This window comes from Insulibacter thermoxylanivorax (assembly GCF_015472005.1).
Classification (GTDB): domain Bacteria; phylum Bacillota; class Bacilli; order Paenibacillales; family DA-C8; genus Insulibacter; species Insulibacter thermoxylanivorax.
This window is the reverse complement of sequence record NZ_BMAQ01000021.1, coordinates 57,672-115,342: the sequence shown is the minus strand read 5'-3', so window position 1 is coordinate 115,342 and position 57,671 is coordinate 57,672. Positions and strand designations below refer to the sequence as shown.

Here is a 57,671-nt window from a genome sequence, read left to right as displayed (position 1 = left end):
GCACGGCAAAGTATGGCTGCTGGAAGTGAATTCAAAACCGTCCAAGATGGAAGGCACTCCGATCTCCTCGGGGAAGATCCGGCCTTCCGTGAAGAAGACGCTCCTGTACAGCCGCTTACTGGCAGGAATGTAGGTGATGCTGATGAAAGGAACTGCAGGCAGCAGAGCGCTCGGAATCATGGTCGTAAGCAGCCTTGCATCCGGCCGCAGGAGCTGGCCCCCCTTCGCGGACCGCGGATTCTACAAACGCTTAAGTCGAACCGGGGCACAAGCAGGCATTCGTGTGACCATCTTCGATCCCTTGTATATAGACTGGTCTCGCAAGCTCGTACAAGGTTACGAATATGATCCGAAGCAGGGCAGCTGGCTAAGCGTCACGCGGCCAATCCCGCCCGTCATCTTCGATCGCTGCTTCTATTCAGGGAGATCCCAATATGTGCGATATGCCCGTGCGATCAGCCGCCTGCGCCGGTCGCGCTGCGTGAAGGCATTGATCGTCGGGTTGAGCGGCAAGTGGCAGGTTCATCAGATCCTCGCGAAGCACAACCTGCTCCGTCCTCATCTGCCCGAAACCCGCCTTCTGGCTCATATGGAGCAAGTTGCGGAGTGGCTGGATCTGCGAGGGGCTTGCATCTTGAAGCCGAATGCCGGATCCCACGGCAAGAAGATCCTGCGGGTCGCGAAGCTGGCATCGGGCGGGTACGAAGTGACGGGAAGGGATGCGATGAACCAGCATGTCCATGCCGCCTTCGATGATCCGGCTTCCCTCCTGAAGTGGCTGGAGCGGTTTATCGGCATGAGAAGATACCTTATTCAGGAATCCCTTGCGCTTCATACCGATGCCGGGCAGCCCTACGATGTGCGTGCTCTCATGCAGAAGAGCGGCGACGGGCGGTGGCATTTGACGGGGATGGCCGTACGTGCAGGCCGTATAGGAAGTCTGACCTCGAATATCCACGGAGGAGGCAGCAGTTACCCGCTGACCCCTTTTCTGCGCGATCTGTTCGGTGAAGAAGAGACGGAATCCCTGATCCTGAAACTGCAGGATCTATCGCAACTCATCCCTCACGTCATCGAGCGGCATACCGGCAAATTAGCGGAACTTGGCATCGATTTTGGCATCGATCGAAGCGGCGGGCTGTGGATCTTGGAAGTCAACTCCAAACCAGGCCGCTCCATATTCACCAGACTGCATGATATTCGCCGAAGCAAAGCCAGCGTCTCCAATCTGATCTTATATGCACGTTATTTGTCCGACAGGCAACTAGGAGGGTTAGCACGATGAGTTTAACAAGGTTGAATGTCCATTTTACCAGCCGCTCCGACAAAACCGTCTATATGACCCGCACACTCCTGTCTCAGCTGGATCTAAGCGGTGCCAAGACCCTGCGCATCAGCCTGGGCAAGCACACCATTGAAGCGCCTGTGCGCCTGATCCGTAAACCCGGCAAACATCTGTATCTGTCCCCTTATCTGCGCACGAAACTGATGATCCCCAAAGCAGGACTCTGCTATGTTGTGCGTGATGGTGCGAACGGGGTCCGCCTCGGCCCGCTCGTCGGCGTGATGACGACGAGCCGTACGCCAAACCGTTCCAGCAGCATCCGTCCCTATATCTCCGCGGGGCATAAGCGATCGTTCTATTTCGCCTTTCACCCCGAAGACGTGAACTGGGCGAGCGAGACCGTGCGAGGGTATTTCCTGACGGCAAGCGGCAGCTGGACCCGGCGCACCGTCCCCCTGCCCGATGTTGTCTATAACCGCATGGGCAGCCGCCGCAGCGAGCGGCTGCCTTCGATGGAACAGCTGAAAGAGCGGTTTCAGCGGCGGGGCATCCCGATCTTCAATTGGAATTTCTTCGATAAGTCGGAGGTGTACGAACTGCTCGCCGGGGAGCCCGATGCCGAAGAGCATGTCCCCGAATCGATTACCGGCCCGACCTTCCAACAATTGAAGGAGATGCTGAGGAAGCACCGCTTCGTCTATCTGAAACCGACGGCCGGCAGCCTCGGCCGCGGCATCATGCGGCTTACTTACAAACCACAGAGCGGATATTATCTGCGCTACCGGCGCAACGGCCGGAATACGGTCCTTCACTACAAGCGGTTCACCGAACTGCAGCGTGCCGTCCGCCTGCGCACGAGCAGCTTAAGCCGCTATGTCTGTCAACAGGGCATCCGTCTGGCGGAGATCGACCGCTGTCCGATTGACTTTCGCTTCCATCTCAACAAGGACAGCTCCAACCGCTGGGTCGTCGCCGGCATCGGCGCTAAGAAGGCCGGCCGCGGCAGTGTCACCACGCATCTGCGCAACGGCGGCAAACTGCTCACCCCGGAACAAGCGCTGAACCTCACCTTTGGAGACAGGGCAAGGGAGATCCTCGAGAAAGCCAAACGAGAAACGATCAAGCTTGCCGAGGTCATCGAGCGCAAATCGAAGCACCGCGTCGGTGAACTGGGCTTCGATATCGGCATCGATACCGAGGGCAGGATCTGGATGTTTGAAGCCAATGCCAAGCCCGGCCGTTCGATCTTCAAGCATCCGGCGCTGAAGGGGCAGGGCAGGCAATCCCTGCGCTATATCTTCGACTACTGCATGTATCTGAGTAAGTTTCGTACCGGGAGTGACGGCTGATGGAACTGAATGGTCAACCACCGCGCAAACGTAAGAAACCCGTGATCGTTGCAATCCTGGCGATGCACGATGACGGAAAGCCCTTCCGCGGCAATTCCCAAAACTTCGTCGATCTCATCGAGACGGGTCTAAAACACGGCGTGCACATGTATGTGATCACGCCGCGGGATTTTCAGCTGAAGCGGCGCAGCGTGCCCGCCTATGCCTATGACCGCGCGACGAACACCTGGGTGCGGCAGCATATCCCGCGGCCGGTCGTCATCTATAATCGGCTTCCCTATCGCAAGGATGAAGAATCTCCGGAAGTGCAAGAGATCCTCAAGAAATGTATGGAGCATCCTCATGTTCGCATCTTTAATCCGTCTTTTTTTAACAAGTGGCAATTATTCGAATGGCTTCGCAAATCGCAGACGACGAGATCCTTCATCCCTCATACCGTCCAATGGGGCAGACAGGTGAGGCTCCTTCCGCTGTTCGCCAAATCTCCGCTCATCTATCTGAAACCCGAGTCAGGCAAAGCCGGGGCGGGCATCATGCAGCTGCGCCGCTTGAAGAAGGCCCGGCAGCCATATGTGCTCAACATCCAATCCGGCAAAGCTGCCAAGACCTACCGCTTCCGCTCCATCAAACGATTAAAACACAAACTGCACACCCTGATCGGCAAAGAACGCTATATCGTGCAGCAGGGCATCCTGCTCTCCCATCATGAGAAGCGGCCTTTCGATCTGCGCGTCCTTGTACAGAAGAACGGGCGCGGCGTCTGGAGCTTAACCGGCATCGGTGCACGCATCGCCGGCAGCAAGAGCATCACCACCCACGTGCCGCGCGGCGGATCCATCGATGATCCGAAGAAGCTGCTCAGCGCGGTCTTCGGTCCCGAAGAAGCGGAACGCATCCTGCGCCGCGTGCGCATCGCGGCCTTAAGCATCGCTCGTCAGATCGAGTCGGGAAGCCAATCCGCCTTGGGCGAGATGTCCATGGATATCGGCGTCGACGCCAAAGGACAGCTGTGGTTCTTCGAAGCCAATTCAAAACCGATGAGATTCGATGAGCCGCATATCCGGGAGAAGTCTCTGGTGAACATCGTCCTGTACTGCAAATATCTCGCCAATCGTCCCAAGCGAAAGAAAAAAGACCGGGGCGCATAGCTCATAACACACCCGCCGCTCCGCTCATATACTGACGTTATAGATCTGCTGAACATCTATCGGCATCTAACGACCTTGCCGCCATTCTCATATGAAGTAGGTGACTGGATGTGTCCCAGCTCAAGTTGGGCGTTATGGTCTTATATCTGAACAACCAGAGACAGATTGAAGAAAAAGCGTATATCCGCCGATTGTTAAAGGAATCCAAACGTCTCAGCATCGATGCCTTCCTGTTCACGCCGGAGGATGTCGACCATGAACGGCGCAGGATTCACGCCATCCGATATGATCCCAAACAAGGACGGTGGGTGCGGGCGTGGACGGACTTCCCCGACATCATCTTCGATCGCTGCCGCTTCCAAGCAACGACGCGTTTCCTTCGGCTGAAGGAATTCCGCAGCCGCTATCCGCATCTCCATTATCTGAACCGGCCGCTGGCAAACAAATGGCGCATCCACGAGCTCTTCTCCCAAAACCCCCTCATCGCGCCGCATCTGCCGGATACGAAGCTGTACAAGAACGGGCGCGGCTTACTCACCTTCATCGCCAAACACCGGGTCGTCTTCCTGAAGCCGGTGAACGGCACCGGCGGCCGGGGAATCCTGCGCATCGAGAAGCTGAACGAGCGCATGTATCAGATCCGGGGAAGGGATGCGGGGCGGAGGATTATCCCTGAGCAGACGCTGAGCGTCAGGGGATTGCTGCGCAAAGCTGATGCATGGGTCGGACAGAAAAGGTTCCTGATACAGCAAGGAATCGATATCGAACTGGATAACGGCAGGGTGCATGATTTTCGCCTGCTCATCCAGAAGACAGGGAAGGGGACGTGGGAAGTCACCGGCTGTGCCGGGAGAATCGGTGCAGCGCGCAGCGTGACAAGCAACCTGCACGGCGGGGGCGAGGCGATTGAGACAGAGAAGCTCCTCAGGATGCGCTTCGACGACGACGCAGCCATCACCCGAATCCGCAGCACGCTGGAGACCCTGGCAAGGGATATCGTGGATGAGCTGGAACGCTCCTACGGCCGGCTGTGCGAACTCGCCCTCGACCTGGCCGTCGACCGCTCCGGCGACGTTTGGCTGATCGAGATCAACCCCAAGCCGGGCCGCAACATCTTCCTGCAGATTCAAGATTACGATGCATACCGCACCGCCGTAACCCGCCCCCTCGAATACGCCTTATGGCTGCACAGCAAGAAGTTTAAGGCGTAAGGATCAGGCGTACGATGTGCGCGCAGCGAAAGAGCGCGCGTTCGAAACCCGGCAGGTGCGGCCTGGAAATGTGGGTTGAAGGCGTGGGCTGCGGGCATGAGCGAGTGGTGCATTCTTGGAATGGATCGCATTTTCGCGGCTTAAGTCGGTGATGATCTGATGGAAGTGGTTGATGGAGGGTGGGGAGGTGATGGGGAGGCGCTGGGGGTGCTGAGAAGGTGCTGATTGTGTTTGACCTATTTTTCGTACAAAAGCAAGCAGGAAAGGCCCTTCCTTGGCGTTTTGTCCTATTTTTCGTATAAAAGCAGGCAAGAAAGGCACCAGCGTGGAAGTTTTATCCTAATTTCCGTATAAAAATCAACTGAGAAGCACATATTGATCCTATTTTATCCTAATTTTAGTATAAAAGTAATTGATGGCGATCTTTTCAGAGCACATTTATCATAAATTTCGTACAAAAGTTAGTGAAAAAGGAAGTACTTCGGCGGTTTAGCCAATATTGAGGCGGCAGCCATTTGGGTTGCCGTCTTGTCATTATTGACGAGAATGAAGTCCTGATGAATCTCAAGTAAATAGATATCATTATATTAAAGTAGTGCATGCCCCATTTGTAATTATAAGAAGCCATTGCCTCTTAAATTTCTTACTATCTTACTAACTTCTTCTCGTACCAAACTCTCCCCAAATGATTACATCCTCCTTATAGACGTTCATGCTCGGTGTACTACAACGAAGATCTTGAGCGTGCCGCGTCAAAGTATTTTCCAGTTTGCTTCTCATTGTTCCTGCGTGAGCGAATGTTTCAGATCTTCCCGTGCCATTTAGGGTCAAAATCCAGCACTTTAATTTGATCACTATTTTTTAAAGCGTCTTTTACGAGATGAATTAAATATAAATCGAGCCTGACTGTTACTCTTTTAACATCTCTTACTGTAAAATCAGGACTTATTGTTAAGACATAACCTTCATCTTTACCAAACCCTTTGTATCCTTGTAAAAACGCACAAAAACCTAAAATTGGAGGAGATAGGTATATTGCAGGTACCTCATCATAAATTCTCTCGTCTTTACCTCCAAGTTTTACCCCCCCAAACAACACCTGTGAAAGAATATCTCCTACTTCCTCGATTTCCAAATTCGACTGCATCACAACTGTGCCTACTAAAAAAGGTGCGAAAGGTACTTTTCCCATCTCATTTCCCCTCGACAATAAATATCTATAATGGTTTTCATCACGGAACCGCTTCCCTAATTTCATGATACAAGACCGTATCCTCGCTTTTTGTTAGTCATGTCTCTTAGAGATCGGAAACATCATTCTCTCCCCCTTTATTCCAGTCCTTCCGTATTATATTTCAATAATATAATATTTCCTCTCCGTTTGGTCGAGGTGGTTCTAACTTTCATTATTCTTACAGTCAAATTAAGTTGCTTTCGATGATCGTCAGCAACTAAAAATACAGCATAAAAAATGGACCCACGTAATTAACGAGAGTCCAGGCAGTTCGATGTTTGTTATTTTCACAGTCTACTTGACAAGGAGCAAATCATCTTCTAAATTGCTGCTTAGATCCAGCGTCGAGCGAATTTTCTCAAGGCTCTGCATCATACAAACTAGTGTCTATCTCCAACACTTTAATTTGATCATGATCTTTTAGAACATCCATAAGTAACCTGGTCAAATGAAAATCGAGATTCATAGTTTCTCGGTCAACATCTCTTATTTCGGCGTTAGGGATTATTTCTAATACATAACCTTCATCTTCACCAAACCCTTTGCATCCTTGTAATGTCACATCGAAGCCTAATATTGGAGCAGATAGTATCATGGCAGGAACCTCATCATAAACACTCAGCTCCTTGTCAACAAATTTTATACCTCCAAATAACGCCTGCGAAAGGATATCTCCTACTTCCTCGATTTCCAAATTCGACTGCATCACAACTTTGCCTACTAAAAAAGGTATTTTTCCCATCTTGCATCCCCTCTTCAATAAATACATATCTATATAGGTTTAATTGCAAATCAAAAGAGCGAGTATATAGTGCCTGATGCTAAACGTGTTATTTCATCATTCCAATGACAGGGCATTGAAGGAATAAGCCAAAATTAAATACTCTCATGGATAGCTCTAGATGTACAAAAAAACCGGAACGCCCCTCAAAGCAGATACCAAAAATCAGAAATGCATTTGAGGGGAGCCATCTGCTGTATCAAAATCTATCCTAAATTACTCCATATTTAATCCTGCGTGATTTTTATCGAGTCATCCCGTACGAATTGGATTATTCATCTATCTAACACTTTAATTTGATCATGATCCTTTAATCGATCTTTAAGTAGCATAGTTAAGTATGAATCGAGCTTTACTGTTACTCGTTTAACATCTCTTACTGTAAAATCAGGACTTATTGTTAAGACATAACCTTCATCTTTACCAAACCCTTTGTATCCTTGTAAAATCGCACGAAAACCTAAAATTGGAGGAGATAGGTATATTGCAGGTACCTCATCATAAATTCTCTCGTCTTTACCCCCAAGTTTTACCCCTCCAAACAACGCCTGCGAAAGAATTTCCCCTACTTCCTCGATTTCCAAATTCGACTGCATCACAACTTTGCCTACTAAAAAAGGTGCGAAAGGTACTTTTCTCATCTCATATCCCCTTAACAATTAACATCTATATAGTTTCGTAATGTTGGAAATCCGCTACGCTGATTTTACAAAGCATGACTGCATCCTAACTTATTGTTAATCATGTCTCTTAGAGATCGAAACATCATTCTCTCTCCTTTATTCCTATCCTTCCGTATTATATGTCAATAGTATAATATTTCCTGTTCGTTTGGTCGAGATGATTTTTTCATGCAATCTTTCTTGATAGAATGTCGCAATATCCCATCCTGCTGAATATGCAGCGAAACATAACATACTTCGAATCCATCTTGCAGTCCGTCATAGTCTGAGGAGAGCGGATAAGTACCATATCATGCATACAAAAAAAGACCCGAGGTTTCCCTCAAGGTCTGATCTGAATGCCTATTCATTTTTCTCGCAATCATCTGGCTTGCTTACTCAATTCCTTGCGAATAACCGGGGCAATCTCCGCAGCCAAGATTTCGATTCCCTGCGCCGCCTTCTCAAACGGAATGCCCCCGATATCGCGGATCTCCGCCAAGCATCGCAACAGCCATGCCGGTGCCCAAACGGCCGGCACGCTCAGCACTCGCTAATGTTCCTCCGACGCCCACCCATATGGGGATCTCCTGTTGTTTCGGCCGCGGCGCAATCTCAGCTTCCTTCAAAGCGGGACGATGCTGACCGCTCCAAGTAACGACAGGCTTACGATTCAGCTCCAACAGTAATGCCAGATGTTCATTAAACAACGCATTGTAATCATCCAAGTCATAACCGAATAGAGGAAAAGACTCCACAAAGGCTCCTCGTCCAACGATCATCTCAGCACGTCCACCCGATATCAAATCGAGCGTCGCAAAATCCTCAAAGAGTCGAACGGGATCCATCGTGCATTCTTTGCCATCTCTCTGCGCACTCCTTCTGTATTATCTATATTTGTTGCTTCATTCATTCCATTGATTGATTTTCGAATGATAAGAAACTTACTTTATGTTAGGTGTTATATTTATATAATAAAATTTCATCAAGTAATTTTTCGAAGTAAATTATGTAATTAACATTTAGGAAGTGTTATAATGGGGAGAGGGAAGGAGGGAGTCGCATGAATCCGGTGATTTGTCCACGTTTTGAAAAAGCCATGAATTTATTGAGCCAGAAGTGGACTGGATTGATTGTTTATCAGTTGTTATCGGGCCCGCAGCGGTTTTGTCATATTGAATCATCCATTGGGGTGAGCGGCAAAGTTCTTTCGGAACGACTAAAAATTCTGGAAAACGAGGGGATCGTCAAGCGGGAAGTCTACCCGGAAACTCCCGTTCGAATAGAGTATTCCTTAACCGATAAAGGTCGAGCACTCGAACCGATCATCCGCGATATCGAAAACTGGTCGCAAACTTGGCTTGAGGAATAATGATATGAAAGGAAGGAAAGAACCGTATAACCAAATGTAAGCGCATTAAGCTATAAAGGGCATCCAGCTGTCATTTTGGCTGAGATGCCCATCCCAACTTCGTAACGGAACTCAGAGACCTTATTTCTCCATTTCCGTGCTTTTTCTCACACTAGCGGACCACAATCCCTTATTCCTTCCAAAAACGCCGCATTGCCACCATTTTAGTGCTAATAACGAACCCACTTTCCGTTAGCTTGCGAAAATCCCGGTTTTCGAACAAATAGCGTCTCTCAGTTCCGTTAGCATCTCGACCATCCATACACCAGAGCAGGAATCTGCAGCATCCCAAACATGAATCAGCAACCTCCATACACCGGGGATCTCCATTGTCCCTGCAGGAATTTGCAACTCTACCTTGAAACCCAGGGCACAAAAAAGAGTGACCCCAAGCCCTCTGCTTGGAAGTCACTCTTCTGCTTATTAGCAAACCTGCCGCCTACGTCCGGTCCCAGAAGCGGTGCTGCGCGATGGCCGCGACGAACTCCTCACCGAAGTTGGGATTGTTCGCAGCGAACACCACACCGGCGAGGTTGTTCTGCTTCGACGTCCGCAGGAAAGACTGCCCCGTCGTCGCTACGCCGATCGGCTTATAATGTTTGTAAGCCACCTGCACATATTCTTCGATCTCCTGCATGAACTTCGCTTGATTCCTCCCTGTGCCGCCGACGACATAGAGGGAATCGACCAAGTAGGGACTGTTCGTAAGGAAGGTCGAGTCGATATGAATCTTCGTGCCGTCGCTGCCCGTCACTTCACCGAAAGTCTCGCTGATCGTCACGATGAACACGCCGTTCTGTTCAAGGACTTTCAGCGTCTGCATCACTTCCTGCCCATTGAATCCATTGCCGATCAGGACGCCGACCTTCTGAGTATAGGCGTACTTAGGCGTACTCGCTTGACTGAGGGAAGCATAGCTGGTGGAGACGTTGACGTGGGTGCCTTTCGGACGATCTACGCCGATATTATCCGCTACGATATAGGCCAGTTCAGTATCGACATTGACGAGAAGGTTCACATTGGCCTGACGCACATCCCGGCTCTTCACTTTCCCCAGCTGATAACTGAATCCTTCGATGGTATGCTGTTTCTCGATCGGCGTCAGGCTGTTCCAGAAGATCCGAACCTGGAAGAAATAATCGTTAAAAGACGGGCTGCGGCCGCGAATGACATGGCCCGCTACGCGCTTTGGATACTCCAAGAACCCGCCTTCCTGCGGCAGTGTCGTGTAAGGCGTATTGTTCGCCAGAGAGTTTTGATGGTAATTGACGTGATCGATGTCGATGCGGTAGCGCATGAAGCCTCTTCTTGTATTATTGTGGAAAGGGCACAGCGGCCGGTTAATGGGCAGTTCATCATAGTTGGCACTGCCCAGCCGATGCTGCTGCGTATCCCGATAGGCGAACAGCCGGCCCTGCAGCACGGGGTCGTTGGAGAAGTCAATCCCCGGCACAACGTTCGCAAGATTATAAGCGACCTGCTCCGATTCTGCGAAGTAGTTCTCGATATTCCTGTTCAACGTCATCTTACCGATGATCTGAACAGGGATGAGTTCCTCCGGCCAGAACTTCGCGGGATCGAGGATATCGAAGTCGTACTTAAATTCATCTTCAAGGGGAATTAATTGCACGCCTAATTCATACTCCGGATAAGCGCCGCGGTCGATGGCCTCGCGCAGATCCTTCCGATGAAAGTCCGGATCGATGCCGCCGAGCTTGATCGCCTCATCCTGCAGCAGAGAATGGACGCCGAGCAGGGGCTTCCACACGAAACGGACGAAGGTGGCCACGCCCTCGTGATTCACGAACAGATAGGTGTTGATCGACCAGGACTCCATCATGCGGTAGCTGCGGATGATGCCGCGATCGGACATGATCCAGGTCACCATATGCAAGGACTCCGGGTTGCTGGCGACATAATCCCAGAACCGATCATGAGCGCCCGTAGCCGTCGGAATATCGTCATCCTGCTTCGACTGGTAGGCATGGATGACATCGGGGAATTTCATCGGATCTTGGACGATGAGCACGGGCATCGCGATCGTCATCAGATCATAGTTGCCTTCTTCCGTATAAAACTTCACTCCTAAGCAGCGCAGGTCCCGCGCCGTATCATAGGAACCTTTGGGACCTTGTACCGTAGAGAAGCGGACGAACACCGGCGTCTGCTTGCCGGGTTCTTGCAGGAAACAGGCCTTAGTCACATGCTTCATCGACTGATAGCATTCAAAATAACCATGTGCGCTGTAACCCCTGGCATGCACCACCCGCTCGGGAATCTCCTCCCGGTTAAAATGCCCCATCTTCTCGAAGAAGTAGAAGTCCTGCATCAACCCGGGGCCGCGATCCCCGACTTTTAGAATTTCCGAATCATTGGCGACTTTCAAGTTCTGTTTGGTCGTCAGCGGTTTCCCCGTATTTTGTATGCGGAAGTGATCAAGCTGCTCTATCTTGCTGTTGGCATCTATCGGCTTCTGACCTTTGTCCCTCTCATCCATCGCATCCACCTTCCTCTATCGATCGATTCGTGAGCTAACCATACCAACAGACCGATTCACGCTATGTCCCCTCTAAGCAGTCCTCCCTCATGACCCAAGTGTTTTTCCGTGCTTACTTATGCACCTGCCTGCTTACAAACATATGTAGCGATTGCTGGGAGTATAACCAGGAGACAAAATGAACCAAAAAGCCCGGCAGACGAAGGAGCGAATCCTCCGCAGGCCAGGCCTGACAAATCGAGATATGAACGATTGTGCGACGGTTATTCTAATTTGATCTTAATATTCAGCAATCCTTCCTTACGCATCGCCTCATACACAAGCACCACAACCGGTCCCAGGAACAAACCGATCACGCCGACGAGTTTGAAGCCGACATAGAGGCTGATCAGCGCTGCCAGTGCACTGATGCCGACAGCATCGCCCAGCACCTTCGGCTCGATCACACGGCGAACAACGGTGATCACGATGAACAGCACAACCAGTCCGATCGCGATGAACCAATTGCCGATCAGCGCCTGATAGATCGCCCAGGGGACGAGGAAGGAGCCGACACCGAGGACCGGCAAGAGATCGACGATGGTGACCAGGAAAGCGATCGCGAAAGCATGATCGATCCCTAAGATCAACAGCCCGATCAGCGTTAAGACATACGTCATCCCGGAGAACACGATCTGCGCCCGGACGAAGCCGAAGATGGAATTGCGCAGATTGCCAAGCACGACATCTACCTTCCCCTGTGAAGATTCATCGAAGATCGAGAGAAATCCCTGCTTCATCTTGCCCAGACTGATATTGAACAGGAATACCGCCACGATGAAGAAGAGGAAGAACAGGAACAGATCCGGTATGGCCTTCGCAAAGTTGAGTGCATACGATGACAGGTTGGAGAGCAGGCTTTGCGCAGCGCTGATCAGCGCATCCATCCCGGCATCGAAGGTCTCCGCTAAGCTGGCCGCTTGATCCGGCGGCAGGGTATCGAACAGGATATTAGCATCATAAGTGAGCCGATCAAAAAAATCCGCCACATGGTGAAAGTTATTCTTGGCATAATTGAAGAAACTCATCAACTCGGAGAGCAGCTTGACGCCGATCAGATAAGCGAGCCCGAGCAAACCGATCGTAAAGATCGAAGAAGAGATTGTGGCTGCCGCCGTCCGTCCGAGTTTACCCACCTTCATGATCAACTTGGTGAAGGGTTCCATGAACAGCACGACGACCAGCGCCAAGAGGAAGGGGAATCCCACCGTAAACAGCGCATATAGGAATCCCAGCCCGAATACGATGATGAACAGCGTTTTCTTCGTCATACATTCACTCCTCTCCGGGGCTTGTCTAAGAGCCGGAACGCCCCGGCCGTAAGATCCTCCAAGGACTGCGAATCGTTACACGATTGCTTTGCGTTTCTTAAAGTCTACATCGGCATAATACATGTCTGCAACCAGCAGGTTCGGACCGCAGCAGCGCACCGCCGGGCAATGGCAGTTAATCGTGCGGTTCAGCGGGTGCTCCTCCGTCCATCTTCTGAATATATCATCGAGCTTATCATGGAAAACCGAACCAAGGGCCGGCACCGAAGCAAAATCGGTAACAAACACATCGCCGCTGAACAGGTTGACATTCAGACGGTTGCGGCCGTCGGGGTCGTTGCGCACCGTCAGCTTCGGTTCGTGCATCAGACGGCTGAGCAGCTTGCGATCTTCCGGATCCTCATTGCAATGGAAGAACGGCAGCGTACCGAACAGCATCCATACCTCCGGATCCCGTGCATCGAGCAAGCGGTGGATCGCTTCGCGGAATTCCTGCAATGACAGACGCGGCAAGCTCGCAGCGAAGGAACTCGGATACATCGGATGCACCTCATGCCGCTTGCAGCCCATTTCGATGATATGCCGGTGGATCTCCGGCAGCTTCTTGTGGGTGCGGTAGTTGATCATCGACTCAGCGGAGATGAACAAGCCTCCTTTACTGAGTTTCTGAGCATTGTCGATCATCCGTTCATAGAGCTTGCTGGATACCTTAGGAGATACAGGATGCGAAGTGCGTGCGAAACAAATCTCATGGAAGTCTTCTGCATCGGTGTAGTTATAAGAGATATGCATGATATCCAGATAGGGAGCGATTCGCTCATATTTGCTGTAATCTAAGGTGAGATTGGAGTTCAGCTGCGAATAGATGCCGCGTTCCCGCGCATAACGGAGAAGGGGAATAATCGTCCGCTCAATCGTCCGGTCGCTGAACGACGGCTCGCCGCCGGTGATGCTGATCGTCTGCAGATGCTCTACTTCGTCCAGCCTCCGCAGGACCAGATCGATCGGGATCGTATCGCCCTCGCTCGCAACGAGCAGATCGCCAACAGCACAATGTTCGCAGCGCATATTACATAGATTCGTCACCGTAAACTCCACACTCGTCAGAACATACCGGTCGTGGCGTTCCAACGAGTGAATCGGATCCCAAGGATCCGTTTCGGGCAGAAACGGTGTCCGCTTGTGATCTCGATGATATTGGTGATCTTTGGTCAGATTCATAGTCGTCATCCTTTTTCACACCCTGCATTTCTATCCATCCTATCTTCCATGATCCTCACGTCCGTTCTAGATGTACTTATTGCGATCAAAAATTCTCATTCACTTTGATGATCACGATATTCAATTTCTTAGACATATCAATCTCATACGGCTCCTTCAGTTCTTTGCCGTTCTCGTCGGTGATGATGCGGACAACCGGCCTGTGGGGAAGGGAAGCATTGATATCCACGACGATGCCGATCTCCCCGGTATTCAGCTCCACCGTCGTTCCCGGCGGATAGATAGCGACCCGGTCGCGGAACAACTGAATCATGTGAGCATCATACAGGCGTCCCGCTCCCGCATACAGCACTTCCACCGCTTCATGGGGGAGAGCTGCCGGTTTGTATACGCGGTGCGTGGTCATCGCGTCGAAGGTATCGACGATCCCCAGAAGCTTCGCATACTCGTGGATCTCATCGCCCTTAATGCCCCGCGGATAGCCGGATCCATCCAGCCGCTCATGATGCTGCAGGGCACAGTGGGCCGCTATTAAAGATATATTCGGGTTATCCTTTAACATGCGAAAACCATCTTCCGGATGCCGACGAATGATGCTCATCTCTTCCTTCGTCAGCTTGTCCCGCTTCAGCAGGATCTCTTGCGGCACCAACGTTTTGCCAATATCGTGCAGCATTGCGCCCAGTCCCAGCACCCTTAACTGATCATAGGTATATCCGAGGGCCGTACCCAACATGATCGCATAGATGCAGACATTCAGAGAATGTTGGAACAGATAGTGATCCGACACATGGATCGTGTTCAACATGATCATCGCCTGTTTGTGTTCCTTCAATTCATCTATGATCATATCGAGCACTCTGCGGAAGTCTTTGCCCAAGTGAGGATTGCAGAACATGCGGCCTTGCTTTGCTTCGTTCATATAGTTCTGGAAGTTCTCACGAATCGTCCGCAGCGCTTCCCGGCGCATCTCCTCGCTGATATTCTCCCGAATGACGATATCCTCTGCCCGGGGATCTTCGATATAGATACGGTGAATTCCGAGCTGCTCTAATCGGCGGATCATCGTCTCGGTCAGTTCCACATGCTCTCCCAGCAAGACCAATCCTTCATCGTTGTAGATGTTCCTCGCTAATCTCATGCCTGGTTTACAATTCTGAATAGAAATCAAGCGCAATTCCTTCACTTCCTAACCATGATGACTAGCTTGATACTATTGTCAAGAGTAAAGGATTCTGCCGGGAAGCGCAACACATCCGATCAGAAAGTTCGACAATATCAGAGAAAATTAATCTTAATGGCCTAGTTCACTGATCTAGTCAGCAAGAACGAATCCAGTGTTTTTCCGCACTTAATGCGATGTGCTCCGGTGTATCCAGCAGATTCATCAGCACGTCCCTCAGAAACTCGGGCATATAGTATTCGATCTCGCGGCCGCGGCTTAAAGAGAGATAACCAAGGCCGAAGGTGAACATATCGATGGTCCCAACGACGACCTCTTGTTCATCGGCAAGTTCCTTGCCGCGGATCAGGATGCGCTGAATCTTGTGCATCTCCGGCTTCGCGTGGTCGACTTCAATCTGCAATCCTGACACACACAGGGTGCCGAGGACTTCACCGCGGAATCCATAGCCGCGAATCGGCATCGCCTGATATTCCCGCAGCAAAGATTGTTCCAAAGCTTCACGAATCTCACGGCCCGTCAGGATCATCTTACAGGGGTTGATCGGCGACGGGCAGATCTCCAGCAGCCTGCCGCGGGTCACAGCACCCGCCTCTAAACTGTCCAACAGCTGACCGGCATTCACAAGGCCGACCTCCGCTCCACACCACTCCTTAAGTCCGATCGCCAGCAAGTTGCCGAGTTCTGATTCTCCATACCAATCGATCGCCAGCCGCTTCGGGATCGTCGTCACCACTTGCCGCAGATTCTTCTCCGCGATGGTCCGGTAATGGTCGATGATCGCGAGGATCTCCCGGGATTCAGGATAGCCTGACGTCTCCTCGCAGGCGCCTCGGCAGGATACGATGCGCTTCGCATCATGATCATAGAAGATCTCCAATTTGCCGACATGGGTGCCGAACTTGCCCGCCCCGCAGATCGTCGTCTGCCCGATCACCAGCGGCTCTTCAAGCAGGTGATGGGTATGGGCGCCTAAGATGCAATCGATGCCGGGGATCACCTGCGCCATGCGTTTGTCATAATTGATCCCGAGATGGGAAACGACGACGAGGATATCCACTTGATCGCGCAGCTTAGCGACCAGCTGGGAAGTGACCGCATAGGGATCCCGGATATCCCAGCCGAGCAGTTCGTAAAAATCCGTAAAATCTATCGTCACACCGATGATCCCGATCTTGAGATTCCCTCTCTGGATGATCATAAATGGTTTCAGCCACGCCGGGATCTCTCCGCTGTCCTTAAGGTGCATATTGCTCCCGATTACCGGGAAGTCCGCTTGCTCATACAACCGTTGCAGGGTCTCGCGCGAGAAGGTCAGCCCTTCATTATTGCCCGGCACGGCCAGATCATACCCGGTTGCATTCATCACAGCGATATTCACCTGACCATCGCTGCCTTCTGTCTCCACATAAGCCCGATCCATATGATCCCCGCAGTCGATCACCAAGAGTTCATCAGCGGGTACTTCCCGGCGGTATCGTTCGATCAAGGAAGCAATCCGCGGCATCGGTTCAAAATGACTGTGTATATCATTGGTATGGAGGATCACTAATCTCTGCATCGATTCAGACATGCTCTCACCTTCCCCTATAGGAGCAGATTCAGCTCGGCTCCAGATGTATGGCTGATTCGAGATTCGAGATTCGTTCAGTGCTAATATTGATCTATTTTATCATATCTGTGACATAAATCTCAGCTTTCTTCCGATTCGCCTGCGAATATTCATATTAAAATTCTAAAAAGCCCAGTCTTCGGCTTCAAGACTGAGCTGTTCTGCTAAATATGCCTCTCCTGTCTCTCTAATGTTAATATTTTGTGTTCTGAACGGACGGTGGACGCACATATCAGCCGGATTCGCAAGAAGATCGAAGACGATCCCGCCCAATCGCGATACCTGCAGACCGTCTACGGGTTTGGATATCGATTTGGTGACCGCCCATGAAGATGCAATATCCGTGATCACGTTATTGGTGATCGGCACGATGATCTTCATAGCTGCTGCTCTCATGATCACATACGCTGTATCCAAGCGCTTAACCGCTCCCCTTCATCGACTATCGAACTGCTTCCCGTTCAGGATGAGGTCATCCGGCTTGGCGAGCTGGTGGAAGATCTCAACCTGCTCTCCAAGGCCCAAGTCGATCAGCTTCCCCTGGAGATGGAAGCCGTGGATCTTCCTGCACTGCTTGCGCAAATCGTCGATCGTCTCAGCAAAGATGCGGCGGCACGATCGATGTGGAGAGCAAGTCAGGCGAAGGGACTGCCTTCATCGTGAAGCTGCCGATCAAAGACACGGTTCCAGCAGAATGACGATCTCAATGAACCATGCAGAAGGATCTATCCTGCAAAGGAATAGAAAAAGACGCACTTGACCTGTATACCCAATACCATGCTTAAAAAAGTGTGGGCAATACATAAGTCAAGCGCGTCTCTAATCCTCTCAAAAACCCCGTATAATCAAGGTTTAACCAATGCTGCCTTCCATCTCAAACTTGATCAGGCGGTTCATCTCTACGGCATATTCCATCGGCAGTTCCTTTGTGAACGGTTCGATGAAGCCCATGACGATCATCTGCGTCGCTTCTTCTTCGGACAAGCCGCGGCTCATGAGATAGAACAGCTGCTCCTCCGAAACCTTCGATACCTTCGCCTCATGCTCGAGGGTGATGTTATCGTTCATGATCTCGTTGTAAGGAATCGTATCGGAAGTCGATTCATTGTCCATGATCAGCGTATCGCACTCGATATTCGACTTCGACCCTTCGGAGTTGCGGCCGAAGCTCGTCAGCCCGCGGTAGGTCACCTTACCGCCCTGCTTGCTGATCGACTTGGAGACGATCGTCGACGTGGTCTCCGGCGCCAGGTGGATCATCTTCGCACCGGCGTCTTGGTGCTGACCTTTACCAGCTACAGCGATGGACAGTACGCTGCCCTTCGCGCCGCGTCCCTTGAGGATGACGGCCGGATATTTCATCGTCAGCTTCGAGCCGATGTTGCCGTCGACCCACTCCATCGTCGCATTCTCTTCAGCAACGGCGCGCTTCGTAACCAGGTTGTATACGTTCGGCGCCCAGTTCTGGATCGTCGTATATCGAACGCGCGCATCTTTCTTCACGATGATCTCAACCACTGCAGAGTGCAGGGAGTTCGTCGTGTAGATCGGCGCTGTGCAGCCCTCAACATAGTGTACGAAGCTGCCTTCATCAGCGATGATCAGCGTCCGCTCAAATTGGCCCATGTTCTCCGAGTTGATGCGGAAGTAGGCCTGCAGCGGAATCTCCACCTTCACGCCCTTCGGAACATAGATGAAGCTGCCGCCGGACCATACGGCGCTGTTCAACGCTGCGAACTTGTTGTCCGTATAAGGAACTACCGTACCAAAGTATTCGCGGAAGAACTCCGGATGCTCCTTCAGCGCGGTATCGGTATCCATGAAGATGACGCCTTGGTCCTCTAGTTCCTTCTTCATGTTGTGGTAGACAACTTCCGATTCATACTGCGCGGAGACACCGGCGAGGAACTTCTGCTCTGCCTCCGGGATCCCCAGCTTATCGAAGGTTTCCTTGATCTCAGCCGGGACTTCTTCCCAGGTTCTTCCCCGCTTCTCCGCAGGTTTTACATAGTATTGGATATCATCAAAATCAAGATCATCTAAGTTGCCGCCCCAACGCGGAATCGGCATCTTGTTGAACTGTTCCAGTGACTTTAGGCGGAACTCCAGCATCCACTCCGGTTCATTCTTCTGAGCGGAAATCGTCCTTACGACTTCCTCGGTCAAGCCCTTACCTGTCTGGAACACCGCTTGGTGCTCATCGCGAAAGCCATACCGGTATTCGCCGAGCTCAGGCATCTTCTTAGCCATCGATCTCCAACCTCCTTGTATGCATTCCTTGTATGCACTATTCGTTAGATTCTGTCCGTACTTGCACGACGCCCTTGCGGAGCGCGTTCCATGCCAATGTTGCGCATTTGATGCGGGCAGGGAACTTGCTCACGCCCGACAAGGCCTCGATATCTTCATATTCAAACTCAGCCGGCTCACCTTGCATCAACGCTGAGAATTGGTCTGCCATCTGCAATGCTTCATCTAAGCTCTTGCCCTTGATCGCCTCGGTCATCATCGAGGCCGATGCCATGCTGATCGAGCAGCCTTCGCCGAGGAACTTTGCCGCTTCTACAACACCATCTTGCAACTTTAGCTGGAGTGTGATGCGGTCGCCGCACGTCGGATTGTTCAAATCGACATGCACGGAGTCGTTCTCGAACTGGCCTCGGTTGCGCGGATTCTTGTAATGGTCCATGATGACCCTGCGATATAGATCATCCAATTGCATAGTCGAAATACTCCTTTGGCTTGATCAGGCCTTCGGCCAAACGGTCGATGTCATCCTTGGTGTTGTACAGATAGAAGCTCGCTCTCGCCGTGGAAGAGGCCTTGAGCCATCGCATGAGCGGCTGACAGCAGTGATGGCCGGCTCGTATCGCGATACCGTAGGAGTCCAACACCGTCGCTACATCGTGCGGATGAATATCCTGCAGATTGAAGGTGACGAGACCCGCCCGCTCTTGGAGGGGGCCGTAGATGGTCAGCCCTTCGATCTCCTGCAGGCGTTCTACCGCATAGGCGGTGAGCTGTTTCCCGTGCTCATGGATGCGATCCAAGCCGATCTCCTCGAGGAAATCGATCGCCGCAGCTAATCCTACAGCACCAGCGATAATCGGCGTTCCGCCTTCGAAGCGCCACGGCACTTCCTTCCATGTCGAGGATTGGAGATCGACATGGTCGATCATCTCGCCGCCGAATTCGATCGGCTCCATGCGCTCGAGCAGTTCCATCTTTCCATACAGTGCCCCGATGCCCGTCGGCCCGCACATCTTGTGACCGGAAAAAGCGAAGAAATCACAATCGAGATCCTGAACATCCACCTTCATGTGAGGAGCGCTCTGCGCCCCGTCGACCACGATCACGGCGCCGTTCCTGTGGGCGATCTTCGCGATCTCCTTAACCGGGTTGGTCACGCCAAGTACATTGGACACATGGGTGACGGAGACGATCTTCGTCCGGCTGGTGATCGTCTCTTCCACATCGCTGAGCGAGATCGTCCCATCCTCTTGCAGCGGGATGTACTTCAGCGTCGCTCCCGTCTCCTTAGCCACTTGCTGCCAAGGGATCATGTTGCTGTGATGTTCCATCGGCGTGATGACGATCTCATCGCCTTCACCGCAAACCGCGCGTCCATAGCTCATCGCCACCAAGTTGAGCGCCGTCGTCGTCCCCCTTGTGAAGACGATCTCCTGCGCGGATCTCGCATTCAGGAAGCGCGCCACCCGCTCGCGAGCTCCCTCATAAGCATCCGTCGCCCGCGAACCGAGGGTATGGACGCCGCGGTGAACGTTGGAGTTGTCCAGCTTGTAATATTTCGTGATCGCCTCGATCACCGCGAGCGGTTTCTGTGAGGTGGCGGCATTGTCCAGATAAACCAGCGGATGTCCATTGATCTCTTGATGCAAGATGGGAAACTGTTCGCGAATCGATGCGTTCATCGACCGAGTTTCCTTTCGACCAGATCCTTGAGCTGTTCTTCCACCGCCTTGATCGGGATCAGGGTAACAACCGGCTCCAAGAATCCATAGATGATCAGTTTCTCCGCTTCATCCTTGGTCAAACCGCGGGACATCAGGTAGTATACTTGTTCCTTGTTCACTTGACCAACGCTCGCTGCGTGTCCAGCGGTAACCTCGTCCTCGTCGATCAAGAGGATCGGGTTCGCATCGCCGCGCGCCTTCGGGCTGAGCATCAGGATGCGTTCCGTCTGTTCGCCGTTGCAATGGGTCGCTCCGTGCTCGATCTTCGTGATGCCGTTGATGATCGCCGTAGCTTCATCTCGCATCACAGCGCGGGTGATCATATCGCTGTCCGAAGACTTGCCGAAGTGCGTCGCACGGGTCGTGATATTCAGGCGCTGATCGTCCGTACCGACACAGATCACCTTCGCATAGGACATCGAGCCGTTGCCGCGGAGGATCGAATTCGTATCCGATACCGCATCCCCATAGTTCAGCTCACCGATGATCCATTCGATGCGCGCGTCGTTCTCCAGGACGGCCCGGCGATAGGTGACGTCCGTCGCTTGATCATTGAAGTTATGGATCGAAGCGAAGCGCACCGCAGCACCGTTCTTCGCGAATACTTCCGCGATGCCGTTGTGCATCACGGCGCCCGTCGATGTACCGGAAACATAGTTATCTACATAGGTCACCGAGCTGTTCTCATCCGCTACGATCAGAACATGCGGTGCGAACAATGCCTCCGCGTCGTCCGAGAGGAACAACGCTTGGATCGGATCTTCGATCGTTACATTCTTAGGCACGTATAAGAACAAGCCTCCGCACCACAGCGCGGCATGCAGAGCGGCTAAGCGATGCTCATCCATCTTCACCGCTTGCATCAGATACGGCTTGACCAGGTCTTCGTGCTCGCGTGCGGCTGTCTCCAGGTCCGTCAGGATGACCCCTTTCTGCTTGAGCTCATCGCTTAAGCTTGTGTAGACCACCCCGGAATTGCGCTGGATCAGCAGTCCGCTCTTCGTCGAATCCTGAGAGATCAGGCCGCTGATCTCTGCTGGCAGGTCATCCAGCGATTCTACCTCGTTGATCTCTTTATATTCACCATATGAGTCGATATTCCAACGGTCGATCCGGGTCTTCTCCAGTTTCGGCAGATCCAGCGTACCGGCAAGATCCAAAGCCTTAAGCCGAAGCTCTGTAAGCCAAGCAGGCTCCTGTCTGTTCTTGGACAAAGCTTGGAGTGAATCACGGCCGACCGGAAGAGCTGCATTAAGTGTCGTCATCGTATCCTTCCTCCTCTAAGTCTTCTAGGTCGCTCCATTACGAGAAGCGAGGTGCCGTCGTATTCATCGGAACCTTAAATTCCTCTTCCTCTTGGCCCACAGTCTCGTCTACGATGCCGAGCTCTTCCTTAATCCAGTCATATCCTTCGGCTTCCAAGCGCTCCGCCAGTTCCGGACCGCCGGACTTCACGATTCTGCCCTGCATCATCACATGGACAAAGTCGGGCTTGATGTAATTCAGGAGACGTTGATAGTGGGTGATGATGAGGAAGCCGCGGTCTTCGCTGCGCATGCTGTTCACCGCTTCGGATACAACCTTCAACGCGTCGATATCCAGACCGGAGTCGATCTCGTCTAGAATGCAGATGCTTGGTTCAAGCATGAGCATCTGGAGGATCTCGTTGCGCTTCTTCTCACCGCCCGAGAATCCTTCATTCAGATAGCGGTGCATGAATTGCGGATCGATCTCCAGCGCCTTCATCTTCTCTTCCATCATGCGGATGAACTTGATCAGTGAGATCTCATTGCCTTCACCGCGCTTGGCATTGATCGCACTTCTCATGAAGTCAGCATTGGTCACGCCGGAGATCTCACTCGGATACTGCATTGCCAGGAAGATACCGGCACGTGCACGCTCATCGACTTCCATCTCCAGGACATCCTCGCCGTTCAGCAGAACTTGTCCTTCCGTAACCTCATACTTCGGGTGACCCATGATCGCAGAAGCTAGAGTACTCTTACCAGTACCGTTCGGTCCCATGACCGCATGTACTTCTCCACCCTTAACCTCCAGGTCGACACCCTTGAGAATTTCTTTACCTTCAACAGAAGCCTTAAGGCCGACTATCTTAAAAGTTGGTTTGCTCATGTGAAGTCCCTCCACAAAAAATATATTTTAGAATTATTCTAAACTGATTCTCATTGATTCTCAACATTTATTTTTCATTATAGACTTCTAATTGTCTAATAAGCAAAAAATATGGTGGTTAATTTCTTGCAAAACAGAAATTACCACTGCTTTGTGCTTCTTTCTCCCTGATTATGAAATTATAACCACACCCATAGTATGCAGCTTTTAATGCAATTACCATTATACTACAAGACGGAGACGAATGAAACAAGGCTGTTCCCGCCGAACAGAATCGGCTATACTAAGAACGTTAACCGCTTCGAAAAGACTGAACCAATGTTTATACATGTCCATAGAGGAGGCCTAACAACATGACCATATCGAGTTCCCGCCATGACGACCACGGCCTGCAATCCGTTCGCTGGGCAGGTGACCGCCTGGAACTCTTAGACCAGCGGCTGCTGCCCGAAGAGATCCGGTATCTGGAGCTTACAACGCCGGAACAAGTATGGGAAGCGATCCGCGAACTGGCCGTACGAGGCGCCCCCGCCATCGGCATCGCCGCCGCATACGGCATCTATCTCGGCATCCGTGATCGGGAAGAAGATCCTGCACGTCTGGCACAGGAAGTCAGGCGCATCGGCGATTATATGGCCACATCCCGGCCGACTGCCGTTAACCTGTTCTGGGCCATCGATCGGATGGTTCGATTAGCAGATAACTTGGCCGCCAGCTCCGCGGACGCCGAAGCGTTCCGCTCTGCTCTGCTGGAAGAAGCTCACAAGATCTTTCAGGAGGACGAGGAGACCAATCGGCTCATCGGTGAACACGCGCTGACCTTGCTTCAAGACAACATGGGCATCCTCACCCATTGCAACGCTGGAGGACTGGCCACCGCCAAGTATGGCACGGCGCTGGCCCCGCTCTATCTAGCGAAAGAACGCGGCTGGAATCTCAAGGTTTACGCCGATGAGACAAGGCCTGTACTGCAAGGTGCGCGGCTTACTGCCTTCGAACTGATGCAAGCCGGCATCGATGTCACGTTGATCACCGACAACATGGCAGGTTATGTGATGAGCAAAGGCTGGGTGCAAGCGGTCATCGTCGGCACGGACCGCGTAGCTGCCAACGGCGATGTCGCCAACAAGATCGGCACCTATTCCCTTGCGGTGCTCGCACGTGCCCACGGCATTCCATTCTACGTTGCTTGTCCGCTGTCTACGATCGATCTGAACACACCGGACGGCTCCCATATTCCAATTGAAGAAAGGCCGGAGCAAGAAGTCACAGAAGGGTTTGGCAAACGGACAGCACCGCAAGGGGTGAAAGTGTTCAATCCCGCCTTTGATGTGACCCCCCATGAATATGTAACAGCGATCATCACGGAGAAAGGGATCGTCAAAGCCCCTTACGAAGAGAACCTGCGCAAACTGTTCGAATCCTGAGGTCATAACAGAAGGCAATGCCCGGCATCTCCAAAGCATTGCCTTCACCATCGCTAACCTTCTAACGCATCAACCTCAGCGCATCCCTCCCTTTCATTCCGCTGTGTATACCGAGTCTCTCCGCTTCGAACGTCACATCACTTAGAGGACTATCCAAGAGATCTTCCCAAGTGCGAACACCGGCAGCTCTAGCTGCGATGATTCCACGTTCACGCAGCCTGCTGTTGAGGAGATCTACATCAAGTGCTCCGCACATGATATAACCTTTATCCGTTGTGATCATCACAAGATTCGTCTTGGGAAGTTTCACTTCGATGCCGAGCACGATCCCGTCATCCAGCGCGATCGGCTCCATTCGGATCATCTTGATCATCACCCTCTCCTGCATGATTAATGTAGCATATGAGAGGAATTTGCCGATCGTGTAGACGACGCTTGAATATCCGCTCGTGCAATAGATATAATACTCTATGCTTATTCTCTTTCAGATAAGTTCAGTCCGCGCCTTGCCAAGCCGGTCGACTGTACTTAGTTCTTTTCTCACGTACAAAATCTGCCCCATTTGGAGGATACAGTTGGAGGATACACATGATGAGCGATCAGAACATCAGAAGCGAAAGTTACAGTCACATGGTGAACATGATCGAGGAGGCACGAATTCATGGTAAACTAGTTCGTCTATCCATCGTCAAAGGCCGCGGTGTCCAGATGAACATTCCGTGCAAGATCTTAAATTTCGACGAAGAATCCCGTAATCTTGCTGTTTACCATGTCGATGACAAACAAGTGCATATCGTCAATATGAATGAAATCGATGATTTTATCATCTCATCATAAAACCAAAAGCGCGCAGCGAAGTGAATCTCACTTAACTGCGCGCTTATATATACGCTCTGTACCGTCTGCAGCGGTGAGCACGAGATGCTCATCGCCGAGAAGGGAGAGATAGAGATCCTCTGGGCGGCCGGCGAGCCGAATCAGCAAGTGATCCCTGGCAGCATACCGCACGGTAAAATAACCGGCTTCTCCATCACCGAACTGCATCGATCCCCGCTTGCTGCCCAGCCCTCGAATGACGAGGCGCATGCCATCCTCATCCAGCCACGTTCCAGCGACATCAGCGATCCGCAGCGCGACCTCGGCAAGCAGCCTTTCGCCGTAATAGATCCAATCATACGAGTGGGCATCATTCAGCAGCATCGTAGAGCGAGATTCCTGGTCCCAAGCGGTGATCCGCCCCTCATGCATACCGATGAGGTAACGGTCATCATAGAGCCAATGGCTGAATCTCGCAAGGAGTTCACTGCCTTCCGTTGTATGAAGAAGCGTCTGTCCAGAGGAAGTCGTATAGACCAACTGCTCGCCATAGTATCCAACCCACCGCACCTCTTCCTCCGTTTGGACAACAACAGGCTCCGCGGGGGCTGCCGCACCGTCACAACGGCTGTCTTGCTCGCCGCTTGTTATGGTCACCAGCTTCCCATCTGCCAGCACGGCAGCAACAGCGCCGCTTAACGGGGATACGGCATAGTGGCGGACGGGTCCGGCGGCTTGTTTGGAGAACTCGGCATTCAGATCATAGACATGCAGGTATTCATCAGAGAGATACCAGATCCGGCGGCGGCTTTCATCCCAGAAGTAGTCGCCCGCCTGTTCAGCCAGCTGGCGGACTTCACCGCCGCGATCCCATAGCATGAGTGAACCTGTGCCTTGTTCGGGAACATAGCGGTTCAGATACAGCAGCCTCTCTCCGCCGTCTATCACAGCGGCTGCTCCCTCCAACCCGGAAGGGATGCGGAAGATCGTCTCCTCGCCGTCCGTGATGAGGCCATCCTCCACGCGCTGAATATAGACATAAGCGGGATCAGCGGCATAGCCTGGATCGGAGGCAGCCGACACGGATACGGCCCCTTCTGCAAGCAGCTGCCCCTCTCCTGTGTGGTCATAAGCGTACACCGAACCATCCTCACGAAGGGCGATGATACGATCCGGCAGCGGCACGACGTGCGAGATCTGATCCGCCAAGATGCGTTCCGAAGCGCCGAAGGTCTTCAGGATCAACTCCTGCTTCTCTGTAAGCGCGAAGATCCGCCTTCCCTGATCGATGAAACCGTAGACGTAAGCTTGGATTCCATCCATTATTTTGTAGGGCTGCTGATCGGGGGATGCATAATATAAACCGGCATCTTCATCCATGAACAGCACATGGCTTTCATAGATACGATGGCTGCCTGGAAGGACGTGCTCAGCGATCAGCTGCGCTGCTTGCCCCGGCACTTTCATATACAAAGAAAAAGAGGATCGATCCTTCGAATCCTCTTCGCTTCCTGAAGTATAGAGCCACAGCACCGCTTGATCCGCATAGCGGTCACCCGCTCGCTGAGGTGTATACGCACAAGCGGCAAGGATCGTGATGATCATATGGAACAGGATAACCGATCTTAATATCTGCAATAATCTCATGGGTTCTCCTTTGGTCGACGGCAAGATTGCCGCACAACTTCTTGTTATCATGGAATGACCTTCCTGCGTCGGAATTCATCATTAGTCTTGCTCCGTCTTCCCCGGAGCATTCACCTGATGCATAGGCGCACAGGTTGAAAACCGCAGGATAAACCCTAACACTATTCGCCATAAAGCGACACTTTTCCTGCTGATCATCATGAAAGGTTTCATGAACGCTGCTTCTTCGCCGGCCAGATCGACAGCACCAGCATCAGCCAGCCCAGGATGAAACTGAAACCGCCGAAGGGTGCGATCATCCCGAAGGAGCCGATCCCCGTCAGACTTACCGCATACAAGCTGCCGGAGAACAATACAACGCCTGCCGTAAACAGCACCCCTGCCCACTTGATGCGGTGCGAATCGATCGCCGAATGGCTGCTGAGGACGGCTGTCAGCACCAGGGCGATGGCATGGATCATCTGATATTCCACACCGGTGTGATACGTGTCGAGCGCTTGTTCTGACAGGAACCTCTCCAGGGTATGTGCGCCGAACGCACCGAGGGCGACCGACAGCATGCCGAGGATGCCGCCGATCGTGATATAGGTTCTAAACATCCCTTAACACCTCCACAGAGGACCGAGCATTAGGTTTCCACCGTTTCCTTGGCTTGCCCATCCTGCTGCTCCTTCTGTGCTTCCAGTTCTTCTGCATGGACATAATCGTACAACACATCATGCACGCTGTGCTCCCACATAGGAACTCCGCTTCGATAAGCAGAACGGGCAAGCATATGACTGCCGATGGGAGAAGCGAGGAAGAGAAAGATCATAGCTAAGATCAATCGCCAATCAGAATGGCCTGTCTCGAATAGAAAATACAAAAATGCACCGAACAGGGTAAGCAGCACTCCAAGGGTGGTAGTCTTGCTTGCCGCGTGATTCCTGTTGTAGTAATCCGGGAAACGCAAGATTCCTATACTTCCGAACAAACTGATCATAGCACCGCTGAGGATGAAGATGATGACGATCCAGTCACCCGTTGTTTTCATGATTTGGGTCATATTCGATGGCCACCCCTCTCTCCAGGAATCTTGCAAACGCGACCGTCCCTATGAACGACATGACGCCGATCAGCAGCATGAGATCCAGATAGACATAAGTCCGTGAGATCATCGACCAGATCGCAATGAGCGCAATCAGATTCGTGCCGATCGCGTCGAGGCCAAGGATGCGGTCTGGAGGATAGGGTCCCTTTATGATGCGGACGAAAATCCCCAATACAGCGATGGTGATGATGACCATAGCGGTGTACAGTACCATTTCCATCATCTAACGTGTCACCCCCATTATGGCTCTTTCCAGACTGTTTTTGAGATCGGTTGCCAACTTCTCCGCATCATCGATATCCATAGCATGGATATAGACCGTGCTCTTGTCCAAGGAGACTTCAATCGCCACCGTGCCCGGTGTCAAGGTGATCATGTTGGTAAACAGCGTGATCTCCAGATCCGTCTTCATCGTCGTCTTCAATGCCACGATCCCTGGACGAATAGCCAGTTTACGGCGAAACAGGTGACGAAGCACATCGATATTCGATATGATCATCAACTTCATGAATACGTAGAATAATCTGATGCAGGCCCAGACCTTCCTCAAATAGAGAGGCTGATCGAAGAATCTGCGAAACACAACCAGCGGCAAGATACCGACGACGTAGCCGATGAATAAGCCGGCCAAAGTCCAGTCGCTGTTCAGGAACATCCAGACGAAAGCCAATAGAAAATTCAGTACGATCTGTCGCGCCATGTTCCATCTACTCCTTCAGTACCGCATCGATGTACAGTTGCGGATTCAACAGCACATCTCCGGCTTGATCAATATAAGGATGCAGCAGTTCTGCACCGAGCCCGATGAAAACCAGCAAGATCAAGAGGGCGGCCCCAGGCACCAAAGCCTTCTTGGATGGTTGTACGGCGGATTCGTGAATCTCCTGTTCCTCTCCCCAGAAAGCATTCATGAAGATTCGCACCAGGGAAAGGATGACGAATAGACTGCTTGCCAGACCGATCCCCGTCAGCAGATATTGCTCGGCCGCCAATCCGCCTTCCACGATCAACAGCTTGCCGACGAAACCGCTCAGCGGAGGCACGCCGATAATCGCCAGCGCCGTGACGAAGAACATCCAGCCGAGCGCAGGATGGCGTCGAATCCAGCCGCTCATCTGACGCGTATCCTCCGTTCCCGCAGCCTTGATCAGGAGTCCGGCCAGCATGAAGATGAGCGTCTTAGCGATCATGTCATGCAGCAGATAATAGATCACGCCGCTCTGTCCCGCTTCCGTCGCCGTGGACAATCCGAAGCCGAGGAAACCGATCGAAATCACGATATTGAAGATCAAGATCCGGTTTACATCACGGTAAGCAAGAGCTCCGATCGCACCGAAGACCATCGTCAGGCCGCTCATCCAAGCAATCATAGTATGGGTAATGCCTGGATCGTGATAGAAAATCAGCGTGAATGTGCGTACGATGGCATAGACGCCGACCTTCGTAAGCAGCCCGCCGAACAAGGCAACGATCGCTGCGGGCGGCACCTGATAGGAGCCCGGCAGCCAGAAGTACAGGATGAGACCTGCTTTCAGCGCGAACACGATCAAGAGAAGGATCGCGATCACCGTCAGGATACCGCCCTGACTAACCTCCGCTACCCGCTGCGACAGATGAGCCATATTCAGTGTACCGACGGAACCATAGAGATATGCAATCGCTGTTACAAATAAAGTCGAAGAGAGCACATTGATCAGAACGTATTTGAGCGATTCGCGCAGCTGTCTCTTCTCGCCTCCGATTACGATGAGTCCGTAGGAAGCGACCAGCATGACTTCGAAGCAGACGAATAAGTTGAAGATATCTCCCGTTAAGAAGGAACCGATCACACCGACCAGCAGGAATTGCACCAAAGCGTAATAATAGTGCCGCTCCCGCTGCTCCTCAATCGTATAGAACGAATAGAAGATACATGCAGCACCGATGAGTGCCGTGGTCAGGACAAGCAGTGTCGCAAACATATCTGCGGTGAAGGTAATCCCGAAGGGAGCTTCCCAGCCGCTCATGTTCAGGATCTGAACGCCGTCCAGGCGGACATTCTGCACAACGGATGCGGCGATGAAGATATTGATGATCGAGCTGACGCCGCTCACCCAGCGGACGAGCTTGCGGTGTCTATTGATAAATATAAGTACGATACCTGTTAGAAGCGGAATAAGGAGTGGCAGTACGATTAAGTTATTACTCATCTTCTTGTCCCCTCAACTGTTCCATATCATCCGTATTAAGTTCCTTATAAGATCGGTATGCAAGTACCAGATAGAACGCCGTCACTCCAAAGCTGATGACGATCGAGGTGAGGATGAGCGCCTGCGGCAGCGGATCCGTATAAGCCGTTGTATCCTCATTCAGGATGGGCGCAGCCCCCGTCTTCAGTCCTGCCATCGTCATGATCAGCAGATGGAGCCCATGCGTCATAAGCGAGCATCCCAGGATGATCCGCAGGGTATTGCGGCTCAGCACCAGATAGGTTCCCGTCATGAACAATACGCCAATGACTATCGACATGAGAATCTCCATCTACACATCCTCCCCGATCGTTAAGATGATCGTCATCGTTACGCCGACGACGGTCAGATAGACCCCAAGGTCGAACAGCGTTGCCGTCGCAAGTTCCGTCTCCCCGAGGATAGGCAAGTGATAGATGCCGAAAGTATGCGTCAGGAACGGCACATCGAAGATAAAGGAACCGACCCCCGTCAACACAGCGATCAGCAAGCCGGCGGCTGTGACGAGCCGATAGTTGAGCGGCAGCAGCCTGTACAGCACCTTCGTGCCGAAGGCTACGGCCACCAGGACGAGCGCCCCGGCAGCCATCAATCCGCCGATAAAGCCGCCGCCGGGATTATTATGGCCTGACATGAAGATGAAAAAAGAAAACATGATGATGATAAAGGACAGCCATTTGGATCCCGTGCGAACGATCACATCATTGCCCCGCATGGTTTCTCCTCCTCTTCGCCGTATCTGTATCGGAAGTATTGGATGCCGCTCTTTCGCCTCGCTTATGCAGAGCACCTCTGAGGGCCGCCGGCGGATTCAACATCTCTGCGCGCAGTTTGATCATCGTGAAGATGCCGAGAGAGGCGATGCCCAGCACCGTGATCTCCAGCATCGTATCGAAACCTCGGAAGTCAACCAGAATGACGTTCACGATATTGTGCCCGCCGCCGAGTTCAAAGCTGTTCTGCACATAGAATTCCGAGACCGAGTCGAACAAGCGGGCGCCGCTCGCCGCAAGCGCGGTGAGCGTCACGATCAGACCGACGCCTATGGAGATGAGCAAGTTGCCGATGCGAACGCGCCTGGATGACACTTCCTGCTTGAGCTTAGGCAGATGGTAGAAACAGAGCAGGAACAAGGCGACGGACACGGTCTCCACGACCATCTGTGTCAACGCTAAGTCCGGCGCTCTGAACAGGACGAAGAACAGGGACACCAGATAGCCGACGGAGCCTGTGAAGATGATGAGGGCGATGCGTTCGCGAGCGAAGAGCGAAGCGATCGCTGCGGCCATCACAACGGCTGCCAGCGCTGCATCATAGATCGTGATCTCGGCATAGCTGCCCTGACCGATATAGCGGAGGGCATCCGTACGGAACAACATATATCCGACAACAGCGATCATGAAGCCGAAGATATAGACCAGATAGTCCCGCACCGATCCGGTCATGTAGCCGCGCGTAACCCGTGCGGAGAATCGATCCAGCCCGCGCAGACCGCCGTCATAGAGCGCATTTAAGGAGAGCTTCTTCGGCAGCCTTCCGTACAAGCCCTGCCAACGGCGAAATTGCCAAAACAGCAAACCTCCGATCACCACGACGCCGATCGTCATGAGCACCTCCGTCGTCGGTCCGTGCCAGTGCGTGATATGAACCCCGAATTGTTCCCCAGGCATGACGAACTGCGGGAAGATCGAAGCCAATGCCGGTTCGATCAGACTGACGGATACGAGATTCGGGAACAGTCCGAAGATCACGACGAGCGAGGCCAGCACCGCCGGCGGAATCAACATGCCCAGCGGCGCCTCGCGGGGAACCTTCGGCAACTCTCCCGCCTTGCGCTTGCCGGTGAACGTATGGAACACGAAGATGAAGCTGTAGATAAAGGTAAACACGCTCGCGATCCAGGCGATAACTGGGATGAGAACCCCCCAGGTACCCATAATGAAGATATCCATCCGTGCGGCATTCAGCACACCGCTGAAGAACATCTCCTTGCTGAGGAAGCCGTTAAACGGCGGGATCCCCGCCATCGAGAAGGCGCCGATGATCGCAAAGGTGAAGGTGATCGGCATCAGCGAAGCGAGACCGCCTAAACGTCTGATATCCCTGGTGCCGGTTTCCAGATCGACGATCCCCGTAACCATGAACAGCGAACCCTTAAAGGTTGCATGGTTGATGAGATGGAAGACCGCGGCAGTCATCGCTGCGACATAGGGCTGCGATGTTGTTCCATACCCGTAGTAAAGCGCAGCGGAGCCGATTCCGATCAAGCTCATGATCAGTCCAAGCTGGCTGACCGTCGAGTAAGCAAGTATTGCTTTCAGGTCCGTTTGTTTCACCGCTGAGATCGAGCCCCAGAACAGCGTGATCAAACCGAAGCTCATGATGAGCCAGAACCATTCCGCTGTACCGCCGAATACCGGGGTTAAGCGCGCCGCCAGGTAGATCCCTGCCTTGACCATGGTGGCTGAGTGAAGATAAGCGCTGACAGGAGTTGGCGCTTCCATCGCATCGGGCAGCCAGATGTGGAATGGAAACTGGGCTGACTTTGTAAAAGCACCGAGCAGGATCAGGATCAATGCAGGCAAAAACCACGCATGACCTGTAACTGCTGCCGCATCAGCGATGATCCCGCGGATGCTGAAGGTGCCTGTCATGCCGTACAGCATAACGAAGCCCGCGAGCATAGCCAGTCCGCCGAACATTGTGATCAGCATCGATTTCAGCGCGCCGTAGCGGGATTTTTCACGTTCGTACCAGAACGCAATCAACAGGAAGGATGAGATGCTGGTTAATTCCCAGAACCCGTAGAGGACGATCAGGTTATCGGATAATACGACGCCGAGCATCGCTCCCATGAACATCAGCAGATAGACGTAGAATTGGTGAATCGCTTCCTTCGTCTTGGACAGGTAGAAGATCGAATACAGGATGACCAGACTGCCGATTCCCGTGATGAGCATTGCGAACAAGATGCTGAGACCATCCGCATACACGGTAAATTCCAATCCGAGGGAAGGAATCCAAGGCCATGAATAGGAAGAGATGATCCCTTGGCGAACATCTCCTAAATGTGAAGAAATTAGCAGAAATAATAAAACGGGAATAGGAAGAACAAACCATCCGGTGTGGATGCGTTTGATCGATTTGTAGAGCAAAGGTACGAGTACAGCATAAGCGAATGGCAGGAGTATTGCTATATGAAGCAAGACCATCTGACAACCTCCGTTTCACACGACGAACTAGTACTTTGAGCTTGTGCGTTTCCTACCAACACATGGAACACGGATTGGATTATTAAATTATTTTTGAAAGTAGTGTTTCATGAATAAGAACTCACTGAGGGTTCGTGGGGGTTGACTAAATCTATATGATTGCAAAAACAGCCATTATTAACTTTAACATTGGTCGGTATATGGAAACAAGTTTTTGACGAGATTATGAATGGAGTAAGCAATTCGGCCAACGACTATATTTATTGGAAGTGAATATCAATTGATTAAGGAACCGACAGCAGCCAGCCAATCCCTTCTCCGCAAAGCCGTCTGCTGCCTCATCCTGTTCGCCGTACTGCTCGCTTGGGGAGCAGCAGCGAGCCGACAACTGCAAGAACCCCGCAAACGACTCATCATCAACCATTCCTTCAGCGATCTGCTGGATCCGGCGCCTAAGCAGTCCCGGATGCTGCGGACACGGTTATACGAAGAAGAGGTTTATCTCTATTTGCCGCGGCAATACGTGCGAGTGATTCGCACACAGCGTGCTGCGCCTTAGTCCATGTCCCCGAATCCGCATTAGATCACTCGATATTGACACTCAGACGCCATCCTTGGTGACTCGGGGCTTCCCCATCCATCCTGCGGCCGTTACCCTTGTCCTGACTCTCCAGCATTTAGGCTCATCCCTGCCGAAGATCTGCTCACATATCCGTCTGAATCGTGAATATATTTATTGGTAATATTCGATCTATCCATGGGGGTGTCGGTATGTCAGAACCTTTGTTTGTCGTATCCAAGGACGACTGGTCTCTACACCGCAAAGGGTATCAAGATCAAACCCGTCACCAACAGAAAGTGCGCGAAGCGCTGAAACGAAGCCTGCCCGACCTCATATCGGAGGAGAATATCATCCTGTCCGATGGACGCAAGATCGTGAAGGTTCCCATCCGCAGCCTGGATGAATTCAAGTTCCGTTATAACTACAACAAGCGCAAACATGTCGGCCACGGAGACGGCGACAGCAAAGTAGGAGATGTACTTGGTTCGGATGGTTCTGCTTCCAGAGCTCCCGGCAAGGGGGATTCCGCCGGTGATCAACCCGGGTTGGACTATTATGAAGCGGAAGTGAATCTCGAGGAGCTCGAGAATCTGCTGTTCGAAGATCTGGAGCTGCCCAATCTGAAACCCAAACCGCAGCAGGATATGGAGGTCACCGAAATCGTCTTCAATGACATCCGCAAAAAGGGCATCCAGACGAATATCGACAAGAAGCGCACCTTATTGGAGGCAATCAAACGCCGCGCCCGCGAAGGCCATGCGGCACTCACCATTACGCCGGATGATCTGCGGTACAAGACGTGGTCGGAGGTCCGCAAACCCCATTCCAATGCAGTGATCATCGCGATGATGGACACGTCGGGGTCGATGGGCCAATTCGAGAAGTATGTGGCGCGCAGCTTTTTCTTCTGGATGACGCGGTTCTTAAGGCATAAGTACGAACATGTCGACATCGTATTCATCGCCCATCATACCGAAGCCAAGGAAGTGAGTGAGGAGGAGTTTTTTACCAGGGGCGAAAGCGGCGGCACGATCTGTTCAAGCGCCTATGCCAAGGCCATCGAGATCATCGATTCCCGCTACCCGCCTGACCGCCATAATATCTATCCCTTTCACTTCTCAGACGGGGATAATCTAACTTCGGACAATGAGCGCTGCGTTCGCTTTATCCATGAATTGATCAAACGCAGCAACCTGTTCGGCTACGGAGAAGTGAACCAATACAACCGCAGCAGCACGTTGATGTCCGCATACCGCCACATCAACGATCCGGGCTTCCGCCACTATATCATACGCGAAAAAAAGGAAATCTACACAGCCCTCAAAACCTTCTTCTCCAATCAAAGCGCTGAGGTCCAGCAGCGACCATCATGATAGCCAAAAGGAGTTGGTCGATATGATCTTGATCGCCGGGTCAGCGGCGCCCGTTGACACGAGTTCGTGGCCGCCGCTGGCGCGAGAGATCTATGAGTTGAAGCGAAACAGCCCCTTCGTCTTCGACTACGCTTCCCTGCATCATCTTCGCTTCGAGATGATCCTGCGGGCGGAGATTGTACAGGCGGCCAGAGCGTTGAATGACAGCGGGATGGTGTTTGCCACCTTCGAGGAGGCCCGCTGCAACGACATGTATTGGCAGCTGACGCCGCTGGGCGGCTGTCAATTAAAACCCGGGATCAGCCCCTCGGTCGCCATCCGCGATATATTCAGGAACGGCCACCTATATGCAACAGAATGCGCGACCGCGATCCCGATCGTCTATTACAAAGCCGTTCTAGAAGCCCTCGGCGACGTCCAATTCAATCGGCTTTTCCAGAACTTGCTCCTCTACAGCTGGAATTTTGACAGTGATCTTGGATTGATCCAAGAGCGAACAAGCGTGGAGCGTGCCTTCCCTGGTGATGTGCTGTACTTCGATAACCCCGACCATCATCCCGCTTCACCGGAATGGCAGGGCGTGAACGTGGTGATGCTCGCCGATGATCTCTTCTATGGACATGGAGTCGGCATCGCATCGAGCAGAGAGATCATCCGCGGGCTCAATCGGCTGCGCCGCCCCTTCAGCATGATCTCAGCCTACTTAATGGATCTGATCGTATATCCAGACTTCCTGTACCTGTCTAGATTCGCGCCCTCTGCGCCGCTTCAGACCAGATTTGGCCCGCCGGACCGGGTGCCCTGGCTTGCTGCACCGCTGCAGCCCTACAGCGCGGTCATCCCGCCGAACTTCACCGCCAATCCTTGGTTATCCCTGCCTGTTACCAGCGCGGTACACAGCTCACCGCGAATTCGTGCCAGGGTAGGCCGCCGGCGGTACATCTGCTGATCTGTGTGCGTCCGTTCGGCTTCTGCTGCTAATACCAACAGCTCTTGTCACCAAGTTTGTCAATGTCATTGTACATAATTTTCCGAACGTTCGTCTATGTTGATTTTGGCTCCGTCATGCTCGCATTCGAAGCCGCGGCGCACACGTCTTTTTCCGCATCCCCAGTAACAGAGACCTTACCTGAGCAGATCAACCATCCGGATGAATCACAGGTGAATCACAGGCGGGATTTGCTATTTGCCAGACTCCCGTCGGCTTCGCCCAATACTTCACCGATGGAGCGATGCAGCGTAAGATCGGCCATCGGATCAAGCGGAGTCGGTTCACGATTCACGATGACGAGGTGTGCCCCTTGCTGCTTCGCAAGGACGGGGAACTGATTCGCAGGACTTACGGTCAGCGATGAACCCAGCACGAGGAACAGATCCGCCTTCTGCAGCAGCTGTTCCGCCAGCTCCAAGGCCTCCTGGGGCAGCATCTCTCCGAACAGGACGATATTCGGTCTGATGAAACCGCCGCAGGCGCAAGCTGTGCGCGACAGAGGCGGCAGATAATCCTCACAGGCATAACGCCTGCCGCATGCCATACAGCGAAGGGTGCCGAGATCCCCGTGCAGCTTGGCGATGTTCTTCGTTCCGGCCTGTTCATGGTAGTTTTCAACATTCTGCGTGATGATGCCCTTCACGATCCCCGCGGCTTCCCACTTCGCCAAGATGCGATGACCTTGGTTTGGCTGAAGTTTCAGCATCTCTTGGATCCGCCATTGATAGAAGCGGATGAATTCATCCCGGTTCTTCTCCATCGCCGTCGTCGAAGCCAATTCCATCGGATCGCGGTCATTCCACATCCCGCGGTCGAAGGAACGGAAATCCCGGAGACCGCTCTCCGTGGACATGCCTGCGCCGGAGAAGATCACGATATTCTCCGCTTCTCTTATCCACTCAGCAAGCACCATGCTCCCCCCTCGAATCGATTCTCGATATTTTGCTATGTTGTTATTTTGCCATGTTTTTGCTTCCTGCACCATACGGTATTTCTGCAAAAGGAATCACTTGGCCTTATTCCTTAACCTGAGCCGGCAACATCCACGCTCCGCGAGGAAAATCATACAGGATTGTCAAAATATGACGAATGTATTATTGTGTGTGTAAGAAGTTCTGAGAAGAGGAGGAGGGAGCCCCATATGAACAAACTTCTAAACACCATCGGCGTGATCATCCTGATCATCGGTTTTTTTTCGGGACTCTTCATCGGCAGTTATAACGGTTGGTTTATAGGTCTAATGTCGATGGTATTAACGTTCTTCTCTGCCGTGATCTACTTTGTCTTAGCCTATCTCGTTCAACTGGTGGAAGATAACAACTTCTATCTCAGACATCTCTACAACAAAGCCCGATCCGAGGAACTGAAGAACTTGCCGGACAGCCGGGGCAATTCCAGGTCCAGTCTGGATAAGATACGGGGATACACCTTCAAGGGTATCGATTAAGCCAACTTCACCTGACTCATGCCGCTTATGCCGCAGTTGTTCTCATCCGCGGTTTTTCCTAAAGCACATAACCCCTCAGCCTGCGAATATATTAGTGACAACGAAGACCATACCGCTTAGGCGATGAGGAGGAGTGCACGCGATGAACGCTGATGAGATCAAGGAACTTGAACGGGCGATCCACGAGATCACGGAGATCGCCCAGGGATTTGGTCTGGATTTCTATCCGATGCGGTATGAAATCTGCCCCGCGGACATCATCTATACCTTTGGCGCTTACGGCATGCCGACGAGGTTCAGCCATTGGAGTTTCGGCAAAGCTTTCCATATGATGAAACTGCAATATGATTACGGGTTAAGCAAGATCTATGAACTCGTCATCAACTCCAACCCCTGCTATGCTTTCCTCTTGGACGGCAATTCCTTGATTCAGAACAAGATGATCGCCGCCCATGTGATGGCTCACTCGGATTTTTTTAAGAACAATATCCGCTTCTCTAAGACCAACCGCGAGATGATCGAGAGCATGTCCGCCACTGCTGAGCGCATGCGCCAATATGAGATCCAATACGGCGCGGAGAACGTGGAGAAGTTTCTCGATGCGGTGCTCGCGATCCAAGAACATATCGAGCCGGGACTCATCAAGCCGTACCGCCTGGTGTATCCTCAGGGCGAGCCCGCGCCGCCTGCGAAGGCACAGACTAAGCCAACCAGCGGTTATGAGGACTTATGGGCGCTGGACCCCGATGATGAACAGCAGGCGGCCGAAAAGCAGGAGAGCTTGGAGGAGACGCCCAAACCTTTCCCGCCCCGACCGGAGAAGGATCTCATGTGGTTCATCCAGGAATATTCAACGGAGCTGACCGATTGGCAGCGGGATATCATGACGATGCTTCGCGACGAGATGCTGTACTTCTGGCCGCAGATCGAGACGAAGATCATGAACGAAGGATGGGCCACTTACTGGCATCAGCGCATCATGCGGGAGATGGATCTGACGAGCGAGGAGACCGTGGAGTATGCGAAGCTGCATGCCAGCGTCGTGCAGCCCTCCCGGCATTCGCTGAACCCGTACTATCTCGGCTTGAAGATCTTCGAGGATATCGAGAGGCGCTGGGACCATCCTACGAAGGAAGAACAGCGCAGGTACGGACGTAAACCGGGCCAAGGACGGGAGAAGATCTTTGAAGTCCGCGAGACCGATTCGGACATTTCATTTCTTCGCAATTATTTGACGAAAGAACTCGTGAAGGAGATGGATCTGTACATCTTCGAGAAGAAGGGACCGGATTGGACGATCACGGACAAATCCTGGGAGAAGGTACGCGATCAGCTCGTCTACTCCCGCGTGAACGGCGGATTCCCGGTCATCGTCGTCGAGAACGGGGATTACGGCAAACGCGGCGAGCTGTATCTCGTGCACCGCTACGAAGGGATCGAGTTGGACATCCGGTATGTGGAGAAAACCCTGCCCTATGTCTATCGCTTATGGGGAAGGCCGGTCCATCTGGAGACGGAAGTGGAGACGAAGAAGGTCTGCTTCTCCTATGACGGCACCAAATCCCACCGCAAGTTTCTAACCTGATCATATATGAAGGGGCTGAGGCGCTTCCCGGCGCGCTCAGCCCCTTGTCTTGTTAGTGTAATGCCGGTTGGATGAAACTGTTTTGTCAGGCTGCTTGGCCCCTCGGTTTCTCCTTGGAGAGGAACCAGCCGGCGGCAGCGATCACGATTACAACAGCCCAGAAGATCGTGTTCCAGATCGGACCTTCTACGAATTCTTGGGCGATGATATGCACCTCTGGATGAGCAAGGGTGTGCATGAGCAGCTTCACCCCGACCCAACCGACCAGCACCATCGCTGCCGTCTCCAGGCCAGGCCGCTGTGTAAGCAGCTTGACGAAGAAGCTGGCCGCGAACTTGATGACGATCAGCCCCGCGATCGCTCCCAACACGATGACGATGAACTGCGCTCCGTCCATGCCGCCGATCGACATCATCGGTGTATCCGGCAGGGCGATGACCAGAGCGACGGCTGCCAGGATCGAGTCGATGGCAAAGGCGATATCGGCAAGCGCGATCTGCGCGACGGTCATGCGGAAGCTCGTTTTCTTGACTTCTTTTTCTTTGGTATCCCTCTTCAGCAGATGCTTAATGGCAATATACAACAGATAGGCTGCACCAATCGCTTGAATCTGCCATACATGGAACAGGAACGAGATGATGAAGATCGCTCCGATGCGAAAGACCATGGCCAGGATGAGACCTAGATTGATCGCTTTTTTCTGTTGCCGCCCAGGCAGATGTTTGGCAAGAACAGCCAGTACCAGCGCATTGTCAGCCGATAATAATCCTTCCAGTGCGATTAAGACGAGTAACGTCCAGCCGTATTGCAAGATCATCGATAGTTCCATAGTTCCTCCATCATTCCCTTTATCTTAAATCATTATTCTCTCTGTACGGAACCAAAGTTATCACCTTGTCAATGTAAGATTCCCCTTTCCTTGAGTTCTTCATGCACTTGATTATGTAGGGCTGCATGATGCAAAAATGACCCTTACGCGCAAGGTAAAGGTCATCAAGAAATCAAAAAAAAGACCTTTACCTGCGCGGGTAAAGGTCTCGCTTACAACTTACGTTGCCAACATAGCCGGAACTAAAGCGTTCGTAATGACGACTATGTTGAGGAAGCTACTCCCCTTTATTGGAAGTCATTTCAATTGTCATTACATATCATACAATCAACTGTGATGCATGTCAATAGTTAATTGTTCACTTCTACTATATGCGGGGGACTAGAGGCATCTTTGTTCATATTTGGCGGAACGCTTAAACAGTCAGCATCTCGGCGGCTTAACGGTTCAGCAAACTTCCCACATATCGCAGCAGTTCGTTGGCGCATACGGGACAATAGCCATGCTCGTCGATCAACTGCTGCGACACCTCATTGATCCGCCGCAGCTGCTGTTCGTTCGGCGTCTTCGTCGTCGTTGTCAGCTTCACGATATCTTTCAGGTCAGCGAACAGTTTCTTCTCGATCGCTTCCCGCAGCCGTTCATGACTGCTGTAATCGAATTTCTTGCCCTTGCGCGAATAAGTCGAGATGCGGATCAAGATTTCTTCGCGGAAGGCCTTCTTCGCATTCTCCGAGATGCCGATCTGCTCCTCAATCGATCGCATCAGCCGTTCATCAGGATCCAATTCCTCGCCGGTCAGCGGGTCCTTGATCTTCGTCCAGTTGCAGTAAGCTTCGATGTTATCGACATAATTCTCAAACAGCGTCTTCGCCGACTCCTCGAAGGAATAGACAAAGGCCTTCTGCACTTCCTTCTTCGCGATCTCATCGTATTCCTTGCGCGCGATGGCGATGAAGTTCAGATAGCGATCCCGGTCTTCCTTGGTGATGGCCGGGTGCTGATCCAATCCATCCTTCAGCGAGCGCAGGACATCGAGGGCGTTGATGCAGGGGGCATCGTGCCGGATCAATGCGCTGGAGATGCGGTTCACGACATAGCGCGGATCGATCCCGCTCATCCCCTCATCGGGATATTCCTGCTGCATCTCTTTAAGATCGGCGTCCTTGAACCCCTCCACGGCTTCCCCGTCATACATCCGCATCTTCTTGATCAGGTCCATGCCTTGTTTCTTGGATTCCTTCAGCCGTGTTAAGATCGAGAAGATGCTCGCCGTCCGCAGCGTATGCGGTGCGATGTGAATATGCTGCATATCGCTCTGCTGGATCAACTTCGCATAGATCTTCTCCTCTTCGGATACGCGCAGATTGTAGGGGATAGGCATGACGATCATCCGCGACTGCAGGGCTTCATTCTTCTTGTTGCTGATAAAAGCTCGATACTCCGCTTCGTTCGTGTGGGCGATGATCAGCTCATCAGCCGAGATCAGCGCGAACCTTCCCGCCTTAAAATTCCCCTCCTGGGTTAATGACAGCAGGTTCCATAGAAACTTCTCATCGCATTTGAGCATCTCCTGGAATTCCATAACCCCCCGGTTCGCCTTGTTCAGTTCGCCGTCGAAGCGGTACGCCCGCGGGTCAGATTCGCTGCCGTATTCCGTGATCGTGGAGAAGTCGATGCTGCCCGTGAGATCAGCGATATCCTGCGACTTCGGATCGGAGGGGCTGAAGGTTCCGATGCCGATGCGCTTATCCTCCGACAGGAGGATGCGTTCCACGGCAACGTTCTCGATCTCACCGCCGTATTCCGTCTCCAACATCATCTGACAAGCAGGACACAGATTTCCTTCGATCTTCACTCCCAGCTCTTGCTCGATCTCGGGCCTCAGCTCCGCCGGCACCAGATGCAGCGGCTCTTCATGCATCGGACATCCTTTGATCGCATACAGTGCCCCCTCGTCGGTTCTGGAGTAACGCTCCAGCCCCCGCTTGAGCATCGTGACGATCGTGGACTTCCCGCCGCTCACCGGACCCATGAGCAGCAAGATGCGCTTGCGCACATCCAGCCTTCTAGCAGCGGAATGAAAATATTCCTCCACCAGCTTCTCAATGGTTCTGTCTAATCCGAAGATCCCTTCTTCGAAGAACAGGTACTTCTTGCGGCCGTCCTCCTCGCGGATTCCATGCCAAGCTATCATATCGTAGACGCGCGCATGCGCTGTCCGTGCCACCCGCGGGTTATTGCGAACGATCTCGACATAATCACGAAACGTCCCCGTCCACTGAAGCTTCTCTTCTTCTGCTCGATGCTGAGAGATACGTTCGAAGATATCCATAGCTGCCTCCTTCCCAAGCACTTGGGTTCGCAGTAATGTGAAGTATTCATAACGTACTAATACCTATGCAGAGGAGGAGGAGATGTTTCCGAATTCACACAAAAATGGAGCCCGAAATACACCTTTCCGGGCTCCCAGCCAAGGGCTATGACTGCTCACGACGGCGGGCATCATCCGGCTTCAACCGGCCTGCTCTTCGCAAAGCATCCCGCAGCAAGAACTCGATGTGCGCATTGACACTTCGGAACTCATCCGCTGCCCAGCGCTCCAGCGCCTCGTATACGATCGGATCTAAGCGGAGTGGATATTGTTTCTTCCTGGACATCTTCTTAATCCTTCATCAATACAAGCTTCCTGTATTAATGACCGGCTGCGCTCCCCGATCGGATACGATGGCGACAAGCAAGTTGTTGATCATGTTCGCCTTGCGTTCCTCATCAAGCGGCAGCACGCCTTTTCGCTCAAGCTGAGCAATCGCCTCTTCCACCATGCCCACCGCACCTTCCACGATCGTCTGACGGGCGGCTACGATCGCAGCGGCCTGTTGACGCTGCAGCATCGCAGCGGCGATCTCCGTGGAATAAGCCAGGTGCGTTAGACGTGCCTCCAGCACTTCCACACCGGCGACTTTAAGCCGCTCCTGCACGTTCTCCGTCAGACGTGCAGCGATCTCCTCTGTATGGCCGCGCAGCGAGTAGATCTCGCGGTCGAAGCCGTCATACGGGTACTGGCTGGCGATATTGCGCAGGGCGGTCTCGCTCTGGATCTCAACATAGGTTTGGTAATCGTCGACATCGAACAGCGCCTTCGCCGAATCCGTCACGCGGAAGACGACAACGGCAGCGATCTCGATCGGATTGCCGTCCAGGTCGTTGACCTTCAGCGTGCTGCTGTTGAAATTCCGCACGCGGAGAGAGATCTTCTTCCGTTCCGTCAACGGAATGGTCAGCCACAGTCCGTTACGCCGAATACTGCCGACATACCGGCCGAAGAACGTCATGACGACGGCCTGATTCGGATGGACCATCGTGATACCGGTGCTTAGCAGAACGGCGATCGCCAGCAGAGGAATAGCGATCACGAATGTTTCTTGGACCATATAATAAATGCCCACACCCGCAAAAGCGAGCACCAACACAATGCCAAGGAATCCGTTTAGCAGGAATACAGGTTTGCGTTCTGTCATATGAAGCCCTCCAATCACATCATTTGAATATCATTTCTATATCATTATGATATCACTTTTGAATAAATATGGCAATACATTTTTTGTACTTCCGTATCATTTGACAAAAAAATCGAGGGTACTCCAACGTGGAGTTCCCTCGATTAGACACGATCGTACCGGCTCATTAACCGATGCTTCGCATTTACACGTTTAATAGCTGTTTTGGATCCGCAGGACAGTCACGGAATGGGCCGGGAACACATACTCAAACCGGCTTCCCAGACCGCTGACGGCGATTTCCTGCGGCACCACATTCTCCGGCTGTTCTAAAGTGTTCTCCGCCGCCGGATCGGCTTGCAGGACGATGGCCCGCCCCGCCGCAGCGATCTTCCCCTTCCCTTCGATCTCCACCGCGCTGGGCAGATCCTCAGCTGATACGTTGACGACTTTCAGGATGAGTTCCGAAGCATCCTCATCATAAGTGCTGACACTGAACAAGGGGCCGCCCGTGCTTTCTTCCCATTCATGGATCAATGCATCGTTTAAGTAGCATCTCACCATACCGCCCCTGATCTCCACGCGAATATCATACCACTGACCGGTGATGACGCCCTGCGAGACCGAATGGCTGACGATGGTCTTCACGCCGCCCGTCGCTTTCTCCACCGCCGTGACCGTGTTGTTCCAGCCGCCGATATTCCACCAATAGAAGTGATCCGGGTCCTGTACGGCAAAACCGATCAGCATCCCCTCATGACCGCCGGTCTTCCTGGCGCGAAGCGACAGGGTGTAATCGCTCCAGTCCTGACCTTGCTGCAAGTAGAGACGCACGTCCGCATCCAGCGAGGATTGCTTCAGCACACCGTTCTCTGCCCGCCAGTTGCCGCTCGCCGGCGACCAAACCTCTAAGCTGTTGTCCTCGGAGAAATCCGCGCTGAACAGCACTTCTCCTTCCGCATCCGTTACCATCACGTCATCGTATTCCACCTGCGTCATCCAGCTGCCGAGCAGGATCGAACCGCGCACCGCAGAAGGCGACGGCACCGGTTGTTCCGCTGTGATCTCCGTGGGCAGGATATAATGGCCGACATGATTGCTGAACATATGCTGGACATAATAGCTCGGCGTGCCGTACACCCGGGATTGATCAAACCAGATCAGATTCGGCTGCCACTGGGTATAGCCGTGACGGCCGAACAGCGGGGCATAGGCAGCCATCGCCACGATGTCGGAGTTGCGCTCCAGGCCGGTCATGAAGGCCGCTTCCGCCAGCGCGGCTTCCATGTTGTTGCGCCGTCCCACGCCGTGCGCCGCATATTCTCCGACGAAGACCTTCGGCCCATGGCGATCAAATTTGTCATAACGATCAGCTTGGCTGAGGAACCATTCCGGCGCTTGATACATATGCTCATCGACGAGATCCGCGGGATTCCCGTTCCCGGCAAGCCATGCATAAGCTTCATGGTAGGCCATATCATTCGGGAAGGCGCCGGCGCTGAAGATCAGCTGGATATCCGGATACTCCGCCTTGATCGCATCATAGATCATCTTATAGCGGGTGTAGTAGTTCGTCCCCCAAAGCTCGTTGCCGATGGCGAGATACTTCAGGTTGAAGGGCTCTGGATGCCCGTTCTCCGCCCGCTTCGCCGCCCATTCGCTCGTCTCTGGATCGCCGTTCGCATATTCGATCAGATCCAGGGCATGATCGATGTACTCCTGCATCTCAGAGAGCGGCACCATCGGCGGCTGGCCGTGGCAGGAAGTGATCCCCGCATAGATGACCGGCAGCGGCTCTGCACCGAGATCCTCTGCCAGCAGGAAATATTCATGGAACCCAAGGCCGAAGGATTGATAGTAATTGGGCGCCCATTGGTTAGGCTGGACTTTCCGTTCTGCCACATCGCCGATCGTATTTTTCCAGCGGTAGTGATTCCCGATGGAACCCCCTTCAACGATGCACCCGCCCGGGAAGCGCAGGAACTTCGGGTTCAGATCCGCCAGCATCTGCGCCAGATCCTCGCGCAGCCCGTTCTTACGTCCCTTCCATGTATGCTGCGGGAACAGGGAGATCATATCCAGCGACACGGTGCCGGGCTTCACTGCCAGGACGGTCAGCTTCGCTTGCTCGCTCGTCGCCTCCGCTGTGATCGTACAGCCGTATTGCTGCCATTCGCCGCTTACGATCGAGATCTCGCACGCACCGATCTCCGTATCATCCCGCTCACGCAAGGAGACGGCGAGCAGCTGCTCACCGCCCTGATCCACCCTGCCGTAGAGCGTCAGATCATAAGCTTTCCCCGCCTCGACATACATGCCTCCGTAGCCGCTGTTCGATACGCCTAGTCCGCCGAGCTCTGCTTGGATGACGAGGTAGCGGGGATTGTTCTCACTCAGCGGTGCTTCGCCGGCGGTCGTCACCCTGCCGGCGGCGCCGTCTTCCGTCACATGCCGCCAGCTGTAGAGCGGGTTCCCGAATTCGAAGGAGCGGTTCTGTACCATCTCCGCATACAACCCGCCGTCGCCGGCGTAGTTGATATCTTCATAGAAGATTCCATACAGCGTCTCACTCACCTGCCGGGATCGGTCATCTGCCTGGATGCGGATCGTATACGCCGGTCCGTCCAGCGGCCGCTCCGCTCTTTGCTCCAGTTCATCAGCCGGCTGCTCCTGAACGTTCGGCCGTTCTGCAGCATCCGCTGGGGTTCCCTTTTGCTCAGCATTCCGCACCGCCAGCATGATCAGCGCGACGAGCAAGATAACGATTGCTGCCGCGGAAGCGGCGGCAATTCGTAATCTGCGATTCGTCATACCGTTTCCCTCCCAGATTCTTACCACCCCGATGCAGCATCAGTCGCTCTAAGCATCTTCATCATTCGCCGGCGATTCCCGTGCGCTCCACGCTTTCTACGAAGTGCCGCTGGGCAGCCAGATACAAGATCAGCATCGGCAGGATGGTGATGACGACGCCTGCCATGATCTGATTCATCAAGTTCGATGTGCCGCCGATCACCGCAGAAGCGGACATCACCTGCTGCATCTGAGCCATCGAAGCGGTCCGCACGCCGTTGAAGTTAGCGAGCAGCTGGGACAGATTATAGTGTTCCGGACTTTGCAGGAAGATGCTCGGATAGAAGACATCGCTCCAATGCCACACGACGGAGAACAGGAACACAACGAGCAGCGCCGGCTTCGCCAGCGGCAGCATGATCGTGAAGTAGGTGCGGAAGGGCCCCGCACCGTCGATCCTCGCTGCCTCCTCCAACACCGCGGGCAACCTGCGGAAGAACTGGATGAAGATGAGGACGAACAGCGCTCCCCTTAACCCATGCCCCATAGCAGCCGGGATGAAGAAGGGTAGGTAAGTGTTGATCATATCCAGATCGCTATAGAAGATGAACAGCGGCACCACGATCGTCTGCGGCGGCACCAGGAAGGTGAAGATGAGCAGCGTCATCCAGATGCCGTAGCCCGGAAAACGGTATCTGGCGAATCCATATCCGACCAACGCACAGCTGAACATCTGCAGCAAGGCGCTGCCCAAGGCGATGAAGATACTGTTGCGAAAACCCTGCCAATACTTCATGTGCTCGAAGGCCAAGGCATAGTTGCTGAAATCCAGCTGCTTCGGAATCCACTGCACCGTCGCATCCGAGATATCCGAGAACATCATGAAGGACTGCGAAACCATGAACAGCAGCGGATACAGGAAGATGAACGACAAGCTCAAGAGCAAAAGATACAGCAAAGTATTGCGAACGATGATCGCTCCCCGTTTCTGCAGCGTAGCAGCGATGTGCTTCGCCTTCGGGTCCTGCTTCCAAATATCGATCCGGTGTGTGAACTGCGTGATCGTTCTCTCCAGCGGCGCGATCATCCTAACCCCTCCTCTCCTCGGCATTGGTCAATCCTTTGCGGAACAACAAGAAGATCAAACCGATGATGATGAAGATCAGCACGAAGTAGATCCAGCCCATCGCCGACCCATAGCCGTAGTCCGCGTTGGTTCCGAATACCCTCACGATGATATGGTTCATCATATGGTTATTCGGATTCGTGAAGGAGTTCACGATGGAGTACAAGGTGTTCACGAAGATCATCGGCATCATCATCGGGAAGGTAATCTTCCAGAAGCTCTCCCAGCCCGTCGCCCCGTCGCACTTCGCTGCTTCATAGAGGGCGGGGGAGATCGTCTGCAGACCCGCCAGGAAGATGAGGATCTGCACGCCGGAATCCCACATCACAAGCAGCAGCTGGTCTGCAAACTCAAGCAGCGGGATGAGGATCGATCTCGGGAAGAAATCATTCAGCGCGAAGATCAGATCGCTCTGCGAGAACACCGGAATCTGCGCCGCTCCTTGCTCCAAGAGTTCCCGCAGAACCGCTCCGGAGGCGATGATGACCGGCAGGAAGAAGATCCCGCGGAAGGCGGTGCGGCCGACGAACTTCTGGTTCAGCAAGAGAGCGCTGAACATCGCGAAGATCAGGATCAGCGGCACCGAATACAGCATCTGTACGACCGTATCCCTCAGCAGAGGCAGGAAGTTCACATCCCGCGTGAAAGCGGAGATGTAATGGTACGCGCCGGCATATTCGGCGATCAATCCCTGTCCTGACGGCTGCAGATGATGCAGGGAATAATAGATGGAACGTCCGAGCGGCACCGCCATGAAGAGCATGAATCCGAGGATCCATAAGCTGATGAAAAGATAGCCTTCCACAGCGTTGCGCCGCCGCATATTCAGTCTGAAGAACCTCTTCACCGTCATCGGCCTCCTTCCAAGATCAAGTACCCATAAGCATCGATGCGGTGGCCGTCCGCTTCCGCTGGTCTGTGACCGTAGTTCACCATCACTTGGATGCCGTTCGCATAAGTGGTGCGGTACACCCAGCGGCTCAAGCGCTCATGGGCGGTGATCGGCTGATCGTAGGTCGCTTCATACAGCTCCATGAGCTTCCGATATTCCTCGATCGACGATTCGAACCACAGCTTCCATTCGGAGCTGAACAGTCCATCGGCCATCGTGCGCTGCAACCGCTGCGTCGGTTCATAGGTCAGCTCATAGCTGGGCATCGCTCCGTACTCCAGCTTGCGCAGGAACATCACCCGCGGATCATCTTCGAGGTTGGTCGGAGCGGCCGAGTAAGGAATATAGCCGTGCAGGACAATCTGATAGAAGGGCACCGCTTCGTCAAGATAGGTAAAGTGACTGTGATCCATCGGAATCTTATCGATGCGGTCAACATGCCCCAGCACGTAAGCATGGCCGTAATCCACCGCCGCGCCGCCGACCTCCTCGCGGAACAGGTCAAGCACTTGCAGCCAGATGCGCTTCGTCTCTTCCCGCGTCGTCCAGTTTCGCGGATCCTGATCCGAATACAGGGTATCTCCCATGTACTGCAGATGGACGCCGCTGATGTCAAGCTTCACATACTGATTCAGTTCCTTCGCAATATGATGGTCGAACACCCGCTTAGGCTTCAGCAGGTGGAACAATTCCGAGAAATTATTAAAACGCGAGGATACATAATAGTTGTAGCTGGCCTGCGGCTCTTTTTTGATCCCGTAGACGGCATCGCGCTTCGCCTTATATGATCCCGTATCCTCGAAGGGCCGCACATAGTTGGCCTTCAGGTACAGCTTCACTCCCCTCTCCTGCGCATAGGCGGCTAACTCCTCCAGCCCTTTGTAACCGCCCAGCTGGGAGGCTGCCGGGAAATGCTTCGGCTGCGTACCGTACACCCCGTTCTTCGTCCAGCCGTCGATGGTAATCTCGAGGCGCTTGATCCCTCTGGAATGATATTCATCGATCATCGCCTTAACCTGTTCGAAGGTCGTCATCGGGATGAAGGTCTTGCCCAGAACGTCATAGCGCAGGATCCCTGCGAAGATGTGCAGCTGCAGCGGCATCTCCGGTTCCACCAAGCGCTCCAGGCCCTGATGTTCGATCAGATGTTGGCGATAAGCTTCGGCCATGCCGACATAGTGCGCATCCTCATCCTGCAGCAGGATAAACTCGATGCGGCGGTCTCCGCCGATCATCCGTCCTTGATACAGGGGGATCTCGCCGGAGTTGCCGATGAAGATGATGTCATCATTCCGGTAGATAAACTCCGCCGATACGCGGTACAGCTGGATATTGCGGATCCCTGCCGGGATCGCGTTGATCTTGGCATCATGATCCCCCTCGGTCACGATACCGAGGAAACCCGTCCCATCTGCATACAAGCCGTATACGGGCAGCGCGATCTTCTCCTTCGGATTCATCGCCAGCCGCCACTCGGGATACAGCATCTCATGCGAACTGCGCAGGAAGACCGGATCGCTGCCGTAGATATATTCCGAGTACGTGTTGAAGTTCTGCATCCGCTGCGGCTTGATGTGCATCAGCGCTCCCGAACCGTCGGGAACAAATACCGCTCCTTCCTGCCAAGGCAGCGCTGCATGGAAGAAGGGCAGCACCTCGATGCTTACAAGCCGCGAAGTCCCTTGTTCCTGCACCGATTCAAAGGGAATCGTCGCCGCCAGCCCCTTCTCCGTCAGCTCGTATTCCACAGCGAAGGAGATCCCATGGTTCGCGAAGGTGAAGTGTGCGCGAACGCCGCCGTCGATCAGCTCCATCGTCATCTCATTCTCGCTGTCCTGCAGCGAATACGTCTGACTTGTTTCCGTCCCCTGCGTATATTTGATATGGACCGGAGCCTGGACGAACTTCACATTGTTGGGAGGGGTATTCACATCCATCGGCGGCGCGCCGTGCCATTCCCGCTTCGTCTGTTTGTCCACGATGCGCACATTCAGCGTGGCTTCATCCACGTATAATTCGAAACGCTCGTTTTCCGCCGCCTTCTTGCCAATCAGCGGCTCCGTCAGCTCCGGGAGCGCATCCTCGGAATGGGCAGCAGATGTTGCTGCTGCGGGCGATGTCTCCGCACCCGCATCCGAATCCGCACCTGAAGATTCCTCAGATGCCTCTGACTTCGCCGCGTCCTCGCTCTGCATAGATGCCTCGTCTGCCGCTGCTTCTGCCGATTCGGATGCAGCAGGCTGCTCAATCTCAGCCGAGGCTTCGGCCGCCGCATCAGCCGCTCTAGAGGCGTGCTCTGCATCCGCTTCACCTTCCATCGCATTCAGATAGATGCTGCTTGAACCGAGGAGCAGGACGACGATGAGTCCATAGACCAGCCATTCCTTAATCTTGCTTCTCAATACGCACCCCTCCCTCTACATCCTGAAGTTGATCTCTTGGAAGAGATTGAAGATAAATTGCACGAACTCATCGATCAAGCCGTATAAGATGATGCCGACGAACCAGATGATGAAGACGCCGATCAGCGTCAGCACCGTGATCCAGAACACCTTGCCGATCTCAAAATCGTGCAGGATTTTCACTTTGATGAGCATAAGCAGGATGACCCACACGAAGATCGCACTTAACAGAAGTTCATAGGCAGAGCTCTCATCGAGGGATAAGAGATTCGTCAGCATCGTCACGGGTACGATGAAGACGATATAAGGCACCAAGGCATATGCGCTGCCAACGGCGATCTCCTTGAACTTCCCTTCGCCGTCCAAGATCGTGCTGACCGCCCAGTTCGACACCGACCAAGTGATCCACGGCACGCTGATCCAGATAAACTCATAGACGAACGAAATCTCATGCGCTTCCCGTGTCGTAAAGGCATACCCGGTCACCAAGATCGAGATCATCCGTGCGGCGAAGGCCAGCAGGATGAGCAGGATCGCATGGGACCATCGCGCCATGCCGGGAGCTTGCAGATCATAATAGAAATCATTGGGATGGCGAAGCACCTTTCGCATCATGCGCCATGCACTCATCCCGCCTCACCTTCCTTCGTCAGGGCAGCTTGCCGGACAGATCGCCCCGCTCCAAGCCTGCTTCTGTTGCCGAGCGCCCGGCGCAGCCTGCGTATCAGCCGCGGCAGTAGGAAGCGAAGCACGAGGAATAGTCCCGCCGCTGCAGCGAACAAGATCTCGAAGTGCTCCCGCATCATCTCTTTGCGATATTCCTTGAAGGCGGCAGAATACTCCGCCTTATTCCTTGCCAGACGGAAATATTCCATCGCTTCTTTGTAGCGTTCGGCTTTGTACAACGCCTTGCCGATCGCATTGTAGGCCATATCGTAGTTGGCGTTGTACCTGAGCACCTCATGCCACAGCTGCTCTGCCTCGGTATAGCGCCCCTCGACATACAGCTCGGACGCCTGATGGACGAGGGCGCCAAAGGGCGTCGTACGGAACCGGTCTACGCGGTGGCGGGAGGAATCGGCGATATAGATCGTGCCGTCGGACGTCTGATCGATGGCGCTGACGGTCTTGAACAGGCCGTTCTGTTCCCCCGTTCCGCCGAAGATGAAGAGCAGGTTCCCGAGTTTGTCATACTGGAACGCCTTGTTCGTGTTCTGATCAATCGCCGTGATGATGCCTTTACTGTCCACGGTGATATCGACGAAGATCGGCAGATCGAACGGTCCGGAGTAATAGTAATCCCCGTAGTAAACAGCGCCTTGATTCAGCGTATCGACGCCGACCGGGGACAGGCGCTTGATCTGATTCACTTCTCCGCCCATCGTTGTCGTGTAGATGAAGCCCTCTTCATCTTGATACAAGTTCGAGATCTCCAGCGGCCGTTCGGATACGATCTGCGCACGTTGTTCCTCCGTGGCGAACCACCTGAGCAGGAGCCTCGTCCAGTTGAAGGATACGCGGTTGCCGCCGAAGTAGCTTTCGAATTCTCCGTTCTGCGAGATCTGCAGCAGCCCGTTCGTCGTGCCGTTGCTGACGACGAACAGGTACCCCCGCTTATCGACAATCAGCTTGGCCGGTGAATACACGAAATTCGCGCCGAGCAACGGACTCTCTGGTTCCGGAAGTTCCCGCAGGAAGCTTCCGTCCGGTTGGAAGATGGCGATTCGCTTGTTGTTGGTATCCGCCACGTATACCATACCGTCCTCCGTAACGAATACCCCCTTCGGGCCGCTTAACTTGCCCGGCCCTTCCTCATCGCCGTAGACCCGGATGAGGTGGAAATCCTCATCCAACATCAGGATCCGGTTATTGCCCGTATCGGCGATATAGAGCCGGTCCGATGCATCGATGAAGATGTCCTCGGGACCGTTCAGAGGCCCCGTCTCCCCATCGAGTCCGTCCCAGGAATCATGGTAAAGATAGCCGTTGATCGAACGAACATCGTCATTGAGATTGTTGTAGATATACCCTTCATAGGGATTCGCCGCGTAAGCCGCTGCAGGGAGCAGGAGAGACAGTATGAGCAGCAGGACAGCGCTGCGCTTTGCCATTCGCATCGATACCTTCACCCGTCCTTCCCCCTATTCCTTCAGCCCGGAGTGGGCCATGGTCTGCAGCACCATGCGCTGGGTGATGATGAAGACGAGGATCGTCGGGATGATCATCAAGAGACTTGCCGCTGCCAGAGTTCCCACCCTGGCGATCACGCCGGCTCCGCCGCCGATGGTCTGCACCGCGACGGGGAGGGATTTCATATGCTCCTTCGTCGTGTAAACCATGGACGGATACGGATCATTCCAAGCATTGATGAAGGAGAACAAAGCAAATGTCGCGATCGCGGGTTTCAGAAGCGGCATGATGATCACCCAGAAGATCCGCCATTCGGATGCGCCGTCGATCCGCGCCGCTTCCAGCAGAGCATCCGGGATCTGTCTCAGAAACTGCGTCATCAGGAACATCCCGACAGGAGCCGCCAGATAGGGCAGGATCATCGCCAGATACGTGTTCATCAGACCGACCTGACTGATCAACAGGTACTGCGGGATCTGCAGCACCAACGGTGAGAACATGAGGGAGGTGACGATCAAGTTAAAGATCGCCGGACCGAACCTCATCTTATGTTTCGCCAGCGGATAAGCAGCCAGCGCCGAGATGAACACGCCGCCCAGCACGATGCCCGTCGTGACGACGATGCTGTTGAAGATGAAACGTGTGAACGGCACCGTCGACGTGCTCGTTACAAGCAGCAAGTGATAGAAGTTCACGAGCGTCGGATTCTCCACGAAGAAGCGCGGCGGGAACAGGAACAGCTCATTGATCGGCTTGAACGCATTGGACACCAGATAGACCAGCGGCGCCAACATGAGCAATCCAAGCACCGTAAGGAACAGATACAGGAAAACGTCGCCCCACTTCACCCTTCTGGTGATCCTCTTCATATTCATGGCCTAATCCCTCCCCAACCAGCGGAAGATGAGACGGTTAAGTCCGAGCATCATCAGGAACAAGACCACGGCGATGGCCGAAGCATAACCCATCTCAAATTTGATGAAGGCATAGTCGTACAAGTGGGTCAAAATCGTATGACCTGCGTACAGCGGGCTGGGCAAGCCGACGAGCTGCACGCTGACATCGAAGACCTGCAAGGAGAATACCACCTGCATGACGGCGCCGAACAGAAGCTGCGGCTTCACCGCCGGAATCGTGATATAGATCAGCTCCTGCCAGCGGTATTTGACCCCGTCGATCGCGCCGGCCTCGTACAGATCCTTGGGCACATTCTGCAGTCCCGCCAAGAAGGCGAGGAAGCCGATCCCCATGCTCATCCACAGGGAGACGATGATGATCACCGGCACGATGGAATCCACGTTCTGCAAGAACAAGTAAGGTTCATCTAAGATACCAAGCTGCATGAGAAAATAATTCAGCAGCCCCTTGCTGTCGCCGGCGAACAGATACTGCCAGACCACTGCCATCGCCACCGCGCTCGTAATCGAGGGTGTATAGAAACACAGCGTGTAGAAGAAGCGGTATTGCTGCGGGATCTGACTGATCAGCCAGGCCAGCAGGAAGGACAGGATGTAACCCACGGGCCCGGTGATCACAGCGAACTTCAGCGTCGTGCCGATCGCCTGCAGGAAGATATCATCATCAACGAACAGCAGGCGGTAATTGGAAGCCCCGATCCAGCGCGGAGGCTCCAAGATGTTGTAATAGGTGAAGCTGAGATAGATCGACACGATGACCGGAATGACGATAAAAAAGGTGAACAGGATGAGGAACGGCAGCACGAACAGATACGACACCCATTCCCGCTTCAGATCCGCCCAGATCTCCGCCAGCTTCCGGCCGAGGTCAAACCTGGGACGGCGAAGTTCAGCCGCGGCAGTATGCGTCTCGGTATTCATGATGCACCCATCCTTTCCCGGCTCGATGCCTGCATCTTCGGGTCATCCAGACCGAATTCTTCCCGTTTCTTGCGAAGTTCCTTATTGATCTCCTTCACACCTTCCTCGATCGCCTCCCGCGGCAGCTTGCCGTTCAGCACGATCTCGTTCCAGATATTCGCAATGTGGCGGGTGGTATAATATCCCCCTAACACCACTTCACGCTCGCGGAACCACTCCCATTGCTCGAGGATGGCATCGATGTCCGATTGCTGCCAAGGCAGGCGTTTCAGTGCTTCGACATTAGCCGTATTCCATCTCGCTTCTACGCCGAGCAGGGATTCAAGCTCCGTGCCGAACCGTTCCTGAACATCCGCACTCGTCCACCATTTGAGGAACTGCCAGGCCTCCTCTTTCATCTTCGTATCCTTGAAGATCACCGCCGTCTGGGCCATCCCTCCGGTAGAACGATCGATCCTGCCATCCTCTTTCCGCACGCCGGGCATCGGCAGCATCTTCCACCAGCCCGTCAGCTCCGGCGCCGCCGTGGACAGCAGCACATAGGTGCTGTAGTCCGCCACGCCGATCGGCATCTCACCGGTGCGGAAGCGGTTGTAGAAGTCCGCTTGCTTGGCGATCTTATAGTTCGTGAACAGTCCTGTCCAAGTTTTAAATGCCTCGAAGGCCTCCTGTGAATCCAGAGCGGAATACCGCCCGCCGTCCCGGTAGAACTCCCCGCCGTACTGGAACAAGAAGGGGGCGAATTCATTGATCGCGGCCTGGGTGTTGTTCGGCGCATGGGGATAATAGAAGTCCATGCCGTTCTGATGGAGGATCGGGATGATCTCCATGACTTCATCCCAAGTCTCGGGGATCTTATCCTCCGTGATACCGAGTTCTTCCATGATATCGATCCGATAGAATAGCATATAGAAGTTCTGGTTCTCCGGCAGAGCATAGTCGCCGCCGTTATACTTGTACGGGATCAGCGCCCCGGGCCGGAACCGCTGAGCGACCTCCTCATAATCCGGGAACTCATTGAGATTCACCAGCCCGCCCCGGATCGCGAAATCGATCGGATATTCCCCTTCCACACCAAGCGCTACATCCGGAGCGATATTGGCCGTCTGAGCGAGCAGCAGCACCTGCATCTCCCCCGCCGGCACCGTGTTCACATTGACTTTGATATTCGTCGTCGGCGTGAAGTCCTCATCGATCAGCTGCTTGATGATCTCAACCCAATCGCGGCCGCGGGCCACCCAGACTTCCAGCACCTGTTCGTCGTCATCATACACATTCCCCACGCCGTTATAGTCCCGCGTGAAGGACCGGAAGAAATCATAGAACATCGTGCCTACGCGGGCGATCAGCGGGGCCTGGGCCGGCGGCCAGTCCATGTCCGGGGACTTGACGATCAAGTAATCAAGCAGCAGTGCTTGATTCACCATGCTGTTGATCCAGTTGCCAAGGGCGGCCTGCTGATCGTTCAGCGCCTGCAGACGCGCGGGGATCGTCTCCACATTCTCGGCCATGTCCAGCAGGCGGTCCCGGGCCTCATACAACGGGCTCACCTGTGCGCTGTTCTTCTCTAAGCCGAATTCATAGAGCTTCTTGATCCCGTCATCCAGCGCCCTTGCCATCGTATGCAGACGAGGCACCAAGTTCGGGATATTCTGCTCCAGCTTCCAGTCCCTGTTCGGATCCGGGTTCGTTCCCGTCACCTTCAGCACCTCTCTTGAGAGCAGCGACATCTCCGTCGTCACATCGGTGACCATCTCGAAGACTTCGCCCAATGTGCCGATCTGCACTTCCATGCGCAGCCGATGCTTGCCCGCTTCCAGATAGAATAAGTAATCCTCTTCCTCCGTGCCGAATCGCTTGATCTGCAGCGCCTGTTTATAGGGGAAGACGACCTCGTTCATCTCCCGGAAGGGCAGCTCGCCGTCGATCGTCACCATCCGCTGCACCGGCGCCCCGTCGAGGTACCATTGCCCGAAGCGGACGCCGAGGTTGTAGAGCCCCGTCGCCGGCACTTCAAACTCCCATTCCGCCCACTGGGTCCCCCGCTTCCAGTTCAACCCGCCGAAGGCGTTCAAGACGATCGCATCCCAGTTGAAGGGTTCCGTCGCCGGTTCGCGTTCCTCGATGCGCTTCAGCGTCGGGTCCGAACGCAGAATCGCATCTTCCATCTGGAAATGTTGATAGAACCCGCTCGTCGGCTTCGCGCCCATCTCCTCATAACGCGCGAGCACATCCTCATAAGTTGGGATCACGCGCGGCGAGAAGATATGGAGGGATTTGATCGCTGCAGGTTCACGCACCGCCTGGATGCGAATCGTATGCTCTCCTTTGCTCAGATAGAAGCGGAAGGGTTCGGACACCTTGGCTTCCCCATCGCGGAAGTCCCGGTACTGCCATCCGAACACCTCTTCGCGGCGGGGGTTGAACTCATTGCCCTGGTTGTCGTACCACGGTTCTCCGACCTCTTGCCACATCCGCGGGAACTCCAGCTTCTTCGCTTGGTAGAAGGGGAATGCCCCGTCGATCTGAACATTCCTCACCACGCTGGAGCGCTTGCCGCTGAGTGCATAATAGGTCATCCCCATCTGATAGAATCCATCCCGCGGAATGTCCACCTTGTACTCCACCCAACTGTCCTCATCGATCAGCGCCAGGAAAGGTCCCGCTTCTCCGCCAAGATCCCGTTCCAATCGGGTTCCCGTATCGCTGATTGCCGCATATTCCACGGCTGGCAGCACGATCTCCACGCCCTCCGTGTCCACCGCTCCTTCTTCC

General features: G+C 53.4%; 51 protein-coding genes and 2 pseudogenes (2 of these 53 cut by a window edge). 15 read left to right on the top strand and 38 right to left on the bottom strand.

Annotated features, from left to right (window positions below):
- From PRECH8_RS09660 to PRECH8_RS09640, 5 genes are all read left to right on the top strand, one after another.
- Positions 1-133, top strand: the 3' end of a protein-coding gene (locus PRECH8_RS09660) for a YheC/YheD family endospore coat-associated protein (RefSeq protein WP_200966894.1). 1,238 nt of this gene lie to the left of the window's left edge; the window shows 133 of its 1,371 coding nt (coding positions 1,239-1,371); its start codon lies off the left edge, out of view; it ends in the stop codon at positions 131-133.
- 3 nt (positions 134-136) lie between these two features.
- Positions 137-1,285 carry a YheC/YheD family endospore coat-associated protein gene (locus PRECH8_RS09655; RefSeq protein ID WP_207161789.1) on the top strand — a complete coding sequence of 383 codons (1,149 nt, stop codon included), beginning with the start codon at positions 137-139 and terminating at the stop codon, positions 1,283-1,285.
- Positions 1,282-2,634 (top strand): YheC/YheD family endospore coat-associated protein, encoded by a 1,353-nt coding sequence (locus PRECH8_RS09650; protein ID WP_200966892.1) that lies wholly within the window; start codon positions 1,282-1,284, stop codon positions 2,632-2,634. The genes PRECH8_RS09655 and PRECH8_RS09650 overlap by 4 nt, the downstream gene beginning before the upstream one ends.
- Entirely contained in the window at positions 2,634-3,782 is a 1,149-nt protein-coding gene (locus tag PRECH8_RS09645; RefSeq protein WP_200966891.1) for a YheC/YheD family endospore coat-associated protein, read from the top strand. Before PRECH8_RS09650 ends, PRECH8_RS09645 begins: the two co-directional genes overlap by 1 nt.
- Before the next feature lie 110 nt (positions 3,783-3,892).
- A complete protein-coding gene (locus PRECH8_RS09640; protein WP_200966890.1) occupies positions 3,893-4,993 on the top strand; it encodes a YheC/YheD family endospore coat-associated protein in 1,101 nt (366 codons plus the stop codon).
- 802 nt (positions 4,994-5,795) lie between these two features.
- Here PRECH8_RS09640 and PRECH8_RS09635 read toward each other — a convergent pair.
- The 4 genes and pseudogenes from PRECH8_RS09635 to PRECH8_RS09620 all read right to left on the bottom strand — a co-directional run.
- Positions 5,796-6,185 carry a hypothetical protein gene (locus tag PRECH8_RS09635; RefSeq protein WP_200966889.1) on the bottom strand — a complete coding sequence of 130 codons (390 nt, stop codon included), beginning with the start codon at positions 6,183-6,185 and terminating at the stop codon, positions 5,796-5,798.
- Positions 6,186-6,585: 400 nt separating this feature from the next.
- Positions 6,586-6,969, bottom strand: a complete 384-nt coding sequence (locus PRECH8_RS09630; protein ID WP_200966888.1) for a hypothetical protein — start codon at positions 6,967-6,969, stop codon at positions 6,586-6,588.
- Between the two features lie 314 nt (positions 6,970-7,283).
- Positions 7,284-7,649, bottom strand: a complete 366-nt coding sequence (locus PRECH8_RS09625; RefSeq protein WP_200966887.1) for a hypothetical protein — start codon at positions 7,647-7,649, stop codon at positions 7,284-7,286.
- Positions 7,650-8,158: 509 nt separating this feature from the next.
- Positions 8,159-8,521 (bottom strand): annotated as a pseudogene (locus tag PRECH8_RS09620) (LLM class flavin-dependent oxidoreductase); the annotation flags it as partial.
- A 212-nt stretch (positions 8,522-8,733) separates the two neighbouring features.
- On the opposite strand from PRECH8_RS09620, the gene PRECH8_RS09615 reads away from it, so the two are divergent.
- Positions 8,734-9,042 carry a winged helix-turn-helix transcriptional regulator gene (locus PRECH8_RS09615; protein ID WP_200966885.1) on the top strand — a complete coding sequence of 103 codons (309 nt, stop codon included), beginning with the start codon at positions 8,734-8,736 and terminating at the stop codon, positions 9,040-9,042.
- Positions 9,043-9,520: 478 nt separating this feature from the next.
- Here the strand turns inward: PRECH8_RS09615 and PRECH8_RS09610 are convergent, their stop codons facing one another.
- The 5 genes from PRECH8_RS09610 to PRECH8_RS09590 all read right to left on the bottom strand — a co-directional run bounded on the left by PRECH8_RS09610 (position 9,521) and on the right by PRECH8_RS09590 (position 16,865).
- On the bottom strand, positions 9,521-11,578 hold the full coding sequence (locus PRECH8_RS09610) for a catalase (protein WP_200966884.1): 2,058 nt from the start codon (positions 11,576-11,578) through the stop codon (positions 9,521-9,523).
- Positions 11,579-11,841: 263 nt separating this feature from the next.
- Entirely contained in the window at positions 11,842-12,888 is a 1,047-nt protein-coding gene (gene ytvI, locus PRECH8_RS09605; RefSeq protein ID WP_200966883.1) for a sporulation integral membrane protein YtvI, read from the bottom strand.
- 75 nt (positions 12,889-12,963) lie between these two features.
- Positions 12,964-14,109, bottom strand: a complete 1,146-nt coding sequence (yfkAB, locus tag PRECH8_RS09600) for a radical SAM/CxCxxxxC motif protein YfkAB (protein WP_200966905.1) — start codon at positions 14,107-14,109, stop codon at positions 12,964-12,966.
- An 85-nt stretch (positions 14,110-14,194) separates the two neighbouring features.
- Entirely contained in the window at positions 14,195-15,250 is a 1,056-nt protein-coding gene (locus PRECH8_RS09595; RefSeq protein ID WP_242457517.1) for an HD-GYP domain-containing protein, read from the bottom strand.
- Between the two features lie 178 nt (positions 15,251-15,428).
- Positions 15,429-16,865, bottom strand: a complete 1,437-nt coding sequence (locus PRECH8_RS09590) for a bifunctional metallophosphatase/5'-nucleotidase (protein WP_200966882.1) — start codon at positions 16,863-16,865, stop codon at positions 15,429-15,431.
- 249 nt (positions 16,866-17,114) lie between these two features.
- Between PRECH8_RS09590 and PRECH8_RS09585 the strand changes: the two are divergent.
- Positions 17,115-17,234, top strand: a pseudogene (locus PRECH8_RS09585) (winged helix-turn-helix domain-containing protein); the annotation flags it as partial.
- Positions 17,235-17,396: 162 nt separating this feature from the next.
- On the top strand, positions 17,397-17,567 hold the full coding sequence (locus PRECH8_RS09580; protein WP_200966881.1) for a hypothetical protein: 171 nt from the start codon (positions 17,397-17,399) through the stop codon (positions 17,565-17,567).
- 189 nt (positions 17,568-17,756) lie between these two features.
- Here PRECH8_RS09580 and sufB read toward each other — a convergent pair whose 3' ends face one another.
- The 5 genes from sufB to sufC are packed head-to-tail and all read right to left on the bottom strand — an operon-like array spanning position 17,757 to position 23,011.
- The gene (gene sufB, locus PRECH8_RS09575; RefSeq protein WP_200966880.1) at positions 17,757-19,154 is read right to left on the bottom strand and encodes a Fe-S cluster assembly protein SufB; all 1,398 of its coding nucleotides are present in this window, start codon (positions 19,152-19,154) and stop codon (positions 17,757-17,759) included.
- Positions 19,155-19,191: 37 nt separating this feature from the next.
- Positions 19,192-19,626 carry a Fe-S cluster assembly sulfur transfer protein SufU gene (gene sufU, locus PRECH8_RS09570; protein ID WP_200966879.1) on the bottom strand — a complete coding sequence of 145 codons (435 nt, stop codon included), beginning with the start codon at positions 19,624-19,626 and terminating at the stop codon, positions 19,192-19,194.
- On the bottom strand, positions 19,613-20,836 hold the full coding sequence (locus PRECH8_RS09565; protein WP_200966878.1) for a cysteine desulfurase: 1,224 nt from the start codon (positions 20,834-20,836) through the stop codon (positions 19,613-19,615). The genes sufU and PRECH8_RS09565 overlap by 14 nt, the downstream gene beginning before the upstream one ends.
- Positions 20,833-22,143 (bottom strand): Fe-S cluster assembly protein SufD, encoded by a 1,311-nt coding sequence (gene sufD, locus PRECH8_RS09560; RefSeq protein ID WP_200966877.1) that lies wholly within the window; start codon positions 22,141-22,143, stop codon positions 20,833-20,835. Before sufD ends, PRECH8_RS09565 begins: the two co-directional genes overlap by 4 nt.
- A 37-nt stretch (positions 22,144-22,180) precedes the next feature.
- Positions 22,181-23,011 carry a Fe-S cluster assembly ATPase SufC gene (gene sufC / locus PRECH8_RS09555; RefSeq protein WP_200966876.1) on the bottom strand — a complete coding sequence of 277 codons (831 nt, stop codon included), beginning with the start codon at positions 23,009-23,011 and terminating at the stop codon, positions 22,181-22,183.
- A gap of 353 nt (positions 23,012-23,364) precedes the next feature.
- Here sufC and mtnA point away from each other — a divergent pair, with 353 nt between their 5' ends.
- Entirely contained in the window at positions 23,365-24,438 is a 1,074-nt protein-coding gene (mtnA, locus tag PRECH8_RS09550) for an S-methyl-5-thioribose-1-phosphate isomerase (RefSeq protein WP_200966875.1), read from the top strand.
- Between the two features lie 61 nt (positions 24,439-24,499).
- Here mtnA and PRECH8_RS09545 read toward each other — a convergent pair whose 3' ends face one another.
- Positions 24,500-24,802 (bottom strand): YunC family protein, encoded by a 303-nt coding sequence (locus PRECH8_RS09545; protein WP_200966903.1) that lies wholly within the window; start codon positions 24,800-24,802, stop codon positions 24,500-24,502.
- 227 nt (positions 24,803-25,029) lie between these two features.
- Between PRECH8_RS09545 and PRECH8_RS09540 the strand changes: the two genes are divergently transcribed.
- Entirely contained in the window at positions 25,030-25,275 is a 246-nt protein-coding gene (locus tag PRECH8_RS09540) for a hypothetical protein (RefSeq protein ID WP_200966874.1), read from the top strand.
- A gap of 27 nt (positions 25,276-25,302) precedes the next feature.
- On the opposite strand, the gene PRECH8_RS09535 is transcribed toward PRECH8_RS09540, so the two are convergent.
- The 9 genes from PRECH8_RS09535 to PRECH8_RS09495 all read right to left on the bottom strand — a co-directional run bounded on the left by PRECH8_RS09535 (position 25,303) and on the right by PRECH8_RS09495 (position 33,431).
- A complete protein-coding gene (locus PRECH8_RS09535) occupies positions 25,303-26,901 on the bottom strand; it encodes a hypothetical protein (protein ID WP_200966873.1) in 1,599 nt (532 codons plus the stop codon).
- A gap of 209 nt (positions 26,902-27,110) precedes the next feature.
- On the bottom strand, positions 27,111-27,500 hold the full coding sequence (locus tag PRECH8_RS09530; RefSeq protein ID WP_200966872.1) for a DUF423 domain-containing protein: 390 nt from the start codon (positions 27,498-27,500) through the stop codon (positions 27,111-27,113).
- Between the two features lie 29 nt (positions 27,501-27,529).
- A complete protein-coding gene (mnhG, locus tag PRECH8_RS09525; protein ID WP_200966871.1) occupies positions 27,530-27,946 on the bottom strand; it encodes a monovalent cation/H(+) antiporter subunit G in 417 nt (138 codons plus the stop codon).
- On the bottom strand, positions 27,918-28,214 hold the full coding sequence (locus PRECH8_RS09520; protein ID WP_200966870.1) for a Na(+)/H(+) antiporter subunit F1: 297 nt from the start codon (positions 28,212-28,214) through the stop codon (positions 27,918-27,920). The genes mnhG and PRECH8_RS09520 overlap by 29 nt, the downstream gene beginning before the upstream one ends.
- On the bottom strand, positions 28,215-28,691 hold the full coding sequence (locus PRECH8_RS09515) for a Na+/H+ antiporter subunit E (protein ID WP_200966869.1): 477 nt from the start codon (positions 28,689-28,691) through the stop codon (positions 28,215-28,217). It lies immediately after the preceding gene.
- Between the two features lie 7 nt (positions 28,692-28,698).
- Complete coding sequence (locus PRECH8_RS09510) at positions 28,699-30,180, bottom strand: Na+/H+ antiporter subunit D (RefSeq protein ID WP_200966868.1); 1,482 nt, start codon at positions 30,178-30,180, stop codon at positions 28,699-28,701.
- Positions 30,173-30,511 carry a Na(+)/H(+) antiporter subunit C gene (locus tag PRECH8_RS09505; RefSeq protein WP_200966867.1) on the bottom strand — a complete coding sequence of 113 codons (339 nt, stop codon included), beginning with the start codon at positions 30,509-30,511 and terminating at the stop codon, positions 30,173-30,175. Before PRECH8_RS09505 ends, PRECH8_RS09510 begins: the two co-directional genes overlap by 8 nt.
- Positions 30,512-30,934: a Na(+)/H(+) antiporter subunit B gene (locus tag PRECH8_RS09500; RefSeq protein ID WP_200966866.1), complete on the bottom strand. Its 423-nt coding sequence runs from the start codon at positions 30,932-30,934 to the stop codon at positions 30,512-30,514.
- Positions 30,921-33,431 carry a Na+/H+ antiporter subunit A gene (locus tag PRECH8_RS09495; RefSeq protein WP_200966865.1) on the bottom strand — a complete coding sequence of 837 codons (2,511 nt, stop codon included), beginning with the start codon at positions 33,429-33,431 and terminating at the stop codon, positions 30,921-30,923. The genes PRECH8_RS09500 and PRECH8_RS09495 overlap by 14 nt, the downstream gene beginning before the upstream one ends.
- 280 nt (positions 33,432-33,711) lie before the next feature.
- On the opposite strand from PRECH8_RS09495, the gene PRECH8_RS09490 reads away from it, so the two are divergent.
- The 3 genes from PRECH8_RS09490 to PRECH8_RS09480 all read left to right on the top strand — a co-directional run bounded on the left by PRECH8_RS09490 (position 33,712) and on the right by PRECH8_RS09480 (position 36,315).
- Positions 33,712-33,990 carry a hypothetical protein gene (locus PRECH8_RS09490; protein ID WP_200966864.1) on the top strand — a complete coding sequence of 93 codons (279 nt, stop codon included), beginning with the start codon at positions 33,712-33,714 and terminating at the stop codon, positions 33,988-33,990.
- A 212-nt stretch (positions 33,991-34,202) separates the two neighbouring features.
- Positions 34,203-35,366 (top strand): sporulation protein YhbH, encoded by a 1,164-nt coding sequence (yhbH, locus tag PRECH8_RS09485; RefSeq protein WP_200966863.1) that lies wholly within the window; start codon positions 34,203-34,205, stop codon positions 35,364-35,366.
- 22 nt (positions 35,367-35,388) lie between these two features.
- Positions 35,389-36,315, top strand: coding sequence for a protein-glutamine gamma-glutamyltransferase (locus PRECH8_RS09480; protein WP_242457516.1), 927 nt, complete (start codon positions 35,389-35,391; stop codon positions 36,313-36,315).
- A 217-nt stretch (positions 36,316-36,532) separates the two neighbouring features.
- On the opposite strand, the gene PRECH8_RS09475 is transcribed toward PRECH8_RS09480, so the two are convergent.
- Positions 36,533-37,267 (bottom strand): NAD-dependent deacylase, encoded by a 735-nt coding sequence (locus PRECH8_RS09475; RefSeq protein ID WP_200966862.1) that lies wholly within the window; start codon positions 37,265-37,267, stop codon positions 36,533-36,535.
- A gap of 231 nt (positions 37,268-37,498) precedes the next feature.
- Here PRECH8_RS09475 and PRECH8_RS09470 point away from each other — a divergent pair, with 231 nt between their 5' ends.
- Both PRECH8_RS09470 and PRECH8_RS09465 read left to right on the top strand, forming a co-directional pair.
- Positions 37,499-37,804: a hypothetical protein gene (locus tag PRECH8_RS09470; protein ID WP_200966861.1), complete on the top strand. Its 306-nt coding sequence runs from the start codon at positions 37,499-37,501 to the stop codon at positions 37,802-37,804.
- Between the two features lie 142 nt (positions 37,805-37,946).
- Complete coding sequence (locus PRECH8_RS09465; protein ID WP_200966860.1) at positions 37,947-39,389, top strand: SpoVR family protein; 1,443 nt, start codon at positions 37,947-37,949, stop codon at positions 39,387-39,389.
- A gap of 85 nt (positions 39,390-39,474) precedes the next feature.
- Here PRECH8_RS09465 and PRECH8_RS09460 read toward each other — a convergent pair whose 3' ends face one another.
- The 13 genes from PRECH8_RS09460 to PRECH8_RS09400 form a co-directional block, all read right to left on the bottom strand.
- Entirely contained in the window at positions 39,475-40,218 is a 744-nt protein-coding gene (locus PRECH8_RS09460) for a TerC family protein (RefSeq protein ID WP_200966859.1), read from the bottom strand.
- A 439-nt stretch (positions 40,219-40,657) separates the two neighbouring features.
- Positions 40,658-42,553, bottom strand: coding sequence for a PrkA family serine protein kinase (locus PRECH8_RS09455; protein WP_200966858.1), 1,896 nt, complete (start codon positions 42,551-42,553; stop codon positions 40,658-40,660).
- A gap of 145 nt (positions 42,554-42,698) precedes the next feature.
- Positions 42,699-42,878 carry a type II toxin-antitoxin system antitoxin gene (locus PRECH8_RS09450; protein ID WP_200966857.1) on the bottom strand — a complete coding sequence of 60 codons (180 nt, stop codon included), beginning with the start codon at positions 42,876-42,878 and terminating at the stop codon, positions 42,699-42,701.
- A gap of 15 nt (positions 42,879-42,893) precedes the next feature.
- Positions 42,894-43,739, bottom strand: a complete 846-nt coding sequence (locus PRECH8_RS09445; RefSeq protein WP_200966856.1) for an SPFH domain-containing protein — start codon at positions 43,737-43,739, stop codon at positions 42,894-42,896.
- A 192-nt stretch (positions 43,740-43,931) separates the two neighbouring features.
- Positions 43,932-46,529: an alpha-L-arabinofuranosidase family protein gene (locus PRECH8_RS09440; RefSeq protein WP_200966855.1), complete on the bottom strand. Its 2,598-nt coding sequence runs from the start codon at positions 46,527-46,529 to the stop codon at positions 43,932-43,934.
- Positions 46,530-46,590: 61 nt separating this feature from the next.
- Complete coding sequence (locus tag PRECH8_RS09435; RefSeq protein WP_200966854.1) at positions 46,591-47,595, bottom strand: carbohydrate ABC transporter permease; 1,005 nt, start codon at positions 47,593-47,595, stop codon at positions 46,591-46,593.
- 1 nt (position 47,596) lies between these two features.
- A complete protein-coding gene (locus PRECH8_RS09430) occupies positions 47,597-48,481 on the bottom strand; it encodes a carbohydrate ABC transporter permease (protein ID WP_200966853.1) in 885 nt (294 codons plus the stop codon).
- 2 nt (positions 48,482-48,483) lie between these two features.
- A complete protein-coding gene (locus PRECH8_RS09425; protein ID WP_200966852.1) occupies positions 48,484-50,928 on the bottom strand; it encodes a DUF5696 domain-containing protein in 2,445 nt (814 codons plus the stop codon).
- Positions 50,929-50,943: 15 nt separating this feature from the next.
- Positions 50,944-51,558 carry a YIP1 family protein gene (locus tag PRECH8_RS09420; RefSeq protein WP_200966851.1) on the bottom strand — a complete coding sequence of 205 codons (615 nt, stop codon included), beginning with the start codon at positions 51,556-51,558 and terminating at the stop codon, positions 50,944-50,946.
- The gene (locus PRECH8_RS09415; RefSeq protein WP_200966850.1) at positions 51,555-53,057 is read right to left on the bottom strand and encodes a hypothetical protein; all 1,503 of its coding nucleotides are present in this window, start codon (positions 53,055-53,057) and stop codon (positions 51,555-51,557) included. Before PRECH8_RS09415 ends, PRECH8_RS09420 begins: the two co-directional genes overlap by 4 nt.
- A 12-nt stretch (positions 53,058-53,069) precedes the next feature.
- Positions 53,070-53,933 carry a carbohydrate ABC transporter permease gene (locus tag PRECH8_RS09410; RefSeq protein ID WP_200966849.1) on the bottom strand — a complete coding sequence of 288 codons (864 nt, stop codon included), beginning with the start codon at positions 53,931-53,933 and terminating at the stop codon, positions 53,070-53,072.
- 3 nt (positions 53,934-53,936) lie between these two features.
- Positions 53,937-54,896 carry a carbohydrate ABC transporter permease gene (locus tag PRECH8_RS09405; protein ID WP_200966848.1) on the bottom strand — a complete coding sequence of 320 codons (960 nt, stop codon included), beginning with the start codon at positions 54,894-54,896 and terminating at the stop codon, positions 53,937-53,939.
- Positions 54,893-57,671: the 3' portion of an extracellular solute-binding protein gene (locus tag PRECH8_RS09400; protein WP_200966847.1), read on the bottom strand. It continues 215 nt past the right edge of the window; the window shows 2,779 of its 2,994 coding nt (coding positions 216-2,994); its start codon lies off the right edge, out of view; it ends in the stop codon at positions 54,893-54,895. The genes PRECH8_RS09405 and PRECH8_RS09400 overlap by 4 nt, the downstream gene beginning before the upstream one ends.

What these genes read in the sequence shown, in the direction of transcription:
- PRECH8_RS09465 (WP_200966860.1), top strand. Translation starts at nt 37,947, where the DNA reads ATGAACGCTGATGAGATCAAGGAACTTGAACGGGCGATCCACGAGATC.
- yfkAB (WP_200966905.1), bottom strand. Translation starts at nt 14,109, where the DNA reads ATGAATCTGACCAAAGATCACCAATATCATCGAGATCACAAGCGGACA.
- PRECH8_RS09625 (WP_200966887.1), bottom strand. Translation starts at nt 7,649, where the DNA reads ATGAGAAAAGTACCTTTCGCACCTTTTTTAGTAGGCAAAGTTGTGATG.
- PRECH8_RS09420 (WP_200966851.1), bottom strand. Translation starts at nt 51,558, where the DNA reads ATGAGTGCATGGCGCATGATGCGAAAGGTGCTTCGCCATCCCAATGAT.
- PRECH8_RS09480 (WP_242457516.1), top strand. Translation starts at nt 35,389, where the DNA reads ATGATCTTGATCGCCGGGTCAGCGGCGCCCGTTGACACGAGTTCGTGG.
- PRECH8_RS09540 (WP_200966874.1), top strand. Translation starts at nt 25,030, where the DNA reads ATGAGCGATCAGAACATCAGAAGCGAAAGTTACAGTCACATGGTGAAC.
- PRECH8_RS09440 (WP_200966855.1), bottom strand. Translation starts at nt 46,529, where the DNA reads ATGACGAATCGCAGATTACGAATTGCCGCCGCTTCCGCGGCAGCAATC.
- PRECH8_RS09460 (WP_200966859.1), bottom strand. Translation starts at nt 40,218, where the DNA reads ATGGAACTATCGATGATCTTGCAATACGGCTGGACGTTACTCGTCTTA.
- PRECH8_RS09565 (WP_200966878.1), bottom strand. Translation starts at nt 20,836, where the DNA reads ATGAACGCATCGATTCGCGAACAGTTTCCCATCTTGCATCAAGAGATC.
- mnhG (WP_200966871.1), bottom strand. Translation starts at nt 27,946, where the DNA reads ATGACCCAAATCATGAAAACAACGGGTGACTGGATCGTCATCATCTTC.
- PRECH8_RS09515 (WP_200966869.1), bottom strand. Translation starts at nt 28,691, where the DNA reads ATGGCGCGACAGATCGTACTGAATTTTCTATTGGCTTTCGTCTGGATG.
- PRECH8_RS09635 (WP_200966889.1), bottom strand. Translation starts at nt 6,185, where the DNA reads ATGGGAAAAGTACCTTTCGCACCTTTTTTAGTAGGCACAGTTGTGATG.
- PRECH8_RS09510 (WP_200966868.1), bottom strand. Translation starts at nt 30,180, where the DNA reads ATGAGTAATAACTTAATCGTACTGCCACTCCTTATTCCGCTTCTAACA.
- ytvI (WP_200966883.1), bottom strand. Translation starts at nt 12,888, where the DNA reads ATGACGAAGAAAACGCTGTTCATCATCGTATTCGGGCTGGGATTCCTA.
- yhbH (WP_200966863.1), top strand. Translation starts at nt 34,203, where the DNA reads ATGTCAGAACCTTTGTTTGTCGTATCCAAGGACGACTGGTCTCTACAC.
- mtnA (WP_200966875.1), top strand. Translation starts at nt 23,365, where the DNA reads ATGACCATATCGAGTTCCCGCCATGACGACCACGGCCTGCAATCCGTT.
- PRECH8_RS09520 (WP_200966870.1), bottom strand. Translation starts at nt 28,214, where the DNA reads ATGATGGAAATGGTACTGTACACCGCTATGGTCATCATCACCATCGCT.
- PRECH8_RS09595 (WP_242457517.1), bottom strand. Translation starts at nt 15,250, where the DNA reads ATGAGATTAGCGAGGAACATCTACAACGATGAAGGATTGGTCTTGCTG.
- PRECH8_RS09645 (WP_200966891.1), top strand. Translation starts at nt 2,634, where the DNA reads ATGGAACTGAATGGTCAACCACCGCGCAAACGTAAGAAACCCGTGATC.
- sufB (WP_200966880.1), bottom strand. Translation starts at nt 19,154, where the DNA reads ATGGCTAAGAAGATGCCTGAGCTCGGCGAATACCGGTATGGCTTTCGC.
- PRECH8_RS09615 (WP_200966885.1), top strand. Translation starts at nt 8,734, where the DNA reads ATGAATCCGGTGATTTGTCCACGTTTTGAAAAAGCCATGAATTTATTG.
- sufD (WP_200966877.1), bottom strand. Translation starts at nt 22,143, where the DNA reads ATGACGACACTTAATGCAGCTCTTCCGGTCGGCCGTGATTCACTCCAA.
- PRECH8_RS09405 (WP_200966848.1), bottom strand. Translation starts at nt 54,896, where the DNA reads ATGAATACCGAGACGCATACTGCCGCGGCTGAACTTCGCCGTCCCAGG.
- sufU (WP_200966879.1), bottom strand. Translation starts at nt 19,626, where the DNA reads ATGCAATTGGATGATCTATATCGCAGGGTCATCATGGACCATTACAAG.
- PRECH8_RS09410 (WP_200966849.1), bottom strand. Translation starts at nt 53,933, where the DNA reads ATGAATATGAAGAGGATCACCAGAAGGGTGAAGTGGGGCGACGTTTTC.
- PRECH8_RS09545 (WP_200966903.1), bottom strand. Translation starts at nt 24,802, where the DNA reads ATGATCCGAATGGAGCCGATCGCGCTGGATGACGGGATCGTGCTCGGC.
- PRECH8_RS09535 (WP_200966873.1), bottom strand. Translation starts at nt 26,901, where the DNA reads ATGAGATTATTGCAGATATTAAGATCGGTTATCCTGTTCCATATGATC.
- PRECH8_RS09610 (WP_200966884.1), bottom strand. Translation starts at nt 11,578, where the DNA reads ATGGATGAGAGGGACAAAGGTCAGAAGCCGATAGATGCCAACAGCAAG.
- PRECH8_RS09470 (WP_200966861.1), top strand. Translation starts at nt 37,499, where the DNA reads ATGAACAAACTTCTAAACACCATCGGCGTGATCATCCTGATCATCGGT.
- PRECH8_RS09655 (WP_207161789.1), top strand. Translation starts at nt 137, where the DNA reads ATGCTGATGAAAGGAACTGCAGGCAGCAGAGCGCTCGGAATCATGGTC.
- sufC (WP_200966876.1), bottom strand. Translation starts at nt 23,011, where the DNA reads ATGAGCAAACCAACTTTTAAGATAGTCGGCCTTAAGGCTTCTGTTGAA.
- PRECH8_RS09445 (WP_200966856.1), bottom strand. Translation starts at nt 43,739, where the DNA reads ATGACAGAACGCAAACCTGTATTCCTGCTAAACGGATTCCTTGGCATT.
- PRECH8_RS09495 (WP_200966865.1), bottom strand. Translation starts at nt 33,431, where the DNA reads ATGGTCTTGCTTCATATAGCAATACTCCTGCCATTCGCTTATGCTGTA.
- PRECH8_RS09530 (WP_200966872.1), bottom strand. Translation starts at nt 27,500, where the DNA reads ATGTTTAGAACCTATATCACGATCGGCGGCATCCTCGGCATGCTGTCG.
- PRECH8_RS09450 (WP_200966857.1), bottom strand. Translation starts at nt 42,878, where the DNA reads ATGTCCAGGAAGAAACAATATCCACTCCGCTTAGATCCGATCGTATAC.
- PRECH8_RS09630 (WP_200966888.1), bottom strand. Translation starts at nt 6,969, where the DNA reads ATGGGAAAAATACCTTTTTTAGTAGGCAAAGTTGTGATGCAGTCGAAT.
- PRECH8_RS09500 (WP_200966866.1), bottom strand. Translation starts at nt 30,934, where the DNA reads ATGCGGGGCAATGATGTGATCGTTCGCACGGGATCCAAATGGCTGTCC.
- PRECH8_RS09650 (WP_200966892.1), top strand. Translation starts at nt 1,282, where the DNA reads ATGAGTTTAACAAGGTTGAATGTCCATTTTACCAGCCGCTCCGACAAA.
- PRECH8_RS09455 (WP_200966858.1), bottom strand. Translation starts at nt 42,553, where the DNA reads ATGGATATCTTCGAACGTATCTCTCAGCATCGAGCAGAAGAAGAGAAG.
- PRECH8_RS09505 (WP_200966867.1), bottom strand. Translation starts at nt 30,511, where the DNA reads ATGGAGATTCTCATGTCGATAGTCATTGGCGTATTGTTCATGACGGGA.
- PRECH8_RS09435 (WP_200966854.1), bottom strand. Translation starts at nt 47,595, where the DNA reads ATGATCGCGCCGCTGGAGAGAACGATCACGCAGTTCACACACCGGATC.
- PRECH8_RS09590 (WP_200966882.1), bottom strand. Translation starts at nt 16,865, where the DNA reads ATGTCTGAATCGATGCAGAGATTAGTGATCCTCCATACCAATGATATA.